This window comes from Myxococcus sp. CA051A (genome assembly GCF_013336705.1).
GTDB classification, from domain to species: Bacteria; Myxococcota; Myxococcia; order Myxococcales; family Myxococcaceae; genus Myxococcus; species Myxococcus llanfairpwllgwyngyllgogerychwyrndrobwllllantysiliogogogochensis.
Genome location: NZ_JABUMS010000002.1, coordinates 626037 through 683483 on the forward strand (window position 1 = coordinate 626037; position 57447 = coordinate 683483).

The 57447-nt window shown below is 69.3% G+C and carries 44 protein-coding genes and 1 pseudogene (1 of these 45 cut by a window edge); 21 read left to right on the forward strand and 24 right to left on the reverse strand.

Going from position 1 to position 57447, the window contains the following annotated elements:
• Window positions 1-3266: the 5' portion of an MG2 domain-containing protein gene (locus tag HUA74_RS08000; RefSeq protein WP_174454042.1), read on the reverse strand. 931 nt of this gene lie to the left of the window's left edge; the window shows 3266 of its 4197 coding nt (coding positions 1-3266); its start codon is at window positions 3264-3266; its stop codon lies off the left edge, out of view.
• Window positions 3267-3315: 49 nt separating this feature from the next.
• Window positions 3316-3639, reverse strand: coding sequence for a helix-turn-helix domain-containing protein (locus HUA74_RS08005; protein WP_141641356.1), 324 nt, complete (start codon window positions 3637-3639; stop codon window positions 3316-3318).
• Between the two features lie 99 nt (window positions 3640-3738).
• Between HUA74_RS08005 and HUA74_RS08010 the strand changes: the two genes are divergently transcribed.
• Together HUA74_RS08010 and HUA74_RS08015 are read left to right on the forward strand one after the other, a co-directional pair.
• Window positions 3739-4734: a zinc-binding dehydrogenase gene (locus tag HUA74_RS08010; RefSeq protein ID WP_174454043.1), complete on the forward strand. Its 996-nt coding sequence runs from the start codon at window positions 3739-3741 to the stop codon at window positions 4732-4734.
• 149 nt (window positions 4735-4883) lie between these two features.
• Window positions 4884-6962, forward strand: coding sequence for a prolyl oligopeptidase family protein (locus HUA74_RS08015; RefSeq protein WP_174454044.1), 2079 nt, complete (start codon window positions 4884-4886; stop codon window positions 6960-6962).
• A gap of 4 nt (window positions 6963-6966) precedes the next feature.
• On the opposite strand, the gene HUA74_RS08020 is transcribed toward HUA74_RS08015, so the two are convergent.
• From HUA74_RS08020 to HUA74_RS08030, 3 genes are read right to left on the reverse strand one after another with little or no spacing between them, the layout of a single operon-like run.
• A complete protein-coding gene (locus HUA74_RS08020) occupies window positions 6967-7773 on the reverse strand; it encodes an ABC transporter permease (protein WP_174454045.1) in 807 nt (268 codons plus the stop codon).
• A 2-nt stretch (window positions 7774-7775) separates the two neighbouring features.
• Complete coding sequence (locus HUA74_RS08025) at window positions 7776-8537, reverse strand: ABC transporter ATP-binding protein (protein WP_141641352.1); 762 nt, start codon at window positions 8535-8537, stop codon at window positions 7776-7778.
• Window positions 8538-8559: 22 nt separating this feature from the next.
• A complete protein-coding gene (locus HUA74_RS08030; protein WP_254624967.1) occupies window positions 8560-9369 on the reverse strand; it encodes a YdeI family protein in 810 nt (269 codons plus the stop codon).
• A 241-nt stretch (window positions 9370-9610) separates the two neighbouring features.
• On the opposite strand from HUA74_RS08030, the gene HUA74_RS08035 reads away from it, so the two are divergent.
• The 4 genes and pseudogenes from HUA74_RS08035 (at window position 9611) to HUA74_RS08050 (ending at window position 12597) form a co-directional block, all read left to right on the forward strand.
• On the forward strand, window positions 9611-10396 hold the full coding sequence (locus HUA74_RS08035; RefSeq protein WP_174454046.1) for a glutathione S-transferase family protein: 786 nt from the start codon (window positions 9611-9613) through the stop codon (window positions 10394-10396).
• 5 nt (window positions 10397-10401) lie between these two features.
• Window positions 10402-10614 (forward strand): annotated as a pseudogene (locus HUA74_RS08040) (hypothetical protein); the annotation flags it as partial.
• 47 nt (window positions 10615-10661) lie between these two features.
• Window positions 10662-12008, forward strand: coding sequence for an AHH domain-containing protein (locus HUA74_RS08045; protein ID WP_174454047.1), 1347 nt, complete (start codon window positions 10662-10664; stop codon window positions 12006-12008).
• A gap of 19 nt (window positions 12009-12027) precedes the next feature.
• Window positions 12028-12597, forward strand: coding sequence for an imm11 family protein (locus HUA74_RS08050; RefSeq protein WP_174454365.1), 570 nt, complete (start codon window positions 12028-12030; stop codon window positions 12595-12597).
• A 78-nt stretch (window positions 12598-12675) separates the two neighbouring features.
• Here HUA74_RS08050 and HUA74_RS08055 read toward each other — a convergent pair whose 3' ends face one another.
• The 3 genes from HUA74_RS08055 to HUA74_RS08065 form a co-directional block, all read right to left on the reverse strand.
• Window positions 12676-13437 (reverse strand): hypothetical protein, encoded by a 762-nt coding sequence (locus tag HUA74_RS08055; protein ID WP_141641348.1) that lies wholly within the window; start codon window positions 13435-13437, stop codon window positions 12676-12678.
• A gap of 119 nt (window positions 13438-13556) precedes the next feature.
• On the reverse strand, window positions 13557-14591 hold the full coding sequence (locus HUA74_RS08060) for a rod shape-determining protein (RefSeq protein ID WP_141641347.1): 1035 nt from the start codon (window positions 14589-14591) through the stop codon (window positions 13557-13559).
• Window positions 14592-14760: 169 nt separating this feature from the next.
• Window positions 14761-15303, reverse strand: a complete 543-nt coding sequence (locus HUA74_RS08065) for a hypothetical protein (protein WP_141641346.1) — start codon at window positions 15301-15303, stop codon at window positions 14761-14763.
• A gap of 363 nt (window positions 15304-15666) precedes the next feature.
• Between HUA74_RS08065 and HUA74_RS08070 the strand changes: the two genes are divergently transcribed.
• Entirely contained in the window at window positions 15667-16143 is a 477-nt protein-coding gene (locus tag HUA74_RS08070) for a hypothetical protein (protein WP_174454048.1), read from the forward strand.
• Window positions 16144-16311: 168 nt separating this feature from the next.
• A complete protein-coding gene (locus HUA74_RS08075; RefSeq protein WP_174454049.1) occupies window positions 16312-18423 on the forward strand; it encodes a cation:proton antiporter in 2112 nt (703 codons plus the stop codon).
• Window positions 18424-18462: 39 nt separating this feature from the next.
• Here HUA74_RS08075 and HUA74_RS08080 read toward each other — a convergent pair whose 3' ends face one another.
• The gene (locus HUA74_RS08080; RefSeq protein ID WP_174454050.1) at window positions 18463-19182 is read right to left on the reverse strand and encodes a glycosyltransferase family 2 protein; all 720 of its coding nucleotides are present in this window, start codon (window positions 19180-19182) and stop codon (window positions 18463-18465) included.
• 200 nt (window positions 19183-19382) lie between these two features.
• Here HUA74_RS08080 and HUA74_RS08085 point away from each other — a divergent pair, with 200 nt between their 5' ends.
• Window positions 19383-21890 (forward strand): ATP-binding protein, encoded by a 2508-nt coding sequence (locus tag HUA74_RS08085; RefSeq protein WP_174454051.1) that lies wholly within the window; start codon window positions 19383-19385, stop codon window positions 21888-21890.
• On the opposite strand, the gene HUA74_RS08090 is transcribed toward HUA74_RS08085, so the two are convergent.
• Window positions 21868-23310, reverse strand: a complete 1443-nt coding sequence (locus tag HUA74_RS08090) for a pyridoxal-dependent decarboxylase (protein ID WP_174454052.1) — start codon at window positions 23308-23310, stop codon at window positions 21868-21870. The genes HUA74_RS08085 and HUA74_RS08090 overlap by 23 nt on opposite strands.
• 395 nt (window positions 23311-23705) lie before the next feature.
• On the opposite strand from HUA74_RS08090, the gene HUA74_RS08095 reads away from it, so the two are divergent.
• Window positions 23706-23945, forward strand: coding sequence for a SelT/SelW/SelH family protein (locus HUA74_RS08095; RefSeq protein WP_254624968.1), 240 nt, complete (start codon window positions 23706-23708; stop codon window positions 23943-23945).
• A gap of 51 nt (window positions 23946-23996) precedes the next feature.
• Here HUA74_RS08095 and HUA74_RS08100 read toward each other — a convergent pair whose 3' ends face one another.
• Together HUA74_RS08100 and HUA74_RS08105 are read right to left on the reverse strand one after the other, a co-directional pair.
• On the reverse strand, window positions 23997-25667 hold the full coding sequence (locus HUA74_RS08100) for a DUF1501 domain-containing protein (protein ID WP_174454053.1): 1671 nt from the start codon (window positions 25665-25667) through the stop codon (window positions 23997-23999).
• A gap of 22 nt (window positions 25668-25689) precedes the next feature.
• The gene (locus HUA74_RS08105) at window positions 25690-28086 is read right to left on the reverse strand and encodes a carbohydrate-binding domain-containing protein (protein WP_174454054.1); all 2397 of its coding nucleotides are present in this window, start codon (window positions 28084-28086) and stop codon (window positions 25690-25692) included.
• A 205-nt stretch (window positions 28087-28291) separates the two neighbouring features.
• Between HUA74_RS08105 and HUA74_RS08110 the strand changes: the two genes are divergently transcribed.
• From HUA74_RS08110 to HUA74_RS08125, 4 genes are all read left to right on the forward strand, one after another.
• Complete coding sequence (locus tag HUA74_RS08110; protein WP_174454055.1) at window positions 28292-28597, forward strand: hypothetical protein; 306 nt, start codon at window positions 28292-28294, stop codon at window positions 28595-28597.
• A 64-nt stretch (window positions 28598-28661) separates the two neighbouring features.
• Window positions 28662-29486, forward strand: coding sequence for a 2,3,4,5-tetrahydropyridine-2,6-dicarboxylate N-succinyltransferase (locus HUA74_RS08115; RefSeq protein ID WP_174454056.1), 825 nt, complete (start codon window positions 28662-28664; stop codon window positions 29484-29486).
• A gap of 62 nt (window positions 29487-29548) precedes the next feature.
• A complete protein-coding gene (locus HUA74_RS08120; RefSeq protein ID WP_174454366.1) occupies window positions 29549-30184 on the forward strand; it encodes a cupin domain-containing protein in 636 nt (211 codons plus the stop codon).
• Window positions 30185-30292: 108 nt separating this feature from the next.
• Entirely contained in the window at window positions 30293-32050 is a 1758-nt protein-coding gene (locus HUA74_RS08125; RefSeq protein WP_174454057.1) for a hypothetical protein, read from the forward strand.
• Window positions 32051-32116: 66 nt separating this feature from the next.
• Here HUA74_RS08125 and HUA74_RS08130 read toward each other — a convergent pair whose 3' ends face one another.
• The gene (locus tag HUA74_RS08130) at window positions 32117-33847 is read right to left on the reverse strand and encodes an ankyrin repeat domain-containing protein (RefSeq protein ID WP_174454058.1); all 1731 of its coding nucleotides are present in this window, start codon (window positions 33845-33847) and stop codon (window positions 32117-32119) included.
• Window positions 33848-34090: 243 nt separating this feature from the next.
• Here HUA74_RS08130 and dapE point away from each other — a divergent pair, with 243 nt between their 5' ends.
• The 4 genes from dapE (at window position 34091) to HUA74_RS08150 (ending at window position 38196) form a co-directional block, all read left to right on the forward strand.
• Window positions 34091-35173 (forward strand): succinyl-diaminopimelate desuccinylase, encoded by a 1083-nt coding sequence (dapE, locus tag HUA74_RS08135; protein WP_141641333.1) that lies wholly within the window; start codon window positions 34091-34093, stop codon window positions 35171-35173.
• A gap of 270 nt (window positions 35174-35443) precedes the next feature.
• Window positions 35444-36196 carry a hypothetical protein gene (locus tag HUA74_RS08140; protein WP_174454059.1) on the forward strand — a complete coding sequence of 251 codons (753 nt, stop codon included), beginning with the start codon at window positions 35444-35446 and terminating at the stop codon, window positions 36194-36196.
• Between the two features lie 81 nt (window positions 36197-36277).
• Window positions 36278-37429: a sensor histidine kinase gene (locus tag HUA74_RS08145; RefSeq protein ID WP_371817211.1), complete on the forward strand. Its 1152-nt coding sequence runs from the start codon at window positions 36278-36280 to the stop codon at window positions 37427-37429.
• Window positions 37426-38196: a LytTR family DNA-binding domain-containing protein gene (locus HUA74_RS08150; RefSeq protein ID WP_141641330.1), complete on the forward strand. Its 771-nt coding sequence runs from the start codon at window positions 37426-37428 to the stop codon at window positions 38194-38196. Before HUA74_RS08145 ends, HUA74_RS08150 begins: the two co-directional genes overlap by 4 nt.
• A 34-nt stretch (window positions 38197-38230) precedes the next feature.
• Here HUA74_RS08150 and HUA74_RS08155 read toward each other — a convergent pair whose 3' ends face one another.
• Complete coding sequence (locus HUA74_RS08155) at window positions 38231-38641, reverse strand: hypothetical protein (protein WP_174454060.1); 411 nt, start codon at window positions 38639-38641, stop codon at window positions 38231-38233.
• 185 nt (window positions 38642-38826) lie between these two features.
• On the opposite strand from HUA74_RS08155, the gene HUA74_RS08160 reads away from it, so the two are divergent.
• Together HUA74_RS08160 and HUA74_RS08165 are read left to right on the forward strand one after the other, a co-directional pair.
• Window positions 38827-39981: a hypothetical protein gene (locus tag HUA74_RS08160; protein WP_174454061.1), complete on the forward strand. Its 1155-nt coding sequence runs from the start codon at window positions 38827-38829 to the stop codon at window positions 39979-39981.
• A 128-nt stretch (window positions 39982-40109) separates the two neighbouring features.
• Window positions 40110-40529, forward strand: a complete 420-nt coding sequence (locus HUA74_RS08165; RefSeq protein ID WP_141641327.1) for a cell envelope biogenesis protein TolA — start codon at window positions 40110-40112, stop codon at window positions 40527-40529.
• 120 nt (window positions 40530-40649) lie between these two features.
• Here HUA74_RS08165 and HUA74_RS08170 read toward each other — a convergent pair whose 3' ends face one another.
• From HUA74_RS08170 to HUA74_RS08195, 6 genes are all read right to left on the reverse strand, one after another.
• Window positions 40650-42200, reverse strand: a complete 1551-nt coding sequence (locus HUA74_RS08170; RefSeq protein WP_254624969.1) for a hypothetical protein — start codon at window positions 42198-42200, stop codon at window positions 40650-40652.
• Between the two features lie 222 nt (window positions 42201-42422).
• Window positions 42423-43691: a hypothetical protein gene (locus HUA74_RS08175; RefSeq protein WP_174454367.1), complete on the reverse strand. Its 1269-nt coding sequence runs from the start codon at window positions 43689-43691 to the stop codon at window positions 42423-42425.
• A gap of 44 nt (window positions 43692-43735) precedes the next feature.
• Window positions 43736-44047 carry a 4a-hydroxytetrahydrobiopterin dehydratase gene (locus tag HUA74_RS08180; RefSeq protein WP_141641325.1) on the reverse strand — a complete coding sequence of 104 codons (312 nt, stop codon included), beginning with the start codon at window positions 44045-44047 and terminating at the stop codon, window positions 43736-43738.
• Window positions 44048-44103: 56 nt separating this feature from the next.
• A complete protein-coding gene (locus tag HUA74_RS08185; RefSeq protein ID WP_174454063.1) occupies window positions 44104-45489 on the reverse strand; it encodes a hypothetical protein in 1386 nt (461 codons plus the stop codon).
• Window positions 45486-46976: a glycerol kinase GlpK gene (glpK, locus tag HUA74_RS08190; RefSeq protein ID WP_174454064.1), complete on the reverse strand. Its 1491-nt coding sequence runs from the start codon at window positions 46974-46976 to the stop codon at window positions 45486-45488. Before glpK ends, HUA74_RS08185 begins: the two co-directional genes overlap by 4 nt.
• A 53-nt stretch (window positions 46977-47029) precedes the next feature.
• On the reverse strand, window positions 47030-48688 hold the full coding sequence (locus HUA74_RS08195) for a hypothetical protein (RefSeq protein WP_174454065.1): 1659 nt from the start codon (window positions 48686-48688) through the stop codon (window positions 47030-47032).
• A gap of 401 nt (window positions 48689-49089) precedes the next feature.
• Here HUA74_RS08195 and HUA74_RS08200 point away from each other — a divergent pair, with 401 nt between their 5' ends.
• Entirely contained in the window at window positions 49090-50055 is a 966-nt protein-coding gene (locus tag HUA74_RS08200) for an MBL fold metallo-hydrolase (RefSeq protein WP_174454066.1), read from the forward strand.
• Window positions 50056-50118: 63 nt separating this feature from the next.
• Here HUA74_RS08200 and HUA74_RS08205 read toward each other — a convergent pair whose 3' ends face one another.
• The 4 genes from HUA74_RS08205 to HUA74_RS08220 all read right to left on the reverse strand — a co-directional run bounded on the left by HUA74_RS08205 (window position 50119) and on the right by HUA74_RS08220 (window position 57329).
• On the reverse strand, window positions 50119-51456 hold the full coding sequence (locus tag HUA74_RS08205; RefSeq protein WP_254624970.1) for a POTRA domain-containing protein: 1338 nt from the start codon (window positions 51454-51456) through the stop codon (window positions 50119-50121).
• A gap of 5 nt (window positions 51457-51461) precedes the next feature.
• Window positions 51462-52901 (reverse strand): TolC family protein, encoded by a 1440-nt coding sequence (locus HUA74_RS08210; protein ID WP_174454067.1) that lies wholly within the window; start codon window positions 52899-52901, stop codon window positions 51462-51464.
• A 159-nt stretch (window positions 52902-53060) separates the two neighbouring features.
• Window positions 53061-56180 (reverse strand): efflux RND transporter permease subunit, encoded by a 3120-nt coding sequence (locus tag HUA74_RS08215; protein ID WP_174454068.1) that lies wholly within the window; start codon window positions 56178-56180, stop codon window positions 53061-53063.
• A 36-nt stretch (window positions 56181-56216) separates the two neighbouring features.
• Window positions 56217-57329: an efflux RND transporter periplasmic adaptor subunit gene (locus HUA74_RS08220; protein ID WP_174454069.1), complete on the reverse strand. Its 1113-nt coding sequence runs from the start codon at window positions 57327-57329 to the stop codon at window positions 56217-56219.
• Between the last annotated feature and the right edge of the window lie 118 nt (window positions 57330-57447).

The window sequence follows — 57447 nt, forward strand, 5'->3', positions numbered from 1 at the left end:
GCCAGGGCGACGACGTAGCTGTTGGTGCTCTTCGTCGCGGCCTGCTTCACCGCGGCCACCTCGCGCGTCAGCTCCTTCGCCGTGGCGGCCTTCTGGGGCGCGCTCTCCAGCAGCGCCCAGGTGATGTAGGCGTTGGAGGTGTCGGGGTCCTCCACCCAGACGTGCAGCGCGCGGCGCTTGCGGTTGAAGCCGCCCTGACCGTCGCGCTGCTTCAGCATCCATTCGCGCGTGCGCAGCAGCATCTGCGTGTCCACGTTGTGCACCTGCTGCAAGTCCGTGAAGTGGAGCAGGCCGAAGGCGGTGAGGGCCTCGTGGCCCGGGGCCTCGCCGAACCACTCGTAGCCCTGCTCCTTCGTCTCGAAGCCCACCAGTCGCTGGTAGCCCGACGTCAGCTTCTCGCGAGCGGAGGCGACCAGCTCCGGGTTCACCCCCGTGTGCGTCTGGAAGTACTGCTGCGCCATCGTCATGGGGTACGTGGTGGAGCTGGTCTGCTCGAAGCAGCCGCTCGGCTCACGGATGAGGCGCGCGAGCGACTCGGTCAGGTTGGACACGGGGCCCGGGTACAGGGCGATGGTCGCGCGGACGCTGCCGGGCAGCACGCTGTCGGGGAGGGTGATGGTGTGCGTGGCCGGCTTCTTCGAGGACATCAGCCCGCCGAAGGACACGCTGCCCGGGAAGCCTCGGGGCTTGATGGACAGCGTGCGGGTGACGGTGTCCGTGTAGTTGCCCGTGCTCGCGATGAGCTTCAGGTCCACCGGCTGCGACTGCTGGCCAATCTCCAGGGAGAGCAGTTGTCGTCCGCGCCCGTTCGCCGCCAGGTCCATGGTCCGGTTGCCGCTGAGCTTCACGTCGCCCTTCAGCTCCGCCTTCAGCGAGACACCCGTCAGCGCGGCGTCCGTCCCGTTCACCAGCGCCACCGGCAGACGGACGACGTCACCCGACGTCACCTCCAGCGGCAGCTTCGGCTCCACGTAGAAGGGCTGCGAGGACTCCAGCTCCGCGACGGCCGAGCCCAGCTCGCCCCCGTCACCCACCGCGCCGGCCGTGGCCTTGAACGTCGTCACGGAGTCGTTGGTCGCGAAGCGCACGCGGACCTCGCCGGTGCGCGCGTCGGTGCGCACGCCCGCGTTCCAGTAGAGCGTCTCCGCGAAGTCCACCCGGTCCCCGGACTTGCGGCCCGGTCGCGTCACGTGCGCGTACTCACGCAGGTAGATGAACGACGAGGGCACCCCCGGCTCCTGCCACACCGGAGCCGCCATCCCACGGCCGGCGTGCGCCCTCTTCTTCCGGGGCTGCTCATCCTGGATGGGAGCCTCGAGGACCTCCATCGCCACCTTGAGGTCCGCCGGAGCCTGCATCTCTGGCGCCCTGGCCAGAACGGGCTCAGCCGCGGGAGGGGCAGGAGGTGGGGGAGCCACGGCGGCCGCGGGAGCAGCCACCGCGCCCTTCAAGGCCCTGTCTTCATCCCTGAACGCCAGGCCATCGCCCGCGCCCTCCGCCATCTCCACGTCTTCCGGGGCCGCTTCGGCCCGCATGAACCGCCTGGAGACCTTGGGCAGGCGTTGATTCCGGTCCGCCTTGTCTCGAAGGCCCGGCAACCGCAGCGACGCATGCATCGCGAGCGTCCGCAGGGCCGCGTCTCCGTGGCTGGACATGAAGGTGCGCGGGTGGATGAACGCGAAGCGCCTCCAACCCTGGGTGCCCAGCAGCAGGTCCACCGCGAGGCGCGATTTCGGGTTCGTCTTGTCGAAGTAGAGCTGCGCGTCGGCGAGCTCCTTCACCTCGTGCTCCAGCAGCACCATCACCGGCAGCGACGGTGCCTGCTCGCGCTTCTCCTGGAGCTGCAGCACCGCGTCGTCGGTGACGGTGAGCATCACCAGCGCGGAGACGGGCTCGCCGCCGCGCAGGGTGCGCGCCGTCAGCTCCACGGGCGCGCCCGGCTCATAGCGGGTGCGGTCCGCCTTCAGCTCCACGGTGATTTCCTTCGCGGGCTGGCGGAACACCAGTCGCTCCGCCAGGGGCCGCCCGTCCGCGTCCCACACCGTGGCGATGAGCACGCCATCCGCCTTGCCCGGGTCCAGCGTCACGGGGTTCTCGTCCTCGGCGTCGAGCACCGCCGAGGCGACGCGCACCTCGCGCTGGCTCAGCGTCACCGACGTCCGGCCCACGCCCGTGTTGCTCACGACGAGCCGCACCAGTCCGCCCGGCGCAATCACATCCTCGCGCGCGCGGATGACCGCGCCTGTCGCCTTCACGGTGGGCAGCGGGAAGGTCTTCTTGATGCCGGCCGGTGAGTCGATGCGCAGCGCGTAGCTCGTGTCAGCGCGAGGGGTGAGCTCGAAGCGGCCCCGGCCCTCGTGCTCCGAGCGCACGGTGGCGACAATCCTGCCCGTCTTCGTATCCAGCACCACGCCCGTGAGGTCCGCGGGCTTGCTCGCGGGAGTGCGCGCCTCGAAGTACACGCGCGACGTCAGTCCCGCCACCAGCTCACCGCCCTCCGGGTACATCGCCAGGTCCAGCGTCTGGAGGAGGATGGGAATCGTCTTCGCCGCCGTCTCCACCACGCCGCCATCCTGGATGGTGAAGGCCAGCGTCCCTTCACCGCGCTCCATGGCCTTCGGCAGGTTGAAGCGGACGGTGCAGCGGCCCTGCGGGTCCACCGCGCAGGTCTGCTCGGCCACGCTGGCGCCGTCGACGAGCGCGGTGGCGGACACCTTCGCCGTCTCGGGCACGCCGCCCTCGGCGCGTGTCACGTCGAGCGTCGCGGTGACGGTGTCCCCGGGGCCGTAGCCGTCGCGGAGGAACTGGACCTGCGTCTTCAGGCGGGGCGCGCGGTAGGCACGCACCTCGAACTTGCGCTCCACCGGGGCTCCGGACGTCCAGGGGTCGCTGACGCGCAGGGTGTACTCACCACCGGCCTGTCCGGCGGGGATGGACCACGAGTAGCCCCAGGCCGTCTCAGGGGAGGACACCCGGCCCTGGGCGATGAGGTCTCCCCGGGGGCCGCGAACCTCGATGACGGCGTTCACTCCGCCCGTCATGGGCTTGTGGGTGAGGGCCTGGAGCACGAGCCCGCGCACCAGGACGGACTCTCCCGGGCGGTAGAAGGGCTTGTCGGTGGAGACGAAGGTGAGGGGGCGGTCGCGACCCTCGGGAGACGGAGCATTGGGGCGGGCGGCGAGCACCAGGCCAGGCACCAGCAGGACTGACGCGGCGAGGCCCAGGGCGCGGAGCACCCCGAGGAGGCGCGGGACAGGGAGGGTCATGTTGGCTCTGAACGGCTGACCGCGTGGGAAGTTCTGGACGGTGGGGTGATCAGCGCGCTCCCCGTGCCTGGGCGTGCTGACGTCCCCAGGAGCACAGGGACTCGAGCAGGGGCCGCAGGGTGAGGCCCAGGGGTGTCGCTTCGTACTCCACGCGGGGCGGAACTTCGGCGAAGACCTCGCGGCTCACCACGCCGTGTGCCTCCAGCTCACGGAGTTGCTGAATCAGGACCTTCTGGGTGATGCCGGGGATGAGGCGCTGCAGCTCGGACAGGCGGCGCCGGTGCTCCAGCAGATGCCACAGCACATGCAGCTTCCAGCGCCCGCCAATCACTCGCAGCGCCCGCTCGGCCGGAACCTCGGGAAGGTTCTTCATCGTCGTCGCTCCATGCTGACCTCCAGGTGGGTATCCCACGACGAAGTGGGTAGAGGCCATTGGCGAGGCCATGGCTCACTGCCTTCCGGAGGTGCGCGCATGAAGGTCGTGAGGCTGGCCCGCAACGGTGGGCCCGAGGTGCTGACGTACGAAGAAGTCCCGACTCCCACGCCCGGCGAGGGACAGGTCCGGGTGCGAGTGAAGGCCATCGGTCTCAACTTCGGGGACACCGTCATCCGGCAGGGAGATGCTCCTGTCCGGCTCGAGTTTCCCTTCATCCCCTGCATGGAGGCGGCGGGAGTCGTGGAGGCCCTCGGGCCGGGCGTAACGGGGGTGGGCGTGGGCGCGCGGGTAGTCATTCCGCTCTTCGTCGCGGGAAGGTTGGGAGGCGCCGCCGCCGAGTCCCTCGTCGTGGAGACATCGCTGCTGGTGCCCCTGCCCGATGCCATCAGCTTCGAGCAGGGCGCGGCGATGATGCTCCAGGGGCTCACCGCGCTGTGGATGTTGGCGCACGTGCCTCCGGCGGGGAGGGTGGTGCTGGTCCACGCGGCGGCTGGGGGCGTGGGCTCCTGGCTCGTGCAACTCGCCAGGCTCAAAGGGGCCCGGAGCGTCATCGCCACGGCGAGCACGCCGGAGAAGCTCGCGGTGGCGCGGAGGCTCGGCGCGGACGTGGTGGTGAGCTACGCGGAGCCGGACTGGCCGGCGCGGGTCCGCGTGGAGACGGAGGGGCGAGGCCCGGACGTCATCTACGACCAGGTGGGCGGGGAGGTGCGGCGGCTCGGGTTGGAGGTGCTGGCCATCCAGGGCACGCTCGTCATCTACGGCGGCGCGGCGACGCACCAGCTCGGCGAGTTGGACTCGGCGCAGGTGCTGGGGCTCTACAGCCGCAATCAGTTCGTCACGGGCTTCTCGGGCTGGCCGCTGTTCGGTGTGCCGGGCTTGCTCGCGCGGAGCTACGACGAGCTGTTCACGCTGGTGGGCTCGGGTCAGGTCGAGGTGCTCATCGGCCAGCGATATCCGCTCGCGGACCTCGCCCAGGCGCACCGCGCGCTGCGGGCCCGTGAGACGACGGGCAAGGTGCTGCTCATTCCCTGAGCCCGCGAGGGCAGGACTCGGCGTGTCGTCGGTGGGAGCACGGGGTGCGGGTGGCCAGGGCGCCGGGGTTGGGCGAAGCTGGCCCATCGGAATGGGAGCTGGCGCGCCGTGTTGGAGGCCGCGCCGCGCCGCCATCAGGAGATGAGGACATGGGCAGGTTGTTTGTCGTGCCGCTGCTGACCGGGCTGTTGACCGCTTCCTCGGCGATGGCGGAGGAGGACCCCTTCCTGTGGCTGGAGGAGGTGCAGGGGCAGCGGGCGCTGGAGTGGGTGCGCGCGCAGAACGCCAGAACGGAGGCGGTGCTGGAGAAGGACCCGCGCTTCGAGCCGTTCCAGGCCGAGGCGCTGCGCATCTTCACCGCCACGGACCGCATCCCCACGCCGTCCTTCCGCGCCGGTGGCGTGGACACCCTCTGGCAGGACGCGACGAACCCGCGCGGCCAGTGGCGGCACACCACGACGGACGGCTACGCGAGCGCCACCATCCCCTGGGAGACGGTGCTGGACGTGGATGCGCTGGCGAAGAAGGAGGGCGCGCCCTGGGTCTTGAAGGGCCACGACTGCCTGCCCCCCGCGGACCTGCGATGCGTCGTCTTCCTCTCCAACGGCGGCAAGGACGCGGTGGAGTCGCGCGAGTTCGACGCGGGCACGAAGCAGTTCGTCGAGGGCGGCTTCCGACTGAAGGAGGGCAAGCCGTCCGTGTCGTGGCTGGACATGGACACGCTGCTCGTGGGTCAGGACTGGGGCGGTGACACCCTCACCGAGTCCGGTTACCCCTACGTGCTCAAGCGCTGGAAGCGCGGCACTCCGGTGGAGCAGGCGACCGAGGTCTTCCGGGGCGAGCGCAAGGATGTGTCCGCCTCCCCCATTGTGTTGCACGACGCGGACGGGCAGCTCCAAGGGGTGCTCATCAATCGCGCGGTGACGTTCTACGAGTCGGAGCTGTTCCTGCTCGGAGACGCGGCGCCGGTGCGGTTGCCCTTTCCGCGCAAGGTGTCCTTCCAGGCGTTCGTCCAGGGACAGGTCGTCTTCACGATTGAAGAGGACTGGGGCCGCTTCAAGCAGGGGGCGCTGCTGGCCTGGTCGCTGGACGCGCTGAAGCAGGACGCCGCGAAGGCGAAGCCCACGCTCATCTTCCAGCCCGGGCCGCGTCAGGCCATCGAGCGCGTGTCGGCCACGCGCACCCGGCTGCTCGTCAACCTGTACGAGGACGTGAAGGGCGCGCTGGATGTCTACTCGTCGAGCAAGGGCCGCTGGACTCGCAAGCGACTGGCGATGCCGAAGAACGCGGCGGTGGAAATCGTCGCCACGTCGTCCTCGCACGAGAAGCTGTTCGCCGGCGCGGAGGGCTTCCTGGAGCCGACGTCGCTGTGGCTCGGTGACGCGGCGTCGGGCTCGGTGAAGCAGGTGAAGTCGCTGCCGGCGCGCTTCGATGCGACGAAGCACCGGGTGGAGCAGTTCTGGGTGAAGTCGAAGGACGGGACGAGGGTGCCGTACTTCCTGGTGCGGCCCCTGAAGCCCAAGGCGGGCGGCGTCACGCCGACGGTGGTGTACGGCTACGGCGGCTTCCAGGTCTCCAAGCCGCCCATGTACCTGCCGGAGATGGGCAAGTTGTGGCTGGAGCGCGGTGGGGCGTACGTCGTCGCCAACATCCGGGGCGGTGGCGAGTTCGGCCCGCGCTGGCATCAGGCCGCGCTGCGCGAGAATCGTCAGCGGGCGTTCGACGACTTCGCCGCCGTGCTGGAGGACCTGGTCCGCCGCAAGCTCACCTCCCCGAGTCACATCGGCATCTACGGGCGCTCCAACGGAGGGGTCCTCACCAGCGTGGTGATGACGCAGCATCCGGAGCTGCTCAACGCGGCCGTCATCGAGAGCCCGCTCATCGACATGATGCGCTACCCGAAGCTGCCGGCGGGCGCGTCGTGGGTGGGCGAGTACGGCGACCCGTTCGTCCCCGAGGACGCGGCGTTCATCTCCAAGTACTCCGCCTATCAGAACCTCAAGCCGGGCGTGCGCTACCCCAAGCCGTACATCACCACCAACACGAAGGACGACCGCGTGCACCCAGGCCATGCGCGCAAGTTCGCCGCGAAGCTGGAGGCCATGGGGCTGCCGTATCTGTACTTCGAGAACACCGACGGCGGGCACTCCAACGACTCCGACCCGATGCTCAACGCGCGTCGGTGGGCGCTGCACCACGTCTATCTGTCGCAGCAGTTGATGGACTGAGCGCTCAGCTCACGCTCTCCGCGCTGTAGCGGGCGATGAGGCCCGTGCGCACGGCGTGGCGGAACACGCGGGTGAAGAACAGGGCGGCCAGCAGGATGTAGAGCATGGCGAGGCCGCCCCCCATCAGCACCGTCGTCCACGACACCGAGCCCCCCGCGACGATGGTGCGCATGCCCTCGAACACGTACGACGGGGGCAGGAGCCGGGAGATGGCCTGCATCCACGAGGGCAGGGTGGACAGCGGGTAGAAGACGCCGACGAACGGGGACAAGAGCGCGGGGATGGGCCAGATGAACCACTCCGCGGAAGGGCCCAGTCGCAGCACCACCGCCGTGCCGACGATGCCGAGCGCGATTCCGAACAGGAACAGCACCAGCAGGAACGGCACCAGCATGGCGCCATAGACGAGCATCGACAGGCCGAACACCGCGCCCGCGACGACAATCATGACGACGAGTCCCACCGAGCTGGTCGCGATGCTGGAGAGCACCAGCCCGGTGACGTACTCGGCGATGGTCATGGGGGTGGCGAAGACGTTGAGGAAGTTGCGTGACCAGACGTCCTCGAAGAACGCCATCGTCACGCCCTGCATCACCCGGGTGAGGAAGTCCCAGAGGAGCACCGCGCCGAGCAGCGCCGGCAGGAGGTCCATGCCCGGCTCGCGGGTGATGGTGCCCAGGTAGCGGGTGATGAAGCCCCACAGGACGATGTCGATGGCCACCCAGACGAAGAGGGGGAAGACGCGCGAGGGGCTTCCGCGCAGCAGGTAGAACTGGCGCAGGACGATGGCGGCGGCGCGGGACAGGCGCATGGCTAGGCGTGCTCCAGGGCGAGGGGCTCGCGGGCCACGGTGATGAACAGCTCCTCCAGCGTCGCCTTGCCGTGCTCCTGGGGCAGCTTGCGCGGGTCTCCCTGGAGGAGCACCTTGCCGCGCGACATGAAGAGGACGCGGTCACACACCTCTTCCACCTCGTACATGTTGTGGGAGGTCCACAGCACGCCGCCGGTGCCCTTCGCGGTGAAGTCGCGGATGCGAGCGCGGATGTCACGCGCCGTCGACGGGTCCAGCGAGGCGGTGGGCTCGTCGAGCAGCAACAGCTGGGGCCGGTTGAGCATGGCCTTGGCGAGCGCGACGCGCGTCTGCTCTCCCGAGGACAACACGCCGCACTTGGTGTCGCGGAAGCGCGCGAGGTCGAACTCCTGGAGGAGGGCCTCGATTCGCTCGGAGACGCGCTTCACGCCGTAAATCATGCCGAAGTAGCGCAGGTTCTGGACGACGGTGAGGTTGCCGGGGAGCGGCGCGTAGACGGCGGCGAAGTTGGTGTACTCGAGCGCCTGCGAGCGGCGTTTGGAGAGGTCCACGCCCTGGATGTGGATGGCGCCGGAGGTGGGCTCGAGGACGCCGAGCACCATGTTGATGGTCGTCGTCTTGCCGGCGCCGTTGGGGCCGAGCAGTCCGACGATTTCGTTGCGGCCGACCTCGAAGGAGATGCCATCCACGGCGACGGTGCTCGCGTAGGACTTGCAGAGCTCGCGGACGGAGAGCACCGGTGGATTGCTGGAGGATTCGGCCATGTCGGGGGTGGAGCGTCCTGCGTCAGTTGTGAAGCTTCTCGTGCTTGCCGAGCATCTCGACGTACTCGGCGATTTTGCGCGCGCGCGTCTCGGCCTTCTTCACGTGGTGGATGCGGAAGAGCACCGCGTAGCGGTTGACGGAGTTGAGGGTGGCGAAGAACGCCTCCGCGCGGGGATTGGCGGCCAGGGCCGCGGCGAGGTCGGCGGGCACGGTGATTTTGCTCTGGGATTCGTAGGCGGCCTCCCAGCGTCCGTTCTGTTTCGCGTTCTCGATTTCGGCCAGCCCCGAGGGCTTCATCCGGCCCGCGGCGATGAGGGCGAGCGCCTTGTCGCGGTTGATGGTCGACCAGATGCTGCGCGGGCCGCGCGGGGTGAATCTCAGGATGTAGGCCGTGTCGTCGAAGCGGCCCTTCTGGCCGTCAATCCATCCCCACGTCAGCGCGACCTCCAGCGCCTCCTGATAGGTGAGCGAGGCGGGGCTGTGGCCCTTCTTGGTGAGCTTGAGCCACGCGCCGCGCGAGGTGGCGGCGTGCTTCTGGAGCCATGTGTCGAAGGCATCCATGTTCGCGAAGAAGACGATGGGTAGCTCGCCAGTCGGCGTCGCGGTGGCGGAGGCACCTGGAGTGGATGCCGGCTTTGGGGTCGCCACCTGGCTCGGCGTGGGAGCCCGTGGTTTGGACGTTGCCTTCCGGGCCGGGGCCTTCGCGGGAGCAGGCTCCTCGGGCGTTGCATTCCGGGCCATGGGCTTGCGGGGAACAGCCTGCTCGGGCACCGACGGCTTCTGGGCCGGAGACTTCTTCCTCGCGGACAGGGTCTTCTTGGCGGGGCTCATCGGGGCCGGCTTGTACCACGGGGCCGCGGAGGCGGAGGGCTGGTGAGGCGCTACTGCCGCAGCCGCCAGTCATCCTCGGCGGCCTGTCTCACCGACACGGGAATGGAGGGAGGTCCTCGCACGGTGCTCAGCCAGGCTTCCTTCATCTGCTTCGCACACCACGCCGGTGGCATGCGACCGACGAGTTGAAGGCATGGGGCCAGTATGCACGGGCCCCATGGTGGCGGTAGCGTCCCGGCGCATGCGCACTCTTTACGGGTTGAGCTACTCGGGTTGGACGGAGAAGGCCCGCTGGGCGCTGGACCACCACCGCGTGGACCACCGCTACCGTGAGCACATGCCGCTCATCGGTGAGCTGGCCCTGCGCTGGCGCACCCCGAAAGGCACGCATCCCTCCGTGCCGCTGTTCGTCGAGGAGGACGTCGCGACGACGGGCTCGTTCGCCATCGCCCGCCGCGCCGAGGCGCTGGGGCAGGGCTCGGCCTTGTTCCCCGCCAACGCGATGGCCGCCATCCAGCGCTGGGAGGCGGTGAGTGACCAGGTGTTGAGCATCGCCCGCGCCAGCGTGGTGAGCCGCCTGCTCCACAACCCGCGCGCGCAGGCGGAGAGCCTGCCCTCGTTCATCCCGGGTTTCCTCCGGGGCGTGTCCGCTCCGACGGCGCGGCTGGGCGCGCGCTTCATCGCACGCAAGCACAAGGCCATGGCGGACCCGGAGGCGGCGATTCGTCAGACGGCCATCCCCGCGCTGGAGCATCTGCGCGCCGAGCTTCGTGGACGGCCCTACTTGGAGGATGGCTTCACCTACGCGGACATCACCGCGTGCGCCATGCTCCAGTTCGCGCGGCCGGTGGATGATGCGTGGCTGCCGCTCGGGCCGGGGACGCGCGAAATCTGGCATCACGAGTCACTGTCCGCCGCGTTCCCCGACCTGCTCGCGTGGCGCGACGACCTGTATGCGAAGCACCGCCGCCCCCAGGCCCGAGCGTTGGGCGTTAGAAGCGGCGGCGCGGCGTCCCGCACGGGGTGACGAGGGACGCGGTTCGTTACTGGAAGCCGGAGGATGGACGGCCCGAGCGGGTGGGGGACTACAAGTCCGTCATTGGGATGCGCATCGACACCACGAAGGTGGGTGATGCTCAGGTGTTCCGCACCTGGGGCTGGGGCCTGGGACTCATCGTCTCCGAGGGCATCAAGGAAGCCCTGGAGCGTGAGCGGACTCCCGGCGCGAGGTTCACCGAGGTCTAGAGTCCAGGCTCCAGTTGCATGATTCGTGGACCCCCCAGGAGGGGCTCATGTCGCCACGTTGGTGTGTCGTGCTGCTCGGTCTGGTGATGGGGCTGGGGTGCTCCTCGGCCCGGGTTGTCCGCCTCGATACGGGTCAAGAGTCCTTCGCCTTGACGCCGCACGAGGAGGAGGGCGCGGAGCTGAGCGAGGCCCGACTCCGGGATGAAGAGTTCGATGTCGCGGTGAAGTCGCTGGCACGCGATGTCGCTCCTTCGCGCAATCCAATGAGTCAAGCCCGTGAGTTGTTTGGACTCCCTTCCCGCAGCGGGCTGTACCTCTACGAGGAGCGAACGCACCGACTCTCCGCCAGGGGTGAGCGCGCGTCCGATGGGCCCCATTTGCTGGAGGCGTATGCGGACGAGGAGATGACCCAGGCCTATGGTCGATGGTGCCAGCACAAGGGCACGCCGAGAGACTGTCTGCGTCTTCTTGATGAGGGGCCGCTGCTAGGGAGTGATGGCAAGTATGTGCTGTCGATGGCCATCGCCATGGGCTCGGTCTGGGAAGAGACGGCCGAGGCGCTGGAGGACATGACCGACCCCCAGGCGGTCCTCTCGATGGTGACAGCCTCGGTGACGATGTACATGCTCCTGTGGGCCTTGCCCGAGCCGGTGAGCAAAGGCGTGGCCGCCATCCTGACCTCGGTGGCGATTGCCTATCTGGGCGTGGATACAGTGCTGAGCATCATCGGTGGATGGGTGACCCTCGTGCGGGATGTGGAACGGGCCACCACGTTCGAACAGCTCGATGAAGCGGGTGGGGCATTTGGTGAAGTGCTCGGGGAGAACGCAGCACGCACCTTCGTGATGTTGGCGACGGCCGCCATCGGCAATACGGCGGGGCTGGCGGCGAAATCAGCGAGCCTGCCCGGCTCCGCGCAGGCCGCGCTCGCCGTTGAGTCGCAGGCGGGCTTCCAGTTCGCGGCGGTGGGAGGGGTTCGCGCGGTAGCCGTGTCGGGTGAGGGCTTCACGATTGCGCTCGCGCCCAACGCGCTGGCCATGGCGGAAGGGGGAAAGGCGGGGTCCCGCAAGAAGCAGTGGCACCACCTTGCAACCGACAAGAACGAGCGCTCCGCCGCGCGAGGCGGACCTTGGACGCCGGAGTTCAGGCGACTCTTCAGGAAGGCAGGGATGGAGCTGAAAGACTCCGAGAACATCGTGAAGGTGCGCGGGCACAAGGGGCCTCACCCCCAGGAATACCATCAGGCGGTTTTTGACCGACTTCGGGACGCGACGATGACATGTCGCACCGTTGCGGCATGTCGTAAGGCGCTGACCGATGAACTTCGACAGTTGGCTACGGAAGTCTCGACGGAGGGAACAGAGCTCCATCGGCTCGTGACTCGGGGCAAATGAAGTTGAGAGGATGCCCGAGATGCCGAACCGCTACTTCAGGCTGACGGAAGACATGCGAGCTGGGAACTGGGACCTGGGAGACCTCCAGGACGAACACGGCCAGCAAGTGGATGACCCCTATGTGTTCGCGGCGGGAAGGCCCATCGCCACCCAGGGTCATCTTTCGGTTCCCATCGATGAGCCCGGGAGGCGATTGGACTTCTGCACCGCGGGACTCGGCGTCGCGCCCGTTGTTCACGTTCGGGTAGCAACCCTCTTCGCGGAGCTGGCGCCCGACGACGTGCAGCTTGTTCCCGTGGCCATCAAAGGCCACCTGGACATGTACCAGGTCCTGGTGGCCACGAAGCTCATCCACTGCATTGACGACAATGCTTCCGCCGAGGTGCGGTACTGGAAGCCGGAGCACGGCCAGCCCGAGCGAGTCGGCGACTACAAGTCCGTCATCGGGATGCGCATCGACACGTCGAAGGTCGGCGACGCCAAGGTGTTTCGCACGCGAGGCTGGGCCGTTGCCCTCATCGTCTCCGAGGACATCAAGGCAGCCCTGGCGCGTGAGCGGACCACCGGCGCGAAGTTCACCGAGGTCTGACTCACCACGCCCCGGACGCACGAACGGCGCCGGCTCCGCGAGCCTTCGCGGAAGCACGGCGCCGTGGCGCACGCGGCGCTACTTCTTCTTCGCGGGCGGAGGACCCTGCTGCATGCGCTGACGAATCATTTCCTGAATCTGCTCGGGCGTCTTGCCCTGGAGGTCCTCGGGCTTGAAGGACCCCATGATGGGGGGCGCGGCGCTGGCGGCGTCCAGCTCCTGGTAGCCCGCGGGGACGGCGAAGAGCGAGGCGGGCTGCGCGCCCATCTGGATGTTGGTGACGTCGATGTCCGCCTGGACCTTGCCCTGCTTGTCGAAGGTCTGGCTGCGCACGTAGGCGACCTCGGGGAGGTCGGTGGGGCGCCAGACCTTCTGGCGCTGGATGCTGCCCTCGGCGCCGGGAGGAACGCCCTCGTAGACGACGGTGGGGTGGCCGTTGACCTTCTCGGTGCCGACCTTCTTGAAGCCCTGCTCCTTGAAACAGGCGTCGAAGTCCTGGTCCTTGCCCACACAGGTGCCGGGAATCTTCACCGACATGTCATCGAGGCTGCGGCTGGTGGCGGCCTTCCTCGAGTGGAAGAGGGTGGTGCCGGTGCGCTTGTCCCAGTCGAAGATGATGGACATGCCGCCGGGGACCTCGGCGGGCGCCAGGTCCATGCGCATCATCCCCGGACGGCCGTACATCTTGCCCTTCGTCTCCGGGGGCGCGCCCTTCTGTCCGGGCAGTGGGGCGCTCTTCACGCGCAGGTCCCCGACCCAGTCGGCGAGGGCAGGCGTGGACAAGAGCAGCGTGGCGGCGAGGACTCCCGACAGCGTGTGACGAACCGAGAATGAGCTCATGCGGTGCACCACAATCCAGGCGCCACATGGCTGTCAAACCCGTCCCCGGACACACGAACGGCGCCGGCCTCGTGAAAGGCACGGCGCCGTGGGCGCAGGCGGGAAGTGACTTCCGGGCCTCAGCCCGGCTGGCAGACCTGCCGGAGGATATCGAGCGACTCCAGCGCCTTGCCCGCGCCCATCACGACGGCGGAGAGCGGGTCCTCCGCGAGGAACACGGGCAGGCCCGTCTCCTCGCGCAACAGCGTGTCCAGGTTCTTCAGGAGCGCGCCACCACCGGCCAGCACAATGCCCCTGTCGGCGATGTCACCCGCCAGCTCCGGAGGCGTGCGCTCCAGCGTCAGCTTCACGGCCTCGACGATGCCGTTGACGGGCTCTGCGAGCGCGTCGCGGACTTCGTCGCTGGACACCGTCAGCGTGCGCGGCACACCGGCCACCAGGTCGCGACCCTTGATCTCCATGGTCATGACCTCGTCCGTCGGGTACGCGGTGCCAATGCCCATCTTGATGAGCTCGGCCGTGCGCTCACCGATGAGCAGGTTGTACTTGCGCTTCACGTACTGAATGATGGCTTCGTCCAGCTTGTCGCCGCCGATGCGCACGCTCTTGGCGAACACGATGCCGGCCAGGCTGATGACCGCGACGTCGGACGTGCCGCCGCCGATGTCCACAATCATGTTCCCGCTGGGCTCCGTCACCGGAAGGCCCGCGCCGATGGCCGCCGCCATGGGCTGCTCAATCAGGTAGACCTCGCGCGCGCCCGCGTTCGCCGCCGCCTCACGCACCGCGCGGCGCTCCACCTCGGTGATGCCGGAGGGGATGCCGATGATGATGCGCGGATTGACCAGCGTCTTGCGGTTGTGCGCGCTCTGGATGAAGTAGCGCAGCATCGCCGCCGTGATTTCGAAGTCGGCGATGACGCCGTCCTTCATCGGCCGGATGGCAACGATGTTGCCCGGCGTCCGCCCCAGCATCTCCTTGGCTTCCTTGCCCACCGCGAGGACCTTCTTGCCCCCGCGCGCGTCATGCTGGACGGCCACCACAGAGGGCTCGTTGGACACGATGCCCTGACCGCGGATGTAGATGAGCGTGTTCGCCGTCCCGAGGTCGATGGCGAGGTCGCGCGAAAAAAGGGTGTGAAGCCAGTCGAACATACGAGGGCGGAAACTTTCGAAGAGTCGGCGGAATTTCCCGCTGGCGCGTGGGAAGAGCGGTCGCGAAGGTACTACGCGACGCGGCACGGAGGAAGAAAAGCCGGCGGCGCTCCAATAACCGCCTGGGGGGCAGTCGGCCACCGGACTTGGAGACCCGAGGCTCGGGGGCTCAGGGAGCCGCTTCCGAGTGGGCCTGCTCGAAGCGCGCGGCCACCACGCCGGCCTGCTCCGCCTGGCCTTCTGGCAGGCACACGGGCAATTCCCCCGCCTGTTCCGCCTCCCGGTACTCGGGGGTGTGGCGCAGGGCCTCGCTGGTGACGTGGAGCAGCCCGTCCCGGACCGGCTCGAACATCAGCGCGGTGAGGTACCAGGCGGGCGCGTAGTCCAGGCGGATGAGGCCGTGCACGCTCCACCGGTGCGGCGCGTAGTCCCACGGGCAGCGGCCGAGCAGCTTGCGCAGCATCCACCCCGTGGCGTACTCCGCGCCGAAGATGAGGGCGGTGTAGGCCAGCGCCCTCAGGGGCCGAGGCAGGGGCTTGAGCCGCGCGGAGACCTCCTCCAGCGCCAGCGCCGTGCCTCCATAGATGGGGTGCATCCACAGGTAGGTCCGCGCCGTCGCGCTCCGGTCCCTGCTCAAGGCCGCGCCAGCCCCGGTGAAGAGGACCTCCAACACCCAACCCGTGCACCCGTAGAGCAAGAATCGTGAAAGCACGCCCTCAAGTTAGGGCCGATCCTCGCAACCGGCAGGCCCTGCCCCACGACGAATCGACGCCTGCCGTCGATGTGCACGGGTGGACGTTCTCCCCCTCCACACGGAAGGGCCCCGCGCCCCTTCACCAACGCGCGGGTGCGCCGCGCGCGGGGGAGGACATGGCCCTACAGGTCTGTGACGCGCCGGCCTGGAGCAAGGCGTCAGCCTCACGCGTCAGCGAGCGCGACAACCAGTGGAGCAGCTGTCCCGCGCCAGGAGCCTGGCTCCAGCGGACTGGCGAGCGTGAGGCAGGGCGCGCTTTACGGGCCCAGGTCCGGCGTAGTACCTGAACGAGTGATGCGCTCCCCCGGCACGACATCGCGAATGCCCGGCTCCGGGAGCGAGACGCTCCGGACGGTGCTGCTCGCCTTGGGGGTGAGCCTCGTCCTGGCCACTGTCTTTCGCGCCGAGGCCGCCGAGTGCCCCACCGTGTGGGCCTCCGAGCGGAGCTTCTACCTGGACAGCGGCGCGACCTCCGTCCGCCAGGGCTCGAAGTCCTCGAAAGGGCCTTCACGTCGGTGGGGCGCGCAGTTCCACGTCACCGACCTGGGGGGCTGGGACTCGGGTCTGCACGTCGGCTCCGGCCTCGCCTTCACCCCGCCGTCCTCCGCGCGAGGCCGCGCCGCCTTCGAGCCGGACCTCCAGGCGCTCCATCGCTGGGGCCGTGAGCGGCGTCACGCCGTCGCGCGCGTCACCTTGAGAGAACGTCGGTCCGCGGCGGCCCCCACTTCGAGCGGGGATATCGCGGACCGTCCCTCCATCGTCACCCGGCCGTTGCGCGGTCCTCCCCGGGGCCGCTGAGCCGCGAGCGTCGTGCCGGCTTCGTCCGGCGCTTGTTCGAGCCCGCGCTCATTTCCGGCGTTACGACGTCTTTTCCTTTCCTTCGCGCGCGACGGCCTTTGTCTCCGATTTCCTCGGAGCGACGGCGGGTCGTGTCCCATCCGAGTTTTTCATTTTTGAGGTGACCTGATGCACGGAGCCCACGAGGTCCTCCAGGCCATTGCCATTGTCCTGTGCGTCGCCGCGGTGACGACTGTTCTCTTCCAGAAGCTGCGACAGCCCGTGGTGCTGGGCTACATCCTCGCGGGGCTCGTCGTGGGGCCCTTCGTGCCGATTCCGCTGGTGGCCAATCCAGAGGTCGTCACGACGCTGTCGGAGCTGGGCGTCATCCTGCTCATGTTCTCGCTGGGGCTGGAGTTCAGCCTGCGCAAGCTGTTCTCCGTGGGCTTCACCGCCGGCGTCACCGCCGTCATCCAGTGCAGCATCATGGTGTGGCTGGGCTTCGTGGTGGGGCGGGCCTTCGGGTGGACGACGCTGGAGAGCCTCTTCACCGGCGCGCTCATCGCCATCTCCAGCACCACCATCATCGCCAAGGCGTTCGACGAGCAGGGCATCCGGGGCAAGCTGCGGGAGCTGGTGGTGGGGGTGCTCATCGTCGAGGACCTCATCGCCGTGCTGTTGATGGCGACCCTGACGGCCGTCTCCACGGGCGCGGGCCTGAACGTGAAGGACCTCACGCTCACCACGGGCAAGCTGGTGGCGTTCCTGGTGGGGCTGGTGGCGGTGGGCCTGTTCATCATCCCCCGGGCCATGCGCGCGGTCATCAAGCTGAACCGGCCGGAGACGACGCTCGTGACGAGCGTGGGCATCTGCTTCGCGGTGGCGCTGCTGGCGCAGTCGTTCGGCTACTCGGTGGCACTCGGCGCGTTCCTCGCGGGCTCGCTGGTGGCGGAGTCGGGCGAGGAGAAGCTGGTGGAGCACCTGGTGCAGCCGGTGCGCGACATGTTCGCGGCCATCTTCTTCGTGTCGGTGGGCATGCTCATCAACCCGGAGCTCATCGTCGAGCACTGGGCGGCCATCCTCGTGCTCACCGCGGTGGTCATCCTGGGCAAGCTGCTCAGCGTGACGCTGGGGGCGTTCCTCACGGGCAACGGCACGCGCACGTCCGTCCAGGCGGGCATGAGCCTGGCGCAGATTGGTGAGTTCTCCTTCATCATCGCGGGCCTGGGGCTGTCCTTGAAGGCGACGGGCTCGTTCATCTATCCGGTGGCGGTGGCCGTGTCGGCCATCACCACGCTGACCACGCCCTTGCTCATCAAGGTGTCGGGGCCGGTGGCGACGTGGGTGGACCGCAAGCTGCCCAAGCCGCTGCAGACCTTCGTCACGCTGTACGGCACCTGGGTGGAGCGGCTGCGGCAGGCGCCCCGGCGCGAGACGCTGGGCGCGGACGTGCGGCGGCTGATTCGCCTGCTGGTGCTGGACGCCGTGCTGCTGGTGACGCTGGTGATTGGCACGACGATGTCGGCCGAGCGCATGGCGGGCTTCGTCGAGACGCGCACGGGGCTGGACGAGGACGTGTCCAAGAACGTCATCCTCGGCGGCGCGGTGCTGCTGTCGGTGCCGTTCATCCTGGGCGTCATCGGCATCGCCCGGCGGCTGGGCGCCACGCTGGCGGAAGCCGCGCTGCCGGCGCGCAAGGACGGCAAGCTGGACCTGGCCGCGGCGCCCCGGCGGGTGCTGCTCGTCACGCTGCAGGTGGGAATCGTCCTGTTGGTGGGCATCCCCGTCGTCATGGTGACGCAGCCCTTCCTCAAGGGCGCCACCGGTCCCCTCATCGTGCTGACGCTGGTGGGCGCGCTGGGGGTGGCGTTCTGGCGCGGCGCCACCAACCTGCACGGACACGTGCGCGCCGGAGCGCAGGTCATCGTCGCGGCGCTGGCGGCGCAGTCCCACTCGAAGGAGCCGGGCGGGGACGAGCACGCGCTGGACCACGTCCAGGGCCTGTTGCCGGGCCTGGGCGCTCCGGCGTCCGTGCGGCTGGAGGAGAAGAGCCCGGTGGCGGGCAAGACGCTGGCCCAGGTGAACCTGCGCGGCCTCACCGGCGCGACGGTGCTCGCGATTCAGCGCGGTGAGGAGAGCCTTTCCGTGCCCACCGCGCAGGAGGTGCTGAGGGCCGGAGACGTGCTCGCGCTGACGGGCACGTGCGAGGCGGTGGACGCGGCCAAGGCGCTCTTGATGGGTGTGGAGCCCGCGTCGCCGCCGCCCGAACCGCCGGCGCCGGAGACGCGGGCCCACGGGTAGCACCGCCCCGGTGGGGGCGGTGGCCGTGTCCCGCCGCCCCTACCGCTTCAGCGCGTACTTGCCGATGACGTAGAGGGCGCGCACGCCGTCCTTCCAGCCAATCTTCTTGCCCTCTTCGTACGTGCGCCCGTGGTAGCTGATGGGCACCTCGAAGATGCGCCAGTTGCCTCGGGCCACCTTGGCGGTGATTTCGGGCTCGAAGCCGAAGCGGTTCTCCTCCACCTCGACGGAGCGCAGCACCTCGGCGCGGAAGGCCTTGTAACAGGTCTCCATGTCCGTGAGGTTCAGGCCGCTCGTCATGTTGGAGAGCGTGGTCAGCATGTTGTTGAGCACGGTGTGCCAGAAGTACAGCACCCGCCGGGGCGTCCCCGTGAAGCGACTGCCGAAGACGACGTCCGCCTCTCCATCCAGGATGGGCTGAATCACCTTCGGGATGTCCTTGGGGTCGTATTCCAGGTCCGCGTCCTGAACGAGGATGATGTCCCCCGTCGACTCCGCGAAGCCGCGCCGCAGCGCGGCGCCCTTGCCCTGGTTCTGCTCCTGGAAGAGCACCCGGACTTCGTTCCGGTTCTTGGGGGTTCCCCCCAACACACCCACGCCCTGTTCCGCGAGCTGTTGGAGCAGCTCCCGACTTCCGTCCCGGGAGCAATCGTCCACCAGGACAAGCTCCTTCGGAAAGTCGACGGCGATGCAGCGGCGCAGCAGCTCCGCGAGCGTGGGAATCTCATTGTAAACGGGGATGACGAGAGAGACGAGCATGGCGTTGAGCCCTCTACCTCATTTCGCGGGGGAGGGCGACTGTCCAGCACCCGGCGCGTGGAGCCGGGGTGAATGCCCTTTCCTCTCGCGCCAGTGTGAGATGGGGGGGTAGCAAGAGGTGCCTGTTTTGCGTGGAATGCTTTCTTGGGGGGAGGGCCATGGGGGGCCCCCCTGTCATGCGGACAGTGGAAGGGAACGCCATGAACGACCAGCTCGGACATGCGGTACGCGGCGCGGTTTCCCTGGTGCGGTCTTCCCTGGTGGAAGAGGGACCCTGGGCGGGTCTGCGGGACGTGCTTTACGGTGCCTGGAACATGCCTCACGGCCACTGCTATCTGTGGAAGCAGGAGCTGGTGGTGATGCATGTCTTGTCGGACGCGCTCATCGGCGCCGCCTACTTCTTCATCTCCCTGTCGCTGTACGCGATGGTGCGACGCAGCCGGCTGCCTTTTGGCGGGATGATTCTGTCATTTGGCGTCTTCATTGGCGCGTGTGGGCTGACGCACCTGATGGAGGTGTGGAACGTCTGGTATTCGGCCTACTACCTGGCGGGTGGCATCAAGGTGGTGACGGCGGTGGCGTCGGTGGCCACGGGCATGTACCTGGTGCCGCTGCGCGGGCGGGTGGTGGAGTTCACGGAGGCGGCGCGGCTGTCCGAGGAGCGCCGGGTGCGTCTGGAGAAGAGCTCCGTGGAGCTGGAGGAGCTGTACGCGAGGCTGAAGGCATCCGAGGCGCAGCGCACCGGCTTTTTCGCCAATGTCAGCCATGAGCTGCGCACGCCGCTGACGCTCATCCTGGGGCCGGTGGAGCGGCTGCTGAACCAGGGGGAGCTGTCCGAGTCCGCCCACAAGGACTTGGAGGTGGTGCGCCGCAACGCGCGGGTGCTGCTGCGGCATGTGAACGCGCTCCTGGACGTGGCCAAGCTGGACGCGGGGAAGATGCGCCTCCAGTACGAGGAGGTGGACCTGGCGAGGCTGGTGCGGCTGGGCGCGGAGAACTTCGAGGGGCTGGCGGCGGAGCGGCGGCTGGACTTCGCGCTGGAGCTGCCGGCGATGCTGCCGGCGCAGGTGGACTCGGAGAAGGTGGACCGGGTGGTGCTCAACCTCTTGTCCAACGCCGCCAAGTTCACGCCCCCGGGAGGCAGCATCCGCGTCGCGTTGAGCGCGGAGGCGGGGCGAGGCCGGCTGGTGGTGGAGGACACCGGGCCGGGCGTGCGGCTGGAGCTGCGTGAGGCCATCTTCGAGCGCTTCCGCCAGGGGGACGAGGCCACCGTGCGGGACCTGGGGGGCACGGGGCTGGGCCTGGCCATTGCCCGGGACTTCGTGGTGCTGCACGAGGGGCGCGTCTGGGTGGAGGACCGGCCGGGGGGCGGCGCCCGCTTCGTGGTGGAGCTGCCGCTGATGGCGCCCTCGGGCGCGAAGCTGTCGGCGCGTCCGGAGGTGGAGGCGCGGGTGGAGCATCACGCGGCGGCGCGCGCGGAGCTGGACCTGCTGCGACCGGAGGCGCGGGAGGTGGTGGCGTCGACGCGCGCGGAGGACTCGAGCCGCCCGCGCGTGCTGGTGGTGGAGGACACGCGGGAGATGCGCCGCTTCGTGGTGGAGACCCTGTCGAAGGACTTCCAGGTGGCCACCGCGGTGGACGGCGTGGACGGGCTGGTCCAGGCGGAGCGGATGCAACCGGACGTCATCGTCAGTGACTTGATGATGCCTCGCATGGGGGGAGACCAGTTGGTGCGCGCGGTGCGCTCGCGTCCCGGAATCGAGTCCACGCCCATCCTCCTGCTGACCGCGCGCGCGGATGATGCGCTGCGGGTGGACCTGCTGCGCTCGGGGGCGCAGGACTACGTGGTGAAGCCCTTCGTCTCCGAGGAGCTGGTGGCGCGGGTGACGAACCTGGCGGTGGTGAAGCGCACGCGCGAGGTGCTGCAGGGCCTGTTGGCCGCGCGCTCGGTGGACCTGGAGGCGATGGCGCGCGAGCTGGGCATGCGCAAGCGGCAGTTGGAGGTGGCGCTGGAGACCACCGAGCGCGCCAGCACGTCGCGCAGCACGCTGCTCCAACTGGTGTCGCACGAGCTGCGCACGCCGCTGTCGGTGCTCCAGCTCACCCAGCATGCGCTCCAGCGGGAGCTGGGAGGGATGCCGCCCCGCGCGCTGGACATGTTCGACCGGATGCACCGCTCCACCGTGCGCCTGCGGGACATGGTGGAGATGGTGCTTCAGTACAACCAACTGGAAGAGGGCCGGCTGGTGGTGCGGCGTCAGGCGGTGGACCTTGGCGAGGTGGTGGAGGAGGTGGTGGAGGAGGCGCGCGCGGAGGCCCGCCGCAAGGGCCTGGCGCTGGAGCTGGAGCGGCCGCCCGGCAAGGCGGTGGCGCGCACGGACCCGCGCATCGTCCAGATGGTGCTGCTCAACCTGGTGACGAACGCGGTGAAGTACACCGAGCAGGGCGGCGTGTCGGTGGCGGTGGAGGAGCGCCCCCAGGGCTGGCGCCTGCGGGTGCGAGACACCGGCCCGGGCATCCCCCGCGCCGCGCAGTCGCGCGTGTTCGAGCCCTTCGAGCACCTGGAGCCCCTGGAGAACAAGTCCAAGCCGGGGGTGGGCCTGGGGCTGACGCTGGTGCGGGAGATGGTGTCGGTGCTGGGCGGCGTCGTCTCGGTGGCCTCCGAGCCCGGCGTCGGCAGCGAGTTCACCGTCGAGCTGCCGTCCTGAGCGCCTCCATCAGCGCGTCCAGGTCCGCGTCGGTGGTGAGGGGGTTGATGAGGGTGACGCGCAGGTACACGCCCGTGGGCAGCTTCGTCTGCACCAGGTAGAAGTCCCCGCGTGTCACCAGTCGCTCGCGCAGCCGGGCCTGGAGGGCGTCCCACTCCTCGGGCGGGACGTGCGCGGGCGTGTGGCGGAAGCAGACGATGTTGCAGTCGGGGGACACCGGCACATCGAAGTCGGGGGCGGCGGAAAGGCGCTCGGCGAAGCGACGGGCCAGGGTGTACGACTCCGTCACCGCGTCCGCGAAGAGGCGCGTGCCCAGCACGCGGAGGCAGGTGTAGAGCTTGAGCGCCATCATCTCCTTGGTGCACTCCATCGTCCGCAGGCCCACGTCGCTCCAGGGCCGCTCGGTGTTGCCGAAGAGGTAGCTGGCCTCCTGGGCGAAGGACTCGAAGGAGCGCGCGCCGTCGCGGAAGAGGACGGCCGTCACCAGCGCGGGCATCAACAGGCCCTTGTGCGCGTCCCAGACGACGGAGTCCGCGCGGTCGATGCCGCGCGTCTGGTGGCGGTACTCGGAGCTGAGCACGGCGGCGGCACCATGCGCGGCGTCCACGTGGAACCACAGGCCGTGGCGCTCGCAGAAGTCGGCCACGGGTTCCAGCGGGTCGAACGCGCCGGTGGCGGTGGAGCCGGCGCTGGCGACGACGGCGATGACCTTGCGCCCCGCGCGAGTGGCCGACTCCAGCGCGGGCCCCAGGGATTCCGGGCGCAGGCGGAAGCGGCTGTCGACGGGGACGGGCACCACGCCGCCCGAGCCCCAGCCCATGACCCGCGTGGCGCGCGACACGCAGTAGTGCGCGGTCGTCGGCACCAGCACGGCGAGCGGAGGCCCCGCGTGCGCGCCGTCGTTCCAGGCGTCGTAGCCGGCCCGGGCCTGCCGCGCGGCGAGCAGCGCGGTGAGGTTGCCGAGCGAGCCGCCCGAGGTCAGCACGCCGTCCGTGGACTCCGGCATCCCCAGGCGCGCCGCCATCCACCGCAGCACGTTGCGCTCCATGGCGGTGGAGACCGGACCCATCTCGTACACGGCCATGCCGTTGTTGAGCAGGGAGGAGACGGCGTCGCACAGCGCGGCCAGCGGCACGGGGGCTGTCACCTGATGGCCCACGTAGCGCGGGTGGTGCAGGTGGTTGGAACCGGAGAGCACGCTCGCCATCAGCTCCGCGAAGTCTCCCGTGGGCTCCTCCGGGAAGGAGGCGGCGAAGCGGTCCACGTTCACCGCCGGAGCCGCCCAGGGCAACACGGGCAGGCCCTCGCCGCGCTCGGCCTGTCGCAGATAGTCCGCCAGCGTGTCCACCAACTGGCGACCCTCGCGACGGAAGGCCTCGGTGTCATAGGCGGCGGCGATGCGCTCACGAAAGTCGGTCATGGCGGACCGGGAACCTAACCTCGATGGATGGCGACGTCCTCGGGTACGAGCGCGGAGCCCCAAGTCCCGCTCACCGATGAACGACCCGAGAGGCCGGGATGAGGGCAGGCTCCTCCGGGCCGCGCGCACGTCTTGCGCGGACAGGAGGCGCGGGCCGGCGAGACGACGGCTCCCCGAGCTCGCGCCCGTCCCCGGTCGGGGCAGGCAGGCGGGAGGGCGCCTCGGAGGCTCGCGCAGGTCTCGAGCGGACGGGTGTCGCGAGCAGGTGGGACGAAGGGCCCCCGGGCCTCGCGCGTCCCCGGTCGAGGCAGGCAAGCAGGCTGGCTCGCGCGCTTGAAACGCATTATCTCCAGGACGTGCGCACGAGTCGATGCGCCCACGCGAGGAGACGCACCATGGCGGACGCGAAGTCGGTCTCGATTACCTACTGTAATTCCTGAGGCTACAAGCCTCGGGCCGCCCGTGCGGCGGCCGTGCTGAAGGACGAACTGGATGTGGAGACGGAGCTGAAGCCAGGCCCGTCGGGCAGCTACGAGGTCAGGGTGGGTGACAAGGTCGTCATCCGAAAGGACTCGCTGGCCTTCCCCACGGACCAGGAGGTGGTCGACGCGGTGGCGCGCGCCCTGGACGGATGACCCTCGCGCGCGAGGCGACCCGGAGGAGCACTCCAGGTCGCCTTCGTCGACTCAGCGCTTGATGAACTTCATCGCTGGCCTGTCGTTCTTGCCCTTGCCCGCGGCCTTCAGCGCCACGGGGTCCAGGCCGGACAGGTGCAACGCCGTCGCGTACAGGTGGCCCGCGTCGGAGATGAAGCTGTTGGCGCTCTTGGTCCGCCCCGTCATCAGCAGGCCCGTGTCCGGGTTGAAGGCCGGGTCCAAGGTGCCATCCGGCATCATGGGAATGCCGTCCAGTGAGACGCTGCCCACGCGGCCGTACTGCGTGTTGCCGCGCACGGTGCCGCCGAGGAAGGCCGCGCTGTTCACCCGCCAGTGCTGGCAGCAGTCCTGGAGCATGATCTCCTCGTACTTCTGCGCATCCGTCACGTCCGCCTTGGTGAGGATGCCCTCCACGTCGCCCTGAATCGTGCGGCCCATCTCCGAGGCGAGGACGATGGTGGTGAAGTCGTAGTAGCTCTTGCCCGTCGTCCCGTACTGCGTCGACTTGAGCTTGGCCACCAGCGTCTTGAGCGGGTTCCAGAGGTGCTTGCGCATGGTGTCGCGCTGCTCCGTCTGGCCCTTGTTGTTCATGATGGAGCGCCGGTCCCGGTGCGTGTCGAACTGGCGCAGGCCCCGGTTCTCGATGAAGAAGCCGATGGACAGCCCCTTCGTCATCAGCTCGTACGTCATCAACGCCTGCACGTTGGTGTTGGGCGTCTCCTTGGTGCGAGCGGGGTTGCCGTTGATGGACGAGGAGTCGGTGGCCTCGTCCGCGGCGGTGATGCCGAACTCGGCGCGCAGCGTGGTGTCGGTGAACAGCGTGCGCGGGTCCAGGTTGATGCTGCCGCCCGCCGTCAGCGCGCGGTGAATCTGGAGCGCGGAGGAGAAGGCGCGCACCGACTCGCTGTTCTTCTCCGCCAGGAAGCTGGCCTGCAGGTTGTCGGTGAACTGGCGGATGCGCGCGTCGCGCTGGCCCTGCGCCACGTTGCCCAGCGAGGACAGCCTGTCTCGCATCGCGCCCGGCGTCTTGCCGTAGAGCGTGTGGGCATGCACCGGGCCCAGCTTCTCGTAGTAGCCGGTGCCCTCCGGGTAGGACGGAATGGACAGCTCACCGTCCGACAGCCAGCGGTGCCAGGAGACGTGGGGCAACAGGTAGCCGGTGCCGTAGGCCTCGCAGAACGCCTGCATCACGGTGCGTTCGTCCGCGTTGCGCTTGCCGGACAGCGAGGCGCTGTACTTGCCGTAGTGGTACTCCCACCGGCCGCCGGAGTGGAAGGTGTTGCCGTTGTGGCTGGACACCACCGCCAGGTCCGGGAACAGGTCCAGGCCGTCCTGCGCCAGGTAGCCGTACTGGATGTTGCCCTGCATCCTGGGCGGGTCCGACGGCGTGGTGCCGTAGTTCTTCGGGCGGTAGCGGTGCTGCGTCCAGGAGGGCGTGGGGCGCAGCTCTCCGGCCGGGACGACGCGGATGGCGTCATTGGGCGTGTGGACGGGGTTGAACATCGAGTACCCGTCCCAGCCTCCCTCCTGGAACCAGTAGATGAGGAAGTGCGGGTCGTCGGCCTCGGCGGCGGCGGCCTCGGCGAAGCCCAGCTCCTTCTTCGTCCCCGGCACTCCGAAGGAGCGGAAGAAGCGGAGCCAGTCCAGGGTGCTGATGGCGGCGCCCGCTGCGGCGCCCGCGAGGAATCGGCGGCGGTTCATGGCGGCGGTCCTTTGGGCGCGGTTACTGGCGCAGGTATTCGGGCGAGGTGGCGATGGTCTTCAGCACGGCCTTCAAGTTGCCGTGCTGCGCCTGGCTGACGTCCCACAGGCGCTTGTAGATGACGCGCTCGTCCTCCTGGTGCCGCATCTCCCGGCCGAAGAAGAGCGCGTACTGGGCGTTGAGCGTGCGGCGCACGAAGGCTTCCTTCTTCACCGCCTGGGTGGCGAAGGCCTCCATGCCCGGGCCCTTGAAGGCGTAGGTGGCCGCCAGGTTCCGGTCCGTGTCGTCCAGCGTGACGCCCTGCTCGTCCGCCGTGCGGTAGTTGCCCTCGTCGTCCCACTTCAGGCGCTGGTGCGCCAGCGGGGTGAGCGTCTGGTGGCACGAGAAGCAGATGCTGCTGGGGTCCACCGTGGAGGAGGCCGTGGCCGCGCCGCGCATGTCGAAGACCTCGGCGGGCACCTCGTACAGCGTGCCCATGAAGTCCGTCATCACCCGCGCCGCGTAGTTGTAGTGCGGCAGGCCCGGCTTGTTCTTGATGAAGCCCTTCATCGTGAGCACGCCCGTCTTGCCGTGCTGCGTGGGCCGCGTCACCTGCTGGAAGGCCGCGTCCACCGAGTAGTCACCGACGAGCAGCTCTTGCAGTGGCCGCTCCTGCTCGACGAGGAAGGTCCACAGCCGCGCGGGCTCGTCCGTGTCGGGGGTGCCCTCGCTCTCCGTGCGCACGCGCATGCGGCGGAAGTAGTTGGAGCGGAAGTCCGCCGAGGCCAGGTAGCCGTCCACCATGGCCTCCCACGTCTTCGTGCCGCTCTCCAGCGCGGTGAAGTCCGCGGCGGAAGGCGGGCGGCCCAGCAGGTCCTGCGCCAGCTTCACCAACAGCAGCTTGTCGCGCTCCTTGCCGGAGGCCGCTTCGTAGGAAGGCGGCAGGGTGAAGAGGAAGTCGGGGGCACGCATCAGGCCCTCGCACAGGCCGCTCCAGGCCTTGGTGACGTTCGCCTCGATGTCCAGGAGGCCCGTCACCAGCGCATAACCGTTGGTGCGCTCCTGCGGCGTCGCGGCGCGGTACAGCATCCGCCGGTAGACGGTGTCCACCTTGGCCTTCGCCGCGTCCGCGCGCTGCGTGCCGGTGGCCGCCTCCGTGGGGCCGTACACCACGAGCGCGTCCACGTGCAGGTTGCGGTCGCAGACGCCCGTCTCGCCATAGTCGTTGGTGAAGGCCACCGTGAGGATGTGGTCCCCGCTGGTGACGGCCTGCGTGTGCACGAAGTCCGCGTAGGCCGTGTTGTTCGCGACGGCCCACTCCTTCACCAGCACGCCGTCCACCTTGAGCTGCAGGTTCGGCAGGTCCGGGCCGCACAGGTCACCCTTCGCCTTCACCGTGAAGCGGTAGGTGGCGGAGGCGGGGAAGGCGTACGGCTGGAGCGTGGTGAGGGTGCCGGTGGTGTAGAGGTTCCACCCGGTGCTGCCGGACTTGCCGCCGGTGCTCGCCAGAATCTGCGTGCCGGCGGGGATGGTGGTGCCATCTTTCGCGGCGGCCTCCATCTCGTACGTCTTCGTGGAGGGCGCGGGGATGTCCGTCAGCGGCAGGGCCAGGTCCAGGCCGGAGAAGGGCCCCGTCTTCGCGGTGGCGGCCGTGAGGCACACGTCGCGCGACAAATCATCCAGGCCCAGGAAGAAGTCGGCCGAGGCCACGCGCGCCTCGACGAAGTGGTCCTTGTAGTCCACGCCGCCGAACACGCCCACGTTCTGCGCGAAGCGGTCCTGGCCGCCGCGCACCCAGTCGTCGTTGAAGACGGCCTTCACCTTGCCCTTGAGCTGCTCGTAGCTCAGGAAGGGATTGTCATACGTGGCGACGGACGGGCCGCTGTAGGCCTCCAGCAGCGCGGGAGGGAACTCCTCGTCCGGCGGCGACGACGGCTGGCGCGTCTCCACCGCCGCCAACTGGCAGGTGAGGCTGGCCACGGCGGCGATCTCCTGCGCGCTCCAGGCCGGCTGGGCCCTGGGCATGCGCGCGCTCTCATCCGTGGTGACCAGGCGCGACAACATGGAGCCCGACGACGGGGTGAGATAGCCCGCCGCGCGGATGGCGTAGAAGTTCTCCACGCCGTTGAGGCCCACCCGGAAGAGCCGTCCGCTGGTGGGCGCGTGGCAGGAGATACAGCCCGACACCTCCCGCACCAGTGCGGGCTGCACCACCCGCTCGAAGTCGCTGGCGATGCCCGCGAGCGTCACCCCGGCGGGGACGCTCTCCAAATCACACGGCAGCGAGCCGTCCTGCTGGACCGGGGGAGGCGGTGGGTTCGGATTGTCGTAATCCGGCACACCTTGCATGTCGAGCGACGCCTCGCCGAGGCAACCAGCGGCGAACGACGCGAGCACTGCCACTGCGAGGCTCCACGGGCGCGGGGGGGTAGCGCTCATGTTGCCCTCCAGGGGTGAGGGGTGACCCCATGCTGGCACGACCGTGGTGCGATTGACCAGTCGTCAACATGGTGAATTCAGAGAAAACAGGAAGTTATCGACTTCGTTGGGGAAGCAGTTGCCTGCGCTGGCAAGGAAACAGGCGAGTGCGGAGTGCTCCCGGGTAGGCGGAGGAAGGTGCAGGTTGGTGGAAGGAGGTGGACGGATGGCCTGGCCCGACATGGCGTCGCCCTACGAGCGGCGCTCCATCATCCGAGGCATGCGCGTGCGCGACGAGGAGGGGACGTTCCTGGGGTACGTGGCCCTGCTGAGCGGCGTGCACATCTACGTGAGGCCCTGGCCGTTCAGCCGGCGGTGGGGGCAGCTGCCGATGTCCCGGGTTCGGCATGTGACGCCGGGCACGGTGGTGCTGGAGGGGCGGGGGCCCGCGGACGCGGTGACTCCGGAGCTGTACGAGGAGATCACCACGCAGACGCTGCCCCTGGTGGAGCCCGGCGCGGCGCGGACCTGAGCCTCGCGCGGGGCCTGCGGTTGGGTGCGGCGCGGCGCTCCAAATTGTGATTCAAGGAGGCGCCATGCCGCCCATCGACGAGCTTGCCCAGAAGGTCTCCGCCGCGTTCGCGGACCGGACGAAATTGAAGGACCCGGACGTCGTGTCCGCCGTGCGCGAGACGGTGGCGCGGCTGGACGCAGGCGAGCTGCGCGTGGCGGAGAAGGGGGCGGAGGGCTGGAAGGTCCACGCCTGGGTGAAGGAGGCCATCCTCCTGTTCTTCGCGGTGTCGGAGATGAAGGTGATGGAGGTGGGGCCCTTCGAGTTCCACGACAAGGTCCCTCTGAAGAAGGGGTTGGACAAGGCGGGGGTGCGCGTGGTGCCTCCGGGCACGGTGCGCTACGGCGCCTTCGTGGAGCGGGGCGCGGTGGTGATGCCCGGCTACGTCAACATCGGCGCGCGCGTGGGCGCGGGCACCATGGTGGACACCTGGGCCACGGTGGGCAGCTGCGCGCAGGTGGGCAGCGACGTGCACCTGTCCGGTGGCGTGGGCCTGGGGGGCGTATTGGAGCCGCCCACCGCGTCGCCCGTCATCATCGAGGACCGGGCCTTCCTGGGCAGCCGCTGCATCGTCGTGGAGGGCGTGGTGGTGGAGGAGGAGGCGGTGCTGGGCGCCAATGTCGTGCTCACCGCGTCCACGCAAATCATCGACGTCACTGGACCCGAGGAGCGCGTCTACAAGGGCCGCGTCCCCGCGCGCAGCGTGGTGATTCCGGGGATGCGAGAGAAGCAGTTCCCCGCCGGAAAATTCATGGTTCCCTGTGCGCTCATCATCGGCCAGCGGACACAGTCGACGGACAAGAAGACGAGCCTCAACTCGGCCCTGCGCGACTTCGCCGTGCCGGTCTGACCCCAGAAATCCAGAGCGGTTGATACTTCCGTAGAGGGAGTGTGACGGGACGGAATGTGACGATGGAGCACCTCGACGACATCCTGGCTGAGTGGGCCCTCGGCACCCTGGACTCCCCCGCCTGGGAGGCCGCGGAGCGGCACCTGTCGACGTGTTCTCGTTGCCGGGTCGAGGCCGACCGCCTGTCCATGGCTCGCCAGGGACTGTCGATGGCGGTGCCTCCCGTCGAGCCGCCCGCCGCCGTGCTCCAGGCCCTGATGGAGCGCATGGAGGGGCCGCGCCGCTTCGAGCGCTTCGCGGACCGGGTGGCCGCGTTCTTCGACCTGTCGAGGGAGCGGGCGCTGGAGCTGCTGGAGTCCCTGGCGGACCCGTCGCGGTGGATGCCGGGGCCGGTGGAGGGCTCGGAGCTGATGCCGGTGGAGGCGGGGCCCGCGCGCGAGGGGATGATGGGCGCGATGCTGCGGCTGAACCCGGGGATTCACTACCCGCTGCACACCCACCACGGCCGCGAGCTGAACCTGGTGCTCGAGGGCGGGCTGCGCGAGGACGGCGGGCACGAGGTGTGGCCGGGCGAGGAGCAGGAGAAGACGGACGGCAGCGCCCACGGCTTCAGCGCGCTGCGGGGGCCCGCGTGTCTGTGCGCGACGCTGCTGGAGGGTGAGATCAGCTTCGAGGAAGAACTCGCCACGCCGGGCTGAGTTGTCATAGCCTTCAAGACATCTGGCGCCCCTACTTCGTCCATGAGCTCCTGATGGCTTGCCATCAGGGGCGGGGCGCCGACTTTTCTTCTCAGGTCGGGAGGGGACATGCCTCGGGTGCTGCGTGAGGTGGTGGGAGCGCTGACGCACGAGGGTGCCGCGGCCTTCGACCTGTCCCAGACGGACCCGCTGACGCACCTGACCTTCACGAAGGGCTCGGCGCTGCTCGAGGAGACCTTCTACCGGACCCAGGTGGAGGAGATTCGGAGCTACGCGGCGGCGCTGCTCGCGGCGGAGCGTCACGAGCGGGGCTTCGGCTGGAAGTTCGCCGCGTACATGCGCGACCCGGTGAAGGGGAAGGGCAATCGCATCCAGGGGAGTGTCGCGCCGGCCATCCTCGCGGCGGCGGACCCTGAGGGCCCTTTCACGGAGGAGTACACGTTCCGTTGTCTGCGACACCGCGCGGACGACGTGGCGTTGTTCCTCACGCACTTCGACCACCTGGGGCTTGGCGAAGTGCCCGAGGCGGCGCGCAAGGGCATGGCTCGGGCGCTCGCGGGCATGGACCTGTATCAATTGCTCAAGTACGCGGGGCGGCGGTTCCCGCTCTCGCGGCGCCGGAAGAACGGTCAGCGCGCGAGCCTGCGGCTGGTGGATGCGATGGGCGTGGCGAAGGCGCACCTGGATGAGCGCACGCTGAAGCTCTACCAATATCTGCACGCGCCCACGCGCGAGCGCACGGCCCTGGCGCAGGGGCTGGAGCTGCTGGAGGCGCGCCGCGCGTTCTTCGGCGGCGAGGCGAGCCTGGAGAACTTCGTGAAGGGGCGGCTCTCCACGGAGCAGGCGCTGTCGTTCATGGGGTCGACGCAGGAGACGTGGCGCCGCGTGCTGGACGTGCCTGGGCTGCTGCCGGACATGGCCTTCAAGGGCTACATCCGCGCGATGTATCAAGCGGGCATCCCGCTGGCCGTGCTGCTGGCGGAGGCGCGCAAGCGTCGCTTCGCGGGGATGTGGCCGCATCAGGTGTACATGGGGTGGTGGGCGGCGATGTGGGGCAAGTCGCGGCAGGACTCCCAGGGGGAGGACTGCTTCCACGCGGACCCGGAGCCGGCCATCGCGCCTGTCTTCGAGGTCATCCTGGAGAAGGTGTGCGAGGGCTTGTTGCCGAAGGGCAAGAGCCTGGGCCTCGCGGATATCTCCGGCTCCATGTTCGCCACGAAGCTGGGCGGGGCGAAGAGCTCCGCGCACGTGGGGGACGTGGCGGTGGTGCTGGCCGCGGTGATGGCGCGCGAGCTGGGGTACGCGGCGACGTTCTCCGACGACATCTTCGTGGAGGACCTCGCACCACGGCAGGGTGTGCTCGAGCTGTCCAGCAGACTGCGCGGCGGGCAGGGGTGGGGCAGCACGCAGGTGGTGAACTCGGTGATGAACCTCATCGCCCTCCTGTTGAAGAATCCCTCGCGGCCGAGGCCCCGCACGCTCTACTTCTTCTCCGACATGCAGTTCCATCCGCCGGAGGTCCAGACAGTGGAGCCAAGTCTGGTGGAGTCGCTGCGAAAGAGGGGCATCGAGTTCGACGCGAGCGTGCCGCCGCTCCAGGCCGTGCTCCAGGCGTGGCACCACGTGCTGGGTCCGGTGGACGTGGTGATGTGGAACCTGGGGGCCTACGAGAACGCGCCGCTGCCCTCGCGGGTGCCCAACGTGTTGATGCTCGCGGGCTTCGACGCCAACTCGTTCCGCCACGTGTCCGCCTGGCAGGCGTCAGGCAGCCCGGCGCTTCCGGCGAAGGCCCAGGCGGTGACTCCCGCCGACGCGGGGGGCGCGAAGAACCCCGGCGTGGAGCTCGACTTCATCCGGACGTTCTGACCCAGGAGTGCCCTGGAGCCGCGGCGGACGCGGGAGGAAAGCTCCCGCGCCTGCTGTGCGGAACTCCTACTTCTTCGCCTTGCGGAAGACGGGCAGCCCCTTGCTGATTCGGTCGAAGAGCGCCCCTTTGTCGAGCCGAGGCTTCTCTTCCTCGTCGTCGTCGTCGTCCGCTTCGTCGTCGTCGGAGTCCTCGTCGTCCGAAGCCTCTTCGTCGTCGTCCAAGTCCTCGTCGTCCGAAGTCTCTTCGTCGTCGTCCGAGTCCTCGTCGTCGTCCGCTTCGTCGTCGTCGGAGTCCCCGTCGTCGTCCGCTTCGTCGTCGTCGTCGTCGGAGTCCTCGTCGTCGACATCATCGGAGTCCCCGTCGTCGATGTCCTCGACTTCGGAGTCCTCCTCGTCCAGTTCCTCCTCGTCCTCCGACTCCTCTTCCTCGGGCTTGTCCGTCTCGCCCTCGAACACCTGGTCGACGAAGATGGCGCGGAGGTCGTCGGCCACGCCATCACCATAGCCCTGGGCGTAGGTGTCGATGTCGAAGTGGTGTTCGGCCTCGACGGTGGCATCGACGGCGTGTTCATCCTCGATGACGACCTTGGCCCGGATGGTGTCCGCGCTCAGGATGTGGTCGTTGTAGTAGCCGAGCACCACGTCCCGCGCCTCGATGTCGCCCCCGACGCTGAACTCTCCATCCGTGTAGAGCGCGTGGCACTTCAGGTCGCCCAGGATGTTCACGAGCGAGTCATTCCCGGCATCCCGCACCACGCCGTGCACGATGACATCCCCCGTCACCGCGAACGGCTTCTGGATATCCAGGTCGCCGTCCACCTCCAGGTCGCCGTGGTGGAAGAAGGCGCGCTTCAGCGTCAGCGGGCCCTTCAGCCGGACCGTCCGCTCCTCCACGCCGAGCACATCACTCACGGCCTCCAGCTTGTCCAACGCATCGCTTGGGTCCCCGAAGCTGTGCAGCCCCGTGGCCAGCTCCTGCGCCGAACTCACCGCGTGCTTGAAGGAGAGTTTCTTGCCCTCCAGGGCCTTCGTCAGCGCGGCCTCGTCGATGGGGAAGGGCGCGAACGGGTCCGTGGGGTCGTGCTGGATGGGAACGCTCGCCTTGCCTCCGGCGGCCTCCAGCGCGTTGATGGCCGCGACGAAGCCCGGCGTGCGCTTGTTGTGGGCCACCCACACCTCCTCCTTGGTGCGCAGCCCCACGCCCAGCGGCGTGCGCCCCAACCCGTCGATGGCATTCACGTCGGCGCCACGCTCGAGCAGCAGCTTCACGAGCTCCGGCTTGCCCACGCCCATCGCGCGGTGAAGCGGCGTCTGTCCCGAATCGTCCCGCACGTTGACGGTCGCGCCCGCGTCGAGGACTTCTCGATAGAGCGCCTCGGTCGACAGTCTGAACGCGCCGCCGCTCCTGTCCGTCACCTCCGAGGGCACCTTGCCGCCCGCGGCGCGCAGCACCCGGATGATCTCCAGCGCCCGGTCCTCGCTGGCCTTGTCCGGCTCGTAGCTGACGGCGTGTATCAACGGCGTCTGCTGATGGGCGTCGCGCGCGTTCACGTCCGCGCCCGCCTCGATGAGCGCGCGCACCACGTCGACGCTGGGGAGCGGCTCGCCCTTCGTGTAGGGCGACTGCACGGCGAGATGCAGGGCCGTCTGGCTGTACTTGTTGCCGGCATTCACGTCAGCGCCTTCGGCCACGGCCTTCTTCACGGCCTCCGGGGTCAGCTCGTTCTTCCAGCGGGACTTGGCCTCGCAGAGCGAGAGCAGCGCCTGGGTCGCGTCACTGTTCGACTTGGCCGACATTTCATCCTCGGAGGTGGAAAGCGGCGCGAGTGTCAGTGAACGCCCGAGCACTGTCACTCGTAATCCCGGAAGGGGTTCGTCGGGCATCCTCTTCACTCGCGGCATGCCTGGGGCCGTCTGTCAGCGGGTTTTCCAGTAATCGATAATTTCAGGGCCTGACTCGCCTGCCTGGCGGCCCCGATTGTCGTCGGGGTGGAGGGAGATCAGCGGGCGAGGTGGGGGTGGCGCTATGGTGGGAGGCGCATGTCCTCTCAAGACCTCGCTACGAGGCTCGCCCGCACGACGCTCGAGCTGTGCCGCATCTCCAGCCCCATCACCCACGAAGGCCCCATCGCCGACTTCGTCGAGCGCTGGGCGCTCCAGCACTTCCCCGCGAGGGAGGTCTTCCGGGTAGGGCACACGTTGCTGCTGGGTCGCCTGGACGACCCACGGCCCACGGTGGCGCTCATCGGCCACCTGGACACCGTGCCCGCGCACCCCAGTGACGTGGGGCGGGAGCCTCGCATCGAGGGTGAGCGCATCTTCGGCCTGGGCGCTTCGGACATGAAGGGCGGGCTCGCGGTGATGATGGCGCTGGCGGAGGACCTGCGCCGCGACACGTTGCCCGTGAATCTCGCGTTCCTCTTCTATGAGCGCGAGGAGGGCGCCTACGCGGAGAGTGGCCTCATCCCCCTCTTCGCGAAGCGTCCGGACCTGGCGGGCGTGAAGTTCGGCATCGCCATGGAGCCCACCGACAGCGAGGTGCAGGTGGGCTGCGTCGGCTCCATGCAGGTGACGGTGCGCTTCACCGGACGCAGCGCGCACTCGGCGCGGCCGTGGCAGGGGGAGAACGCCATCCACAAGGCGGGGCCGTTCCTCACGGAGCTGCTGGCCCGTCAGCGCGTGGAGGTGGATGTGGATGGCTTCCGCTTCTACGAGGTCATCAACGCCACGCTCGCCAAGGGCGGCCGCGCGCGGAACGTCATCCCGGAGGCGTTCGAGCTGAACCTCAACTACCGCTTCGCGCCGGGCAAGAGCATCGAGCAGGCGAAGGCGGACGTGCATGCGCTCGTCGCGGGCCGCGCGGAGGTGGACATCACCGACGCCTCGCCCAGCGGGCCCGTCGTCGCTGGCAACCCCTTGTTCCAGAAGCTGCTCGCCATCACCGGGCTGCCCGCCGCGTCCAAGCAGGCGTGGACGGACGTGGCCCGCTTCGGCGAGTGGGGCGTGGACGCCATCAACTACGGCCCCGGTGAGACGGCGCAGGCGCATCAGGCCAACGAGAGCGCGCCCATCGCTCCCCTGGCCGTGGCGTACGAGAAGCTGGCCGCGTTCCTCAAGGGCTGAGGGACGGACTCCGCGAGGGGCGCGGGAGGACTCGAGTCCACCGCGCCCTCTTGAGGGCTCTTCCCGAGGGTCGATGATGTCGTTTTGAACCCTCCCGGTGTCTGAAGGTTCATCACGTCGCATCCATCATGAAGCAGTGGTCTCGGTTCCTTGGCGCAGGGTGTTTTCCGAGCGAGGACGGCTTTACGGGAGACACCGTGACTGTCTAGGTTCCCTGTGAAAAATCCAGCGAGACGAGCCTCGTTATCGCTGGCTCATCAAGGATGCACGGTGAACCTCTTCCTCGCGCGTTTCACTCTTGGCTGTCTGTTGTTGGCTCCCCTTCTCGCGTGCGATTCCAGCGCGGAGGATGACACCCCGGGGGGCGGCGACTCGGCCGTGACGGGTGTCTGGAATCGCTTTGGTAGCGAGTTTGGCTATCACACGGATGTGGCCTACGGCGGCATCGCGGGGCAGTCCTCGGACCGGGTGTACATGTGTGAGCTGCCCGGCTCGCCCTCGGCGGGGCTCTACAAGGGGCGGCTCATCAGCCCTCGGATGATTCGCTGGGACTCCGAGCACAACCTGCCCGACTACGAGGTCGTATTCGAGGACCAGACGATGCGCTTCCGGCCGCAGAACGGCAGCAACACGTTCCTGGGCCAGTATCAGAAGGGGAGCTGGACGGCCGGGGCGTGTGATTTGACGCTGGAGAACGGGCAGCTCGTCGACAACTCGGCCACCGCCCATCTGCGCTTCAACAACAGCGGAGAACTCAAAATCAACAGCGTGACGATTGGCGGCGAAGCCATTCCCATCCACGCGACGGAGACGTGCAGCGTCACCACGCTCATCCCGTCCGGGTCGGGAAACAACGGCACGCTCACCGTGTCCATCAACTACAGCGGCGTAGGGGTGGAAGGGCCTTACCGTCGGACCCAGAACCACACCCTCTACCGCTCGGACTTCAAGCCGGGCTGCAACAAGCTGGAGGCCGAGTTTGCCTGTGGGGCGCTGGCTGTCTGCGTCTACGTGGTGCCGTAGGCCCGCGCGCGGACGTGTCACTCGGGGGCCGTTCGCGCCGCCGCGCGTCCCTTCCTGGGGGCCTGCTAGAGTCAGGCCCTCGTGGTCGGACTGAAAGACATCACCGGGCCGCACCCCGTGTCCTCCGCCGAGGAGGCCCGCACGTTCCGTTCGCGTTGGCTCGGGCCCGCGTTGGTGTTGGCCGGGTACACGGTGCTCGCGCTCATCTACGGTGCGCAGCTCTCCGTCTACAAGGCGTCCATTGGCGCGCCCCCCGTCTTCGGCGAGACGCTGCTCACGGGGGCCATCGTCTGGGGGGGCTGGGCGGCGTTGACGCCGTTCATCCTCGCCGTGGCCCGCCGGGTGCGAGGCACGGGGCGCCCCTGGCCTGTCCAGCTCGCGTTGCACCTGCCCCCCGCGGTCTTCTTCGCCACGGCGCACCTGGCGCTCCTGGCGGGGCTGCGTCAGCTCCTGCTCCAGCCCGCCGGAGGCGGTGGGGCCGCCGCGTGGACCTACTTCACCTGGCTCCTGTCGAAGACCACGGACTTCGACCTGCTTATCTACCTCTCCGTAGTGGGGCTCGATGCGACCCTGCGCTACGCGCGACAGGTGCGTGAGGAGGCCGTTCGCGCCTCGGGGCTCCAGGCTCAGCTCGCGCAGGCGCAGCTCCACCTCTTGCGCAGCCAGTTGAGGCCCCACTTCCTGTTCAACACCCTGCACGCCATCTCCACCCTCATGCACCGCGACGTGGACGCGGCGGACCGCATGGTGGGCCAGCTCAGTGAGCTGCTGCGCGCCAGCCTGGAGCGCGACGGTCGCCACGAGGTGCCGCTCTCCGAGGAGCTGGACCTGCTCGCGCCCTATCTGGACATCGAACGCACCCGCTTCTCCGACCGGCTCCAGGTGGATGTGGAGGTGGCGCCCGATGTGCACGACGCCCTGGTTCCGCCCCTGGTGCTCCAGCCCCTGGTGGAGAACGCCATCCGTCATGGCATCGCTCCCCGTCGGGGGCCCGGCCGGGTCTGGGTCCGCGTCCAGCGGGCCGGGGACCGACTGTCACTGGAGGTTCGAGACGACGGCGTCGGGCCGCCCGCGGAGGGGCTCTCCGGGCTGAGCGAGGGAATCGGACTGGGTTCGACCCGCGCCCGGTTGGAGCGGCTCTACGGTGTCTCTCAGTCGCTGACGTGCGAGGCCAACGCGCCCCGAGGCTTCGTCGTCTCGCTCTCGCTGCCCTTCCGGAGCGCCCGGGCATGACGGTCCGCACGCTCATCGTCGACGACGAACCCCTGGCCCGGGAGCGCTTGCGCACGCTCCTGGCTTCGGAGCCGGACCTTCATCCGGTGTCCGAGTGTTGCGACGGGCACGAGGCCCTGGAGGTCATGGCCCGCGAGCGGCCCGCGCTCGTCTTCCTGGACGTGGAGATGCCGGAGCGCGACGGATTCGGTGTGCTGGCCGAAGCGGCGCTGACGCCTCCGCCCGTCATCGTCTTCGTGACGGCCTGGCCTCAGCACGCGCTGCGGGCCTTCGATGCCGCCGCGGTGGACTACCTGCTCAAGCCGTTCACGGTGGAGCGCTTCCGGCGCACGCTGGTCCGGGTGCGCGAGCGACTGGCCGCGCCTCCTGGGGACTTGCGTCAGCAGCTCCAGCGCTTGTTCCAGGAGCTGCGCCCGGAGCCCGTGGCCGTGCCCACCGAGCGACTGGTGGTGAAGACGGGGAGCCGGACGCTGCTCGTCCCAGTGGAGGACCTGGACTGGGTGGAGTCCGCAGGCAACTACGTCACGTTGCATGTCGGCGCGGAGGCGCACCTCTTGCGCGAGACGATGGCGGAGCTGGAGGCGCGGTTGCCGCCGCGTCGGTTCGCTCGGGTCCACCGCTCGGCGCTCGTGAACGTGGAGCGCATCGTCTCGCTGTCGCCCACGCTGTCGGGCGACCACCGGCTGGTGCTGCGCGACGGGCAGGAGCTGACGTTGAGTCGCACGTACCGGGCCCGGCTGGAGCAGGTGCTCGGCCATCCCCTGTGACGTGTGCCTCCCCGCACTCCAAGCTGCTTCGCCTTCAGGCTTCTTCGGGCGAGCTGCTCGACTCCCCGTGAGCCGGGAGCGGCTCTTCCGTGGCGTCGAGAATCGCCAGGGCGAGCGGTTTCGCTTCACGGTTCAGGTTGATGGCGGACACCGCTCGAATGCGCTGGATGGACGCGCGGTCTCCGAGCAGGGCGAGGCTCAGGGCGGCCAGCGCATACTCATGATGTGAGTTCGTCGCGGCGAAGAACCTCTCGTCGAAGACGCGATGCAGCGTGGGGACCCCGCCGCGCTCTCCCGCGAGGGCACCCCTGACCGCGGCCGCGAGCTGCTCGTAGCCACTGGATGGGTTGCTCTCCTCGGGAGTCGCCGGTTCCCAGTGGGGCACCTGCTCCAGGAGGATGGCGCGAGCGCGCTCGATGAGTCTCTGCTTCTCCTCGGGAGTCATGGCGCTCGGGAGGCTAGACGCACGCACGCGCCTGCGCCATCGCCCGTGAGGCGTCGTGACTCGTCCTCGTCCGGCTTCGGCTCGTCCCTCGATTCCGCGTCTCATCCCATCCGTGCCCCACCGGACAGCTCCGTTCTTAGTCTTCCTCGCGCTGGGAGGCCGGTCGCCTCCCCATGGAGGACGTCATGAGGCCTGTCGTGTGTGTGGGATTGGCTGCGCTCGTTACCGCCTGCGCCGCCGGGAAGTCGGCGCGTGGGAGCGGAGACCCCGTCACCCTGGAAGAGGGGCGACGGTTCACGGAGGCGGCCGTCACCGTCATGCAGGCATATGACCTGGAGAGCCGCTTCCAGGAGGCCGCGGCGCTGGGCCGGTTCGCCAGTGAGCGGGCTCGACTCCTGAAGGACCCGGGCGGTGAGGCCCGCCTCCAGGTGGAGTTGGGACGCGTCCTGTCCCGCCAGCTCCGTCATGAGCCTGGGATGGATGCGGCCCAGGTCCTCGACTTGCTGCGTCGAGCGCGGAGGCTCGCGGAGGACTCGGGGGATGCGCGCGCGCGGGTCGCCGCGCTCGATGCCGAGGGCATGTTCCACTACTTCGACAAGCTGCTGGCGGGGAAGGGCGAGTGGGCGCCCATCGTCGCCCTCTTCGAGCAGTCACGGGACCTGGCCGAGTCCTCCGGGGACACGCGCGGACACATCGTGGCGCTCTTCCACCTGGGCCTCACCCAGCAGTTCCAGGAGGACTTCACGGGCGCCAGGTCGACCTTCGAGCACTCCCTGGCGCTCTCCCGCGCCTCGCGAGACGCGTTGATGGAGTCCTACAACCTGCGGCACCTCGCGGGGCTGGCCGAGGACCGGGGGGAGCTTCAGCTGGCCCTGGAGCAGTTCGAGGAGTCGCTGCGCCTGAGGGAGCAGGTGGGCTTTCGCACCGGAGAGCTGTTCGCGCTCGTGACGGTGGCCCAGGTCCGCTCCCGAATCGAGCCCAAGGGCACCTCCGCGCTGGAGCCCGCGAGAAAGGCGCTGGCGCTGGCGCTCGAGCTGAAGGACCCGTCGGGAGAGCGCGAGGCCCGGGCCGTCCTGGGCCGCATCCACCTGCGCCGCGAGGACGCCACCTCCGCGCTTCCCTTCCTGGAGCAGTCCCTCTCCAACGCGGAGTCCCACGAGGACTGGCTTTCGACGGTGGACCTGCTGCTGGATTTGACGCGGGCCCACGCGCTGCGTGGCGAGCGAGCGCGAGTGGAGGAGCGACTGGGACGGGCGCGCGCGGTGGCGACGGACCATGGACTGAAGGCGTCGCTCGCGCAGGTGGAGAAGGTCGAACGCGAGCTGGCTCGCGCACCGTGATGCGTGAAGGCTGACGCGCCATTCGTCCGCTGTCGTTCATCTTCCCGAGGGGATGGCTCTCATCGCGTGCGCATCGGCGTACGCTGTGGTTCGTAATTCACGCGGTTCCCCTTTCTGGAGGAGATGGAATGACTCACGAGACCGTCAATTCGCAAATCACCGATGCCTTGGCGCCCGCGGACCTGGGTGGGACCTCAGACTCGTCGTCCGTGACGCGCAAGTCGCCCGCGCGGCGGCGTCGGGCCACGAAGAAGGCCGCTGGCCGCACCGGTGCTCGTGCGAAGAAGACCACCTCGCGCCGTGCCTCCGCGAAGCGGGGCAGGACCGCCGCGCGCAAGTCGACGACGCGCAAGTCGACGACGCGCAAGACGGCCAAGCGGAAGACGGCCGTCCGGGGCACGCGCAAGGGCGCTGCCCGCAAGGCCACCACGCGCCGGACGGCGGCCGCGGGACGCACCGCGCGCAAGAGCCCGGCCCGTCGCACCACCACCCGTACCACCGCGCGCAAGGGCGCCCGGAAGACCACCCGCCGGACGACGCGCCGCTAGTTCGCGACGCGAAAGCAAGCGGGGACCCCTCGCAAGAGACGGGTCCCCGCTGCCGCGCTCAGCGCTTCAGGTGAGGCCGAGGACCCTTCAAGAAGGTCCCCACGGGCCTCCTCCCTGCGCTCAGCGCTTCATGCGAAGCAGGAACAAATCACTCCGCGCGGGCGACCGACGGCCCGTGCCGAAGTCGGATTCGCGGTCCGTGTGGCCGAACAGCAGGGCATCGCCGTCCGGGAGCACTTGCACGAAGCGGATGTCCTCCAGCCCATACAGCTCGCCTCGGGGGCGGGGCGGGTCGGACAGGTACAGGCGCAACCCGAGCGACGCGCCATCCGGTCCGTAGCGCAGCGCCAGGGGCTGCGCCGAGCCGAGCCCGTCCGGCCCTGACGCGCCATCCACGATGAGCGAGTAGGTGAACCCGGCGACGACGACTCCGCCCGTGGGCTCCACGCCCAGCGCTCCCGCCTGGAGTCCATCCCCCAGGTTGCGGCTCCAGCGCTCCTTGCCCGTGGCATCCGCCGACACGAGGAACGGGCTGGCCCGGTACACATGTCCGTGGAGCTTCGTCGTGCCCCAGGACACCGTGCCCAGGAAGGAGCCCAGCGCCATCACCGTGCCCTGACTGTCCACGCCCACGTCGCTCATGGTGCCGCTGGCCTGGGCGAGCGGCCTTGCCCACACCAGGACTCCGGTCGCCTGGTACACGGCGACGAACGGGCTGCCGTCCTTCGACGACTCCGTGCGCTGGGTGCCGAAGCGGGCCGCGCCCAGGTAGCGCCCACCCACCACGAGCCTGTCATTCGCGCCGCGCGCCAGGGTGGTCACCGTCACCCGCGAGTCCGAGCCCTCCGCCCGGCCGATGGACAGCGCCTGCTCGGGCTTGCCGTCCAGCGAGTACGTCACCACCACCGCGCCGGAGCCCACCACGCCCCCGCCGAAGTCCGTCGGGCCGGAGGTGTTGAACGCCACCATCGGCCGTCCCTGGGCATCCAGCACCAGGTCCGCCACGGTGGCATCCCTGCCTGGAACGGTGGCGGACCAGAGGACATTGCCCGCCGCGTCCAGGCGGACGAGGAAGGCGCCGTTGCCCAGCTCCAGCGGCTCGAAGTCCACGAGCCCCCGGGCATCCACCGCCACGAAGAGCCCCCCGTCGGGCGCGGGGGCGACGCGTGCATTCACGTCCGCGCGCAGCGACTCGGGCGTCTCCGCCACGCGCACCGCGAAGCTGCGCGTCCACCGCATCTCTCCCGTCGGGATGCGCCGCGCGAGCGTCAGCCGCACCGTGTTGTCCGTGGGCTGACGCTCCTGGAGGTCATCCAGCTCGTACAAGGCCACGGTGAGGATGTCGCCATTCGCATCCACCGCCGCGCCGAGCGCCAGGTCATCCTGCGCGGTGCCCTCGCGCGCCAGCCACAGCGTGCTTCCCGGTGTCGCCGGGGGTGGCGGAGGCGGTGGCTCTATCGGCGGTGGGCCGCCCGCATCCGGAGCGCCCGCGTCCGGAGTCTCCCCGGGAGGCGGCGTCCCCGCGTCATCTTCCTCCGAAGGCGTCTCCTGCGCGGGACAGTCGCTTCGCGACTCGTTCGGACAATCCGGAGGCGTGTCGGCCTCCGCGTCGTCACAACCTGTCAGCAGCCCCGCCCAGCCCACCGCTGTCGCGAACGCGACAGTCCGCAACCATCGCCGCCCCTGGTGCATGAAGCCCCCTCCCGCCCCTCGGAGGTTCTCCATGCTGGTAGGTGCCAGCAATACCGTGTGCGACGTTTGCCCGCCCGCCCGCTCCGAAGCGCGCGACGCATCACCCGCGAGGCGTCCGTGTGCCTCGCCTGCGCACCGGACCTCTCCTGTGAGGGAGGCGCGCTTCCCAGCCCGGGCAACGCGCACCTCGCTCCTTGGGCTTCAGCGCCAGAAGCCCACGGACAGGCCGACGTTGGTGTAGCGGCTCGCCAGGTCGAACGAGGTGCTGATGGACCAGTCCTCCCAATAGCGCAGGATGAAGACCTCGAAGCCGCCGGTGAGGTGGGGGCGGGGCGGCCGACCGTCGAAGGGCGAGGGCTCCGCGTACACGCCCGCTCGCAGCCGAATCATCCCCGGCACCGTGTCGTGCTCCACGCCCAGTCGGGGGGCGAACTCGGAGCCGTGGCCCACGCGCTCCTCCTCCGCCGTCGACGCGAAGCTGCGCAGCGGCACCGCGTTGTCCACGCCGGACAGGAGGTCCACCTGCGCGCTGATGAGCCACCGTCCCGCCGGAGCATCCTTGGGTTCCTCTTCCGGCACTGGCAGCGCGTCCCCTTCGATGACGAGCTGACGTCGGGCGGCGGGAGACAGGCGGTTGTAACGCTCCGCGCCCTCGCCCAGTCGCCAGCTCGCGCCCACCGACAGCACCGCCGGGGACACCACCGCGCCGAACAGCGTCCGGTCCGCCAGCACCGGCGCCTGGCCTTCCTCTCGCCTCCAGTCCGCGACGACCTCCGGCCGCACCGTTACACCCATGCGCCAGGGACGGCCATGCGGGCGGTACAACATGTCCACCGCCACGCCCGTGTCGCCGTAGCGCAGCTCCGTCCCGCCGGATTGCAGCCGGAAGGACGCCTGCGCCGCGTAGATGCCCAGCGCGAGGATGAAGTCGTCCTGTCCGAAAGACACCGCTCCGGCCAGCACCGACTGCGTCAGCGACACGCGGATGCGCTCGCTGTCCCCGGCGCAGGCCTCCGTCGCGCAGTAGGAGACGGCGCTGTTGCGCAGCGCGAAGCCGATGCCGAAGCGCTTGTACTGCAACAGCAGTCCGCCCAGCAGTTGTCGCCGGTCCTGCGACTCGTCCGGACGCCCGTCGTTGTCCACGTCGCGCGCGCGTCCGCTGGTGAACGGCAGGTCCAGCCAGGACAGCGTGACGCCCAAGTCCCAGTCCTTCTCCAGCGCGGGGCCCCGGTGGGCCAGCGCCGCCAGGTTGCTGGGGAACCCCGCCGCGCCCTCGGCGATGCCCACGTAGGCGCCGCCCAGCGCGACCACGCGCGCCGAGCCCAGGAGCGCGCCGGGATTGAAATACAGCCGCTCCGGACGCGGCTGGGTGGGCTCCTCGTCTTGCGCCCAGGCCGCGGGCGCGAGGCCCAGCACCGCGCATCCGCCGAGCGCGCGAAGCCATCCGTTCCACCGCGTCGAGCTGCCCATCCTGGAGTCCATCACGTTGTTGGAGGCACTCACCGCGAAGTGCCTCACCGAGCCCGCACCACCTCGGCGAAGAGCCGGTCGGCGTCCGCGGCCAGCGCGGTGTCGCGGAACGTGAGGCCCCCGGCGTCGTGCGTGACGAGCGCCAGCGTCACCTTGCGCCACCGGATGTCGATGTCCGGGTGGTGGTCCGCCTTCTCCGCCGCCTGGGCCACCTTCTCCACGAAGGCGATGCCCGCGAGGAAGGAGGGTGCCTCGTACGTGCGGCGAATCATCCCGCCCTCATGCTTCCAGTCGGGATGCTGGGTGAGGAAGGACTGGAGCGCCTCGGGAGCGAGCAGGGTGCGGTCGTGGGCCATGATGACCTCCTTCATATCCGCTCTCGCGCCCGAGGGAAGCCATCCGAATGGCGACGTCAGGGGCTGGACGTCCACGGGTGGATGCGCAGGTCGGTGAGCCCGTCCAGGTTCACCGTCCAGGTGAAATGGTCCGAGACGCGTGTAATGCCGGTGTTCGTTCCCGGGCCGGGCAACAACACGAGCAACAGCGCGTTGCGCTCCGCGTCCCAGCGCGGGGTGGCGGCCGGTCCGGTGCTTCCGAAGGAGGTGATGACGGGCAGGGCGGGGCCCGCGCGCAGCTCCGGCACGGAGACGGAGAGCCCGTCACCCAGGGCCAGCACGCCTTCCTCCACGAGGCCGCGCTCCGCTGTCACCAGGTGGCGATGCAGGACGCTGGTGAACCCTCGCGGGGTGGAGGTCACTTCTCGCGTCCACAGCACGCCGTCGCCATGGCCCAGTGGCTCACCGGCGAGGACCTGGCAGGGCTGGCCCGACACGGGGACATAGTGGTCCTGCGCGTCGAGCTGGAAGGGGCAGGCCCGCGTGCGCGCGAGGAAGGTCACCGGCTCCTGGAAGCGGCTCACCAGCCACAGCGTCGGACCCACGCGCATGGCGATGACCTGCGTGGAGTCCGAGCCGAAGGCCAGCCCGGGCTGCTCGGTCCACTTGGACGTCCGGGCGACGCTGAGCCCCAGCTCCTCGGTGAAGGTGTAGCGGTACAGGGTGGTGGCATCCAGCACCAGGTACTCGTTCTCCGTGGCGAGGCGGGTGTGGGGGGAGACGTCCGTCGCCATGCTGGTGGGGTAGAGCGCGCTGCCGGCGCGCACCAGGGGCCCCTCGCCTGTGTCGACGAAGCGGCGCACCTGACCCTCGACCATCGTCCACACCACGTTCCCCACCACGGCCGTCGAAGGGCGGTGGTCCCTTCCCACCGTCTGCTCCGGGAACCCCGACCCCCGATGGGCCCGGCCGTCACACACCCAGGTGCCGCTGCTCGTGCGGTCCAGGTGCTGGCACTGGGGCACGCCGGAGAGCCGCGCCACGGAGGGGCGCTGGCGCTCGTCCTCCGCCACGTACACGTCGAACTGGCTCAGGCTGCCCACCGGCGCGAAGGCGACGATGACGTGGTAGCGGCCCGTCATCGTCGGCGTGAAGCGGAGCGTGGCCCCCCAACCGGAGGTCAGCTCCACCGTGGCCTGCACGGGGAGGTTGTCGGGGTCCTGGACCTCGGCGGTGACGGACTCGGGGAAGCTGCCCTCGTCGAGGGCGCAGTTCATGTTCGGGTTGGCGGTGACGCGCAGGCTCGCTTCCTGGCCCACCGGCACGAGCACCAACGGCGGAATCGGGCCGATGGGGTCGCCGCTGATACACGACTCCGGCGGCACATCGCCCGGGCAGCCCGTACCGACAACCAGGGCGAGCATGGCGGCGAGCAGCGGGCCTGTGCGCGCCCCCCGGCTCATGCGCGCTCCACCGCGCGCTTCCACTTGCCCAGGTGACGCTCGCGCAGGTCGGCCTTCATCTTCGGCTTGAAGACCTTGTCCGCCTTCCACGCGCGGCGGATGGCTTCCGGACTGTCCCAGACGCCCGCGCCCAGGCCGCCGAGGAACGCCGCGCCCAGGCTGGTGGTCTCGAGGTTCTTTGGGCGCACCACCGGCACGCCGAGCAGGTCCGCCTGGTACTGCATGAGCAGGTTGTTGGCCGCCGCGCCGCCGTCCGCCTTGAAGACGGGGATGTTCCGGCCGCTGTCGCGACGCATGGCCTCCGCGAGGTCGTGAATCTGCAGGGCGATGCCTTCCAGCACCGCGCGAGCCATGTGGGCCACCGTGGTGGAGCGGTCCATTCCGGCGAACAGGCCGCGCGCCTCGGGGCGCCAGTGGGGTGCGCCCAGGCCCGCCAGCGCGGGGACGAAGACGACGTCGCCGGTGTCCTTCACGCTGGCGGCGAGCGCTTCGATATCCGGCGCGCGCTTGATGATCTTGAGGCCGTCGCGCATCCACTGCACCGCGGCGCCCGCGATGAAGCTGCTGCCCTCCAGCGCGTACGTGGTGGAGCCCGTGCCGCCCAGCCGCCACGCTACCGTGGTGAGCAGGCCCGCCGACGAGCGCACCGGCTCCGTGCCCGTGTTCATCAAGAGGAACGCGCCGGTGCCGTACGTGCACTTGGACTCGCCGGGCTCGAAGCACGCCTGACCGAAGAGGGCGGCCTGCTGGTCTCCCGCCATGCCCGCGACGGGGACGCCGTCCGGCAGGCTGCGCATGCCGCGCGTGGTGCCGTAGACCTCCGCTGAGCCGCGAATCTGGGGCAGGCACGCGGCCGGTATCTTCAGGAGCGCGCGCATCTCGTCGCTCCACTGCAAGGTCTTCAGGTCCATCAACAGCGTCCGGCTGGCATTGGACACGTCGGTGACGTGGGTGGTGCCGCCGGTGAGCTTGTAGACGAGCCATGTGTCGATGGTGCCGAAGCACACGTCCCCGCGCTCCGCCTTGGCGCGTGCGCCTTTGACGTGCTCGAAGAGCCAGTGGAGCTTGGTGCCGGAGAAGTACGGGTCCACGACGAGGCCCGTCGTCTCTCGCACGCGCGGCTCCACGCCGCGCTCCTTGAGCTGGCGACACAGCTCCGAGGTGCGCCGGTCCTGCCAGACGATGGCGCGGTGCAGGGGCTTGCCGGAGTCGCGAGCCCACAGGCCCGTCGTCTCGCGCTGGTTGGTGATGCCCACCGCGGAGATGTCCCGGCCCACCAGCCCCGCGTCCTTCAGCGCGCGGCCGATGCACCACTCGCTGGTGGCCCAGATTTCATCCAAGTCATGCTCCACCCAGGACGGCTTGGGGAAGTGTTGGGTGAACTCCTTGTAGGAGCGGCCCACCACCTTGAGCTTCGAGTCGAGGATTGGGACGTGGGTGCCAGTGGTGCCCTGGTCAAGGGCCAGGACGTACTTCGCCTTCGGCATGGGGTGGGTCCTCCCAACGATGGACGGCGCGTTGGGAGGGACCCTACTCCACGTCAACGGCCGGTGTAGATGCCGATGGAGCCCGGACGGGTGATGTTGTTCGCACCATCACGTGTCGCCCCGAAGGCCACCAGCACCACGCGCGCGTCGCCCGTGCCCGCCACCTGGATATCCCAGACGGGCTGGCCGGCCAGGCCCCCCAGGACCTTGTTATGGGTGATGAAGGTGCCCTCGGTGTGCAGGCGCATCAGGCCCCTGCCCCAGCGGTGTCCAATCCACAGGCTGCCGTCGCGCGAATCCCGCTCCAGTGAGGACACGAAGCGCTCCGCGTCACCCGTCAGCGCCTGGTCCACCACCAGCCCCGCGTCGCTCAGCTTCGCCATGCCCCACGCGAAGCTGGACACCCAGACGGTGCCATCCGGCATCAGCGCGAGGTCGCTCACCACGTCGTCCTTGCGCTGTGCGGGCGTGGGTGGAATGGGTTCGGCGACGGCGTCGGGCCAGATGTCGATGCGGTTGGCCTTGTGTTTCTTCTCCTCGGACTGCTTGCGCGCCGCCTCGAAGTTCCAGGGCGCGCCGGTGCCCACGTGGCCCACGCCGTTGGTCATGATGCGGAAGCGCGAGCTGCGGATGGCCGTGCCCATCCACACGTCGCCGTCCGGACGCACCGCCACGCCCCAGACATCTCCCGCGAGCCGGCTGTCCTCGTCCGTCTCGTCCGTGCCGTGCATCTGGATGGCGGGGTGGACGTGCTCCATGACGCCGAACTTGCAACGCTGGCGCAGCTCGCGGTCCACCTCGTTGCCCTGGGCGTCATGAGTGACATAGGCCCACTCGTTGACGGCGCGGACCTGGGCGCTGGCACAGGCCTCGCCGCCCTGGTAGTTCGCCTCGCCCCACGCGAGGCCATGGTTGGCGGCGAACCACAGGCCCTGGGTCGCCTTGTCCCAGACGATGCGGTTCACCGTGCAGAGCTTCTCGCGGTGGCCGTAGCCGGGCACCGAGTGCGCCGGCGAGTGGATGTCATAGTGGGCGACGGACAAGGTGCCATCGGCCTTCAGCTCCACGCGGTCCGCGTCGCCGCTCTTGTAGATGGCGGGGTCCTCGGGCTGGCCAGGGGGCTTGTAGAACTCGTTCTCGCAGTTGGGGCGGCCCTGGTAGCCGACGAAGACGACGCCCGAGGGGCCGCCTGTCACCGCGGTCACCTTGAGGTAGCGGTTCTCCGGCAGCGGGTCCTTGCCCTTCCACGCGGCCCAGGGATGAAGGCCGTCCGCCATCGTGAAGCACTGGAAGGTGTTCGCACCGGGGCGCACCAGACACAGGCCGTCCTCGCCGCCCGCGACCCAGATGTTTCCGCCCTCGTCCTGGGTGACGCCCAGCACCTCGCGCGGTCCGCCCTGCGCGGAGCCTAGGAAACGCCAGCCGCTCGCATCCGGAGGGATGGGAGGGCCGCTGGCCGGGCCCGCGTCGGGCGCTCCGGCATCCGGTGGGCCCGCGTCGGGTGTGCCCGCGTCGTCCGGGAGGCCCGCGTCGGGAGGCTCGCCGGCATCGGGCACTCCGGCGTCATCGTCGACGGGAGGTGCGCCCGCGTCGGGTTGTCCGTCCTGGTCCTCGATGGGAGGAGTCCGCGTCTCCGCGCCTTCCTTGCAGCCGGCGAGCAAGAGCGCGCCCAGCAATCCCAGCCACCATCCGCTTCGTCCATGCCCGCACATGCTTGTCCCGCCTCCGACGTCCTTGGGCGAACGTCCCCCGAGCGCCGGTGGCTCACAGGCAAGTCAGGTGCCAGCCGCGTGGAGGCCGGGATGGGGTGCAGCGCGGGATTGACTGGGTGACGCGAGGTGCGTGAGGAAGCGTCGCGCTGCCCACGGGAGGAAATGCGCGGCCTGGCACTGGAGGTCGGGAACGGCGTCACGTGGTGAGCAGCGCGACGCGAACGGAGCCCGTCGACAGGGCGGATGCGCCTGTCTTCATGGTCGACGTGCCGGAACCTCTGGCGGATTCGAACAAATGGATGGCCGATGCGCGAAAGCGCGCCAGACGTCATGCGCGCATGTTTCGCCTCGCTCGCTGGGGCCCCTGGAGGTCCCGGCATTCCAACGCGAGGACGATGACCATGGGCTTCACGATGAACTCGACGGTGCTGACGCTGGGAGCGCTGCTGGTGCTGGGGTGCGCGGGGACGAAGGCGAACCTGGGCGACTCCGAGGTGGCGCGCTACACGAGTGACGCGAACGGCTTCGACACGCACTCGTTCTTCTATGACACGGGTGCGGAGGTGGTGGTCTTCGACGCGCAGTTCACCGAGGCGGAGGCGAACCGGGTGCTGGAGCACATCCGCTCACGGACCGACCACCCCATCCGCTACGTGGTCATCACGCATCCGAACCCCGACAAGTTCAACGGCGCGGCGGTGTTCCAGCGCGCGGGCGCGAAGGTGGTGGCGAGCGAGGCCACCGCCGCCGCGATTCCCGCCGTGCACGCGTACAAGAAGTACTTCTGGGTGAACGTGGCGAAGGCCTTCACCGAGGAGACCTATCCGGCGCAGGCCACGGTGGATGTCACGTTCCAGGGGACCTACTCGCTGCCACTGGAGGGCGGCGCGAAGGTGGAGCTGACGGAGCTGAAGCACGCGGGTGTCACGGTGACGCAGACGGTGGCGTACGTGCCGGGACGTGAGGCGCTCATCGTCGGAGACCTGGTGCACCACGGCGCGCATGCGTGGCTGGAGGGTGGGGTGCGTGACGGCAAGGTGGTGCCGGACGTGGAGGCGTGGAAGGCGGCGCTGCAGGAGCTGTCCGCTTGGCCGCGCGCCACGGTGTACGGAGGACGCGGGACGTCAGCGCCCGTGGCGGAGGCGATTGCCGCGCAGCAGCGCTACCTGGATGGAATGGTGACGGTGGTGACGACGTACGCGGCGGAGCTGGGCGGGCGCAAGGCGGAGCTGTGCGGTGACGCGGCGGCGCCCCACCACGCGGAGCTGGAGAAGCGCGCGGCGGCGGCCTTCCCGGAGTACGCGCTGCCGTACATGGTGCGCTACGGCGTGTACGGACTGGTCCACCGCGTCGCTTGCGGCGGGTGAGTTTCATTCGGGCCAAGGCTTCACAGGCCGCCGCGAGAACGGCGGCCCGTGCTCAGAAGAACGCTAGAAACCGAAGCCCACGGCGACCGAGGTCACGATGTCGCCCGACAGAGGGTCCCGCGCCAGCTCGATGCCGACCGCCGGAATGGCCACTTCGCGGACATAGGCGCGAACGCCCACGCCGGGGGAGACGTACTTGAGCAGTGAGTTCCTCCACTCCACCCGGCCCACATCCACGAAGGCATGCGCGGTGAGGGTCAGCATGCTGGGGCTCCAGAGTGGCACCTGGTACTCCAGCGTCGCGGAGGTCGCCATCTCCGCCCACAGTGTTCCAGCGGCGAAGCCCCGGCTCCCCGTGCGGCCGCCCAGGAGCTGCGCGTCCAGGAACGCGTCTCCTCGCGTCTGTCCGTGCTGGGCCGTCAAGGTCAGCGCATGGTTGCCAAAGACAGGCAGCGTGTAGCTCGCGAAGAGCGACACCTGACGCATTTCGCGAGAAGAACCCAGGAAGCCCAAGCCCTCACGGTAGAGCGCCCGGGCCACCAGCCCCTCGTTGAAATAGAAGTGGAAGTCCTGGCCCAGGTACTCGGCCGAGACGCTCACCCCGTGCACCTCTCCCCGCTGGGGTGTCTCCGGGCCCTCCGGCAAGGCCAGGGGCTTGTTGATGAGGGAGAACCAACCCGCGCCGACATTCAGCTCCGGCGTTACCTGGTAGCCGAGCGTCCCCGCGATGTCGAAGCGCCTGTCCGTGTACGTATCCCTGATGACATCCCGGACGTGGCGCTCCCGGTCCGTCTTGGCGAACTGGAACGAGAGGAGGCCCGTCCACGGGCTGCCTCCGATGCTCGGGTCCCGGTACATGGAGAACAGGGTGCCGCCCCGGTTGCCCCACATGCCTCCGCCCACCAGCGTCTTGCGCAGCCCGAAGAGGTTGCTCTCGACGGCGAAGACGCCGGCCTGCCATTGCCCCTTTCCCGAGGAGAAGACGGGGATGGGCAGCAGCGTCCAGCGCTCCTCCACCGTGATTTGGAGTCCGACGCCTTCGCCCTCGGGGCGTGTCAGCACCTCCACGCTCTTGAAGAGCTGCAGGTTGAGCAGCCGTCGCTTCAGCTCGGCGGCGTCCCCGGTGGTGAGCATGTCCCCCGGAGCCATGCGCATGGCCCGGAGGATGACGGACTCCTGGGTGCGGGTGTTGCCCTGGATGTCGATGTGCTCGATGCGCCCCGTCAGCGTCGCGGGTGGTGGCGCCGAGGCTTCAATCGTCACTTCTCCAGCGACTGGCAAGGGGCTCGGTGTGGGCGCTGTGTCTTGCGCCCAGGCCGTGCACGTGAGTCCGACCGCGTGCAGCACCACGAGTCGGCGGACCTGGGTCAGTGACGTGTTCATGACGGATGCGTTCTTCATGGCGTTCAAGGCTCCGGCGCCAGCGAGTTGCCGGTGGGGTCGAAGAGTCCCGTTGCTCGGGCCAGGGCCAGGCGTGACAACTGCACGTTGAGCGCCTCTGTCACGGCGGACATCTGCGCGCTCGCGAGCGTCGCGTTGACGTCCGTCACCTGGAGGTACGTCGTGGCGCCCGCGTCGAAGCTCTGCTTCGCGAGTCGAGCGCTTTCCCACGCGAGCTTCACCCGCTCCTCGGCCGTACTGAGGTTGACCTCCGCGCTCTCCAGTTCGCTGCGCGCCTTGCGCACCTCATCGCGAATCTTCTCCTCGGTGCCGCGCAGGTTGGCGCTCGCCTCGGCGATTTTTCCAGAGGACTCCCGCAGGTTGGCCTCGCGCAGTCCGCCGTCGAACAGGTTCCACGACAGGGCCAGCCCCGCTGTCCACGTGGACGCGACGCCGGTGAGGCCGGCGGTGTTGCTCGTCGAGACGTTGCCCGTGGCATGCAGGTTGGGGAGGTACTCGAAGAGCACCTGCTTGCGCCCGCCGCGCGCCAGGTCCACGTTGAGGCGCGCCGCCGAGGCATCCGGCCGCCGGTCGAGGGCCGTCTTCTCGGCGGACGCCACATCCCCTGTCTCCGAGGGGAGTGGCACGGCCGTCTCCTGGGGGGGCGCCACGTCGAAGTCCACCGGCCGAGCGAGGAGTGCGGCGAGGGAACTCTTCGCCGTCGCATAGGCGTTGCGGCTGCGCACCACCTCCTGCTCGGCCTGCTTTCGGTCCAGCGTCGCGCGCAGCAGCGCCAGCCGCTCCACGTCGCCCACCTCGAAGCGGTTCTGTGCGTCGCGCTCGAAGCCGCGACGAACCTCCAGGAGCTGCTCCTGCACCGCCATGGCCTCCCGCAGGCTCGCGGCGCCGAGATAGGCCTGGGCCACCGAGAAGAGAATCTCGCGTCGCGAGTTCTCCGCCGTCAGCCCCGCCACCTTCTCGCCCAGGTAGGCATTCTTGATGGCGGGCCACAGCGTGGGGACAATCAGGGCCTGCCGCGCGGAGATTTGACCGGAGAGCTGATCCTGCTTCTGCAGGGTGACGGGGTCCGGAGCACCCGGGAGCGCGAACGTCAGCTCCTTCGGATTGCGGATGTACGAGCCGCTCGCGGTGACGCTGGGGAGGTAGCCGGACCAGGCCTTGTTGCCCAGCTCCTTGGATTGCTGGAGCCGCGCGCGTGCGGCGTCGAGGCTGGGGCTCTGCTTCTCCGCGAGGGCGATGGCCTCCTGGAGGGTGAGCAGCGGGAGCGCGGTCGCCTTCGTGCCAGACGTGGGCATCGGCACGGCGGAGTCGCTGGAGGCCGCATCCCGCATGGGCGTGTCGGTGGCGGCGGGGGCCGACTGGGAGGTGGGCGTGCGTCCGGGAGTGGCGGAGACGCTGGGGGTCTGCGTCAGCAGGACGCTGGTGAGGAACGCGTGGAGGAGCATGGTGAAGACCGAGGTGGGTGCGTCAGGGAAGCGAGGGCACACGAGGTGCGTCGCGGTCGCTTGAAAGGACCGGAGCGTCGACCTCGCGAGTCAGGTGGAAGAGGCGGAACCGGGCATGTGGCTCCCGGTTCCGCCGTCAGCGTGGCGTGAGCTCGTGCTTCAGTGGGAGCCTTCCTCCGCGAGGAGCGGGCCGCTCGGCGCGACCAAGGCCTCCGACGTGGGGGCGTCACTCTTGCGACGGCTGAAGCGGGCGGAGAGCCCGTCCAGCAGCGAGTAGACGACGGGCACCACCACCAGCGTCAGCACCGTGGAGCTGATGAGGCCTCCGATGATGACGAGCGCCATCGGCACGCGAGTCTCCGCGCCGTCACCCTTGGCGAGCGCCACCGGAATCATGCCGGCAACCATGGCGATGGTCGTCATGAGGATGGGGCGCAAGCGCACCGGCGCGGCCTCCAGCAGTGCCTCGCGAGCGCTCTTGCCCGCATCGCGAAGCTGCTGCGTGAAGTCGACCAGCAGGATGCCGTTCTTCACCACCAGACCCATCAGCATGATGACGCCGATGAGGGCAATCATCGACATGGCGTTGCCCGACAGCAGCAGCGCGCCGATGGCACCGATGAGCGCGAAGGGCAGCGACAACATGATGGTGAACGGGTGGATGTAGCTGCCGAACTGCGCCGCCAGAATCATGTACAGCAGGAGGATGCCCAGCCCCAGCGCGGTCGCGAAGGCGCCGACGGTCTTGTTCATCTCCTTCGCGTTGCCGGCGAAGCTCCCCACCACGCCCTGGGGCAGGTCCTGCTCCGCCTGCGCGGTGAGGAAGCCCATACCCTCGCCCAGGGTGTAGTCGGGCGCGAGGTTGGCGAGCAGGGTGATCTGCCGCTTCTGGTTCTGACGGTCAATCTGCACCGGGCCCTCGGAAGGGGTGATGGTGGCCACGTTGCGCAGCTCCACCAACTGCCCGCCCGTGGTGCGCACGGTGAGCTGTCCCAGCGCCTCCTTGGAGGCGAGCGTCGCGTCGGGCAGGCGCAGCTTCACGTCGTACGTCTCGCCGCCCTCGCGGTAGGTCATGAACTCGTCGCGCCCCAGGTAGGCCCGCAGGGCGATGCCCACCTGGGCCGCCGGCACGCCCATCTGCGCGGCGCGCTCGCGGTCCACTCGCACGTCGAATTGCGGCTTGCCGCTGCGGAACGTGGTGTCGACGTCGGTGAAGCCCGGGTGGGACTTCATCGTGGCGAGCAGCTTCTCGCTGGATGCGACGACCTGGGGCCAGTCCGTTCCGCGCAGCACGTACTGGACCTGCTGGGTGCGGCCACCACCGCCGACGCCGGAGACGTCCTGGACGGAGAGCATCACCCCGGGGCGCTCGGCCAGCGCGTCGCGCAGGCGCACCTTGAATGCCTCCTGGTCGAAGGCGCGCTCCTTGCGCGGCACCAGGTTCACCAGCACCTCGCCCTTGTGCACCTCCTCGAGCGTGCCACCACCGGCCGTGCTGAACGTCTCCTTCACGCCCTCCAGCGGGCGCACCTGCGCGGCGACGATTCCCAGCTCGCGCTCGGTGTCCTCCAGGGTGGAGCCCACGGGCAGCTCCACCGTCACGCGCACAGCGCCGTTGTCGGAGGGCGGGATGAAGGTGAACTTGAGGAAGCGGGCCATGCCCAACGTCAGCACCAGCACACCCACCGCGACGGCGATGGCCAGGGCGCGCCGCTCCAGCACCCAGCCGAGGATTCGGCGGTAGCCGCGCTCCATCCCCACGAGCACGCGCTCGATGGCGGCGCTCACGCGGTTGCGAGGCCCGCTGTGGGCGTGGGCCTTGAGCAGGCGGCTGGAGAGCATGGGCGTGAGCGTCATCGACACCGCGTAGGAGATGAGCACCGCCACGGCCACCGTGACGCCGAACTGGTAGAAGAACTGGCCAATCGTCCCCTCCATGAAGGCCACGGGGATGAACACGGCGACGATGGCGAGCGTCACCGCGAGCACGGCGATGACAATCTGCGAGGTGCCCTCGAGCGCCGCCTGCATGGGCGTCTTCCCCTCCTCCAGGTGGCGCACGATGTTCTCGATGACCACGATGGCGTCGTCGATGAGCAGGCCGATGGAGAGCGTCAGCGCCAGCATGGTGATGATGTTGAAGGTGAAGCCCAGCATCGCCATCACCGCGAACGTGCCGATGACGCTCACCGGCAGCGCGATGGCCGAAACGAAGGTGGAGCGCCAGTCCCGCAGGAAGATGAGCACGATGAGGACGGAGAGGACGCCACCGATGAGCATGTCCTCCTGCACCGCGTGGATGGAGGCGCGAATCGTCGTCGAGTTGTCGCTGATGGTGCTGACCGTCACGCCCTGGGGCAGCTCGGAGTTGAGCTCCGCGAGCGACTCCTTGACGTTCTCCGCGACCTGCACCGTGTTGGCGCCCGACTGCTTGCGCACCACGAGCGCCAGGGCCGTGCCCGTGTCGGAGCGCGCCAGACCCCGCGCCTCCTGCGCGCCGTCCACCACCGCCGCCACGTCACGCACGCGCACCGGCGTGCCGTTGGGGCTGGCGACGATGATGCCGCCAATCTCCTCCACGCTTCGCGCCTCGGCCGTCAAACGTACGACTCGCTCGCGGCCTCCCTGCGTCGCGCGTCCGCCGGGCAGGTCCACGCTCTGCGCCTGGAGCGCCTGACTCACGTCGCCGATGGCCAGCCCGTAGCCGCGCAGCCGCTGCGGGTCGACCACCAGTTGAATCTCCCGCTCGCGGCCACCCACCACGCCGATGCTGCCCACGCCCGCCTGACTCTGGAGCGAGGGCTTCACCACGTCCTCCGCCACGCGTGTCAGCTCCTCGATGGGCAGCGCGCCGGAGAGCGACAGCGTGAGGATGGGCGCCGCGCCGATGTCGAACTTCTCGACGACGGGCGTCTCGATGTCGTCGGGCAGCTCGCGCAGCGTGGCCTGCACGCGGTCGCGAACGTCCTGGGCCGCCACGTCCACGTTGGTGCCCAGCTTGAAGCTGATGGTGACCTGGCTGACGTTCTCCAGGTTGATGGAGTTGAGCTCGTCCACGCCGCTGAGCGTGTTGAGCGCCTCCTCGAGCGGGTCGGAGATGTTCTTCTCGATGGACTCAGGGTCCGCGCCCGGCAGCAGCGTGGTGACGGTGACGACGGGGATGTCGACGTTGGGGTACTGGTCCACGCCGATGCGCGGATAGGCATACAGGCCGAAGACGACGACCGCCGCCATCAGCATGACGGTGAAGACGGAGTGTTTGATGAAGGTCTGGAGCATGGCAGTGGCGCTCGTCGGAAGAGGGGAGGAAAGGGGCTACTGCACGACCTGGAGCGCGACGCCGTTCTGGAGCGGCAGGCTGGCGTCGGCGACGACGCGCTCCTGGTGGCCGAGCCCGTGCACAACGCGCACGAAGCCGGGCAGCACGCGCTCCACCTTGACGTCACGGCGCTGCGCCTTGCCGTCCTGGACCACCCAGACGAAGCCCTGCTGGCCCTTGGCGTTGACGGCCTGTGACGGCAGGAAGAGGCCCGCCTGTCCCGGTGCGCTGTCGGTGGCCATCATGTCGGAGAAGTCCAGCTCCACCAGGGCGCCCGCGCGCAGCCGCGCCCCGTCCTCCTTCGAGGGCAGCACGTCCGCGAGCACCTCCACGGTGCGCGTCTGCGAGTCGATGACGGCGCCGAGGCTCCGCACCTTCGCCTCGAAGGGCGCGCCGGAGGGGTTGAGTGTGCCCTTGACGATGGTGCCCACCTTCACGCGGTCCACGAAGGCCTCGGGCACCGGGGCGCGCACCTCGAGCGCCTGCGTGTTGACGAGGCCGAAGATGGCCGTGCCCGGCGACACGTAGTCCCCTTCGTTGCGGCTGCGGCTGATGATGACGCCGTCGAAGGGCGCCGTGAGGGTGGCGTCGCGCAGCGCCTCCTGCGCGCTGGCGAGGACCGCAGCGGCCTGCTCGGCCTGGGCCTGTGCCTGGCGGTAACCCACCTCCGCCTTGTCGAGCGAAGCGCGCGCGAGGCTGCCCGACTGCGCCAGCATCCGTGCCCGCTCCACCTCCGTCTTCGCGCCCTCCAGCGCCGCTTCGGCCGCGGCCTTGGCGGCGCGTGCCTGGTTTGCGGTGAGGCGCGCGTTGGAGGTGTCCAACTGCGCGAGCAACTGACCGCGCTTCACCGCGTCGCCCGCGTTCACCGTGACTTTCGTCAGGGTGCCGGAGGCCTCCGCGCTCAGCGTCGCCTCTTGTTTGGCGCGCACGCTGCCGGTGGCCTGCAGGACGCTCGCCTCCAGCTTCGTGGCCGGCGTGAGCGCCTTGACGCCCACCGGCTTCTGGACGGCCTGCGCCGAGGGAGACGGCGCCACGGGCTTGCCGCTGCCACCACACGCTCCCGCCACCACGGCCACCACCACCACTGCTGCCTTCAAGGTCGTCTTCATCGCTGCGTTCCTCGTCGTGGGGCCGGCACTCATGGGACTCCGGCACTGAATGACTGAAATGGTTTTCTGGTCAGTCCCGGGCAAACGAACACCCCATCCTCCGGGCACGGAGTGGAGC

Coding starts and splice junctions, on each gene's coding strand:
- HUA74_RS08160 (WP_174454061.1), top strand. CDS start 38,827: ATGAGGCCTGTCGTGTGTGTGGGATTGGCTGCGCTCGTTACCGCCTGC.
- HUA74_RS08125 (WP_174454057.1), top strand. CDS start 30,293: ATGCCTCGGGTGCTGCGTGAGGTGGTGGGAGCGCTGACGCACGAGGGT.
- HUA74_RS08035 (WP_174454046.1), top strand. CDS start 9,611: ATGCGCACTCTTTACGGGTTGAGCTACTCGGGTTGGACGGAGAAGGCC.
- HUA74_RS08100 (WP_174454053.1), bottom strand. CDS start 25,667: ATGAACCGCCGCCGATTCCTCGCGGGCGCCGCAGCGGGCGCCGCCATC.
- HUA74_RS08010 (WP_174454043.1), top strand. CDS start 3,739: ATGAAGGTCGTGAGGCTGGCCCGCAACGGTGGGCCCGAGGTGCTGACG.
- glpK (WP_174454064.1), bottom strand. CDS start 46,976: ATGCCGAAGGCGAAGTACGTCCTGGCCCTTGACCAGGGCACCACTGGC.
- HUA74_RS08075 (WP_174454049.1), top strand. CDS start 16,312: ATGCACGGAGCCCACGAGGTCCTCCAGGCCATTGCCATTGTCCTGTGC.
- HUA74_RS08055 (WP_141641348.1), bottom strand. CDS start 13,437: ATGAGCTCATTCTCGGTTCGTCACACGCTGTCGGGAGTCCTCGCCGCC.
- dapE (WP_141641333.1), top strand. CDS start 34,091: ATGTCCTCTCAAGACCTCGCTACGAGGCTCGCCCGCACGACGCTCGAG.
- HUA74_RS08205 (WP_254624970.1), bottom strand. CDS start 51,456: ATGAAGAACGCATCCGTCATGAACACGTCACTGACCCAGGTCCGCCGA.
- HUA74_RS08005 (WP_141641356.1), bottom strand. CDS start 3,639: ATGAAGAACCTTCCCGAGGTTCCGGCCGAGCGGGCGCTGCGAGTGATT.
- HUA74_RS08015 (WP_174454044.1), top strand. CDS start 4,884: ATGGGCAGGTTGTTTGTCGTGCCGCTGCTGACCGGGCTGTTGACCGCT.
- HUA74_RS08025 (WP_141641352.1), bottom strand. CDS start 8,537: ATGGCCGAATCCTCCAGCAATCCACCGGTGCTCTCCGTCCGCGAGCTC.
- HUA74_RS08120 (WP_174454366.1), top strand. CDS start 29,549: ATGGAGCACCTCGACGACATCCTGGCTGAGTGGGCCCTCGGCACCCTG.
- HUA74_RS08180 (WP_141641325.1), bottom strand. CDS start 44,047: ATGGCCCACGACCGCACCCTGCTCGCTCCCGAGGCGCTCCAGTCCTTC.
- HUA74_RS08130 (WP_174454058.1), bottom strand. CDS start 33,847: ATGTCGGCCAAGTCGAACAGTGACGCGACCCAGGCGCTGCTCTCGCTC.
- HUA74_RS08200 (WP_174454066.1), top strand. CDS start 49,090: ATGGGCTTCACGATGAACTCGACGGTGCTGACGCTGGGAGCGCTGCTG.
- HUA74_RS08150 (WP_141641330.1), top strand. CDS start 37,426: ATGACGGTCCGCACGCTCATCGTCGACGACGAACCCCTGGCCCGGGAG.
- HUA74_RS08155 (WP_174454060.1), bottom strand. CDS start 38,641: ATGACTCCCGAGGAGAAGCAGAGACTCATCGAGCGCGCTCGCGCCATC.
- HUA74_RS08110 (WP_174454055.1), top strand. CDS start 28,292: ATGGCCTGGCCCGACATGGCGTCGCCCTACGAGCGGCGCTCCATCATC.
- HUA74_RS08165 (WP_141641327.1), top strand. CDS start 40,110: ATGACTCACGAGACCGTCAATTCGCAAATCACCGATGCCTTGGCGCCC.
- HUA74_RS08020 (WP_174454045.1), bottom strand. CDS start 7,773: ATGCGCCTGTCCCGCGCCGCCGCCATCGTCCTGCGCCAGTTCTACCTG.
- HUA74_RS08080 (WP_174454050.1), bottom strand. CDS start 19,182: ATGCTCGTCTCTCTCGTCATCCCCGTTTACAATGAGATTCCCACGCTC.
- HUA74_RS08175 (WP_174454367.1), bottom strand. CDS start 43,691: ATGGGCAGCTCGACGCGGTGGAACGGATGGCTTCGCGCGCTCGGCGGA.
- HUA74_RS08030 (WP_254624967.1), bottom strand. CDS start 9,369: ATGAGCCCCGCCAAGAAGACCCTGTCCGCGAGGAAGAAGTCTCCGGCC.
- HUA74_RS08050 (WP_174454365.1), top strand. CDS start 12,028: ATGCCGAACCGCTACTTCAGGCTGACGGAAGACATGCGAGCTGGGAAC.
- HUA74_RS08085 (WP_174454051.1), top strand. CDS start 19,383: ATGAACGACCAGCTCGGACATGCGGTACGCGGCGCGGTTTCCCTGGTG.
- HUA74_RS08195 (WP_174454065.1), bottom strand. CDS start 48,688: ATGTGCGGGCATGGACGAAGCGGATGGTGGCTGGGATTGCTGGGCGCG.
- HUA74_RS08060 (WP_141641347.1), bottom strand. CDS start 14,591: ATGTTCGACTGGCTTCACACCCTTTTTTCGCGCGACCTCGCCATCGAC.
- HUA74_RS08210 (WP_174454067.1), bottom strand. CDS start 52,901: ATGCTCCTCCACGCGTTCCTCACCAGCGTCCTGCTGACGCAGACCCCC.
- HUA74_RS08045 (WP_174454047.1), top strand. CDS start 10,662: ATGTCGCCACGTTGGTGTGTCGTGCTGCTCGGTCTGGTGATGGGGCTG.
- HUA74_RS08220 (WP_174454069.1), bottom strand. CDS start 57,329: ATGAAGACGACCTTGAAGGCAGCAGTGGTGGTGGTGGCCGTGGTGGCG.
- HUA74_RS08215 (WP_174454068.1), bottom strand. CDS start 56,180: ATGCTCCAGACCTTCATCAAACACTCCGTCTTCACCGTCATGCTGATG.
- HUA74_RS08115 (WP_174454056.1), top strand. CDS start 28,662: ATGCCGCCCATCGACGAGCTTGCCCAGAAGGTCTCCGCCGCGTTCGCG.
- HUA74_RS08185 (WP_174454063.1), bottom strand. CDS start 45,489: ATGAGCCGGGGGGCGCGCACAGGCCCGCTGCTCGCCGCCATGCTCGCC.
- HUA74_RS08090 (WP_174454052.1), bottom strand. CDS start 23,310: ATGACCGACTTTCGTGAGCGCATCGCCGCCGCCTATGACACCGAGGCC.
- HUA74_RS08105 (WP_174454054.1), bottom strand. CDS start 28,086: ATGAGCGCTACCCCCCCGCGCCCGTGGAGCCTCGCAGTGGCAGTGCTC.
- HUA74_RS08070 (WP_174454048.1), top strand. CDS start 15,667: ATGCCCGGCTCCGGGAGCGAGACGCTCCGGACGGTGCTGCTCGCCTTG.